The sequence below is a fragment of the Nocardia sp. NPDC051981 genome (assembly GCF_040680715.1).
GTDB lineage: Bacteria > Actinomycetota > Actinomycetes > Mycobacteriales > Mycobacteriaceae > Nocardia.
This window is the reverse complement of sequence record NZ_JBFAXK010000002.1, coordinates 171,218-228,888: the sequence shown is the minus strand read 5'-3', so window position 1 is coordinate 228,888 and position 57,671 is coordinate 171,218. Positions and strand designations below refer to the sequence as shown.

Here is a 57,671-nt window from a genome sequence, read left to right as displayed (position 1 = left end):
CGCCACCGCAGGCCGTGCCATCACCGCGTGACCCGCGTCACACCGCGATGAATTCGCCCGCGCCGCACCGTCGATCCCTTCGACACCACAGCGCAAGGAGATGATCATGGCGACCACCAAGCCCCACGGCCCGGCCTCGTACTTCCCCTCCATCGAGGCCAAATACGGCCGCCCCGTGGACGAATGGTTCACCGCACTGACCGCCTCCGGCCGCACCGGCCACAAGGACCTGGTCAACTGGCTGAAGACCGAACACGAGCTGGGCCACGGCCACGCCACCGCCCTGGTCCAGTTCCACCTCAACCCCGGCAAGTGGGAGCGCTGACCCACCCCTCCCCGGGAAGGAACACCCCAGCAGCATCGGCAGACCGGCCCTGAAACCCAGGGCCAGCAGCACGAATCCGCCGAACACCCCGCGCAACTGCCCGGCGCGCAACAGATATCGGAACAGATTGGCCCCCAGCAACACCGCCCGCCTGGACCACCGATCGGCGACGACCCCGCCGGCCAGCAGCGACCCGATCTGCGGAATCACTTGCGCCGCGAGCACAATCGCCAGATCCCCCGCCCGCCCGACACCCCGGCACCGCGAGCGCCAACGCCACCGCGTCATCGCACTCCCCGCCAGCGAGATCGCGCGGATCACGAGAAAACGCCGAAAGCCGGATGGAAGCCTGACTCGAGCGTCCGTCGAATTCACCTCCGGAAGACTACTTTTCGCGAGAGCCCTTCCGCCGCAACGCCTGCGCGAGATCCAACGTGATGAAGAACGGGACGCTGACCTCGAGCCGGTCGTGATAGATGCCAGTGGGCTCGTACGCCTTGATGGCCGGATCAAGTTCGTAGACATAGACCACGACGCGGTCGTCGCAGTTCTCCACGCGCCATTGCTCGGGCCCAGCCCAGGTCACTCCGCGAACTCACCGCCCCCGCCGGCACGCGACTGGTCGCCCATCGCATCTCGCTCGCCACGGTCGGCCCACACCTCGCCGTACTGCGCGACGCGGGCATCATCGCCGGCGCCCGCACCGGCCGAAATGTCGTCTACCGCCTCACGCCGCGCGGCGAATCCCTGCTGGCCGCACTCGCTTCGGAGTGATTGCCGTGCGCGATCGGACGTTGTCGTCGCCCGCGATCGATTGTGTATGGCGACCGCGACGTGGCGAATGTCGAACTGCCGGAACGTGATCGGCCGTCCACCTCGGGAGGTGGACGGCCAGTCGAGGGGTTCGTGGGGTTAGACGTCGGTGGAGAAGCGGATGCCGCCGTCGGGGATGTCGACGCCGGGCCAGATGCGGGCGCCGCGGAGGAGTTCGCAGCGGGCGCCGACGTTGGCGCCGTCGCCGATGACGGCGTCGCGGACCAGGGCGCGCGGGCCGATGCGGGCGCCGAAGCCGATGATCGAACGCTCCACGGTGGCACCGGCTTCCACGCGTGCGCCGTCGAAGAGGATCGCGCCGTCGAGGCGGGCGCCCGCGCCGACCTCGGCGCCGCGGCCGACGACGGTGCCGCCGATGAGGAGGGCGCCGGGGGCGATACCGGCACCGGGGTGGACCAGGGATTCGCCGCGCTGGCCCGGCAGGGCCGGGGACGGGGCGATGCCGCGGACCAGGTCGGCCGAGCCGCGGACGAAGTCCTCGGGGGTGCCCATGTCACGCCAGTAGGAGATGTCCACGTGGCCCTGGATGTGCGCGCCCTCGGCGAGCAGCGACGGGAAGGTCTCCCGCTCGACCGAGACCGGACGGCCGGCGGGGATCTTCTCGATGTACTCGCGGCGGAAGACGTAGCAGCCCGCGTTGATCTGATCGGTCGGCGGATCCTGGGTCTTCTCCAGGAACGCGGTGACCCGGCCGTTCTCGTCGGTGGGGACGCAGCCGAAGGCGCGGGGGTCGCTCACCCGCACCAGGTGCAGGGTGACGTCGGCGCCGGAGGTGTGGTGGGTCTCGAGGACGCTGCCCAGGTCGGTGCCGCCGAGCACATCGCCGTTGAACACCAGGACGGTGTCGGCGCGCAGCTTGGGCAGCACGTTGCGGATGCCGCCGCCGGTGCCCAGCGGTTCGGTCTCGGTGACGTATTCGAGCTCGAGGCCGAGGTCGGAGCCGTCACCGAAGTGCTCCTCGAACACCTCCGCCTTGTAGGAGGTGCCGAGCACCACGTGGGTGATGCCGGCATCGGCGATGCGGGCCAGCAGATGCTGCAGGAACGGAAGTCCGGCCGTGGGCAGCATCGGCTTGGGGGCGGACAAGGTCAGCGGACGCAGGCGGGTGCCCTGGCCTCCGACCAGGATCACCGCGTCCGTCGACCCGGCGGTACTACCGCTGTTCGCCATCTTCTCCCCTGTTGTCAGGTTGTCAGGAATGCGCGCCCGTGATGTTAAACACTCTCGTTTCGATCACGTTCGCGCAGTGCGGATCGAACCGCAAGCCGGCATCGGATCGCAAGTCCAGCCTTCAGCGCGATGCGCAGCGGAGCCTGCCACCAGTGCGGATGCCGGTCGGCCTGGAAACGATAGGCGCTGGCGTGGTGCGCGGGCAGCATGGTCTCCGGGTGACGGCCCGCGGCATGCCCCTTGGCGTGCGTGACCTCCGCTGACGGCACGAAGACATTGTGCCAGCCGGCCTTGCCCATCCGATCACCGAAGTCGACGTCCTCCATGTACATGAAGTAGCGGGAGTCGAAACCGTCGATGGAGTCGAAGGCGGCCCGGCGCACCAGCAGGCACGAGCCCGACAGCCAGCCGACCGAACGCTCGGAGATCTCCTCGTTGTCCTGGCGGTAGCGCAGGGTCCACGGGTTCTTGGGCCAGATGCTGCCCAGGATGGCGTGGCCGGCGCCGTCGGCAATGCCGGGCACCGAGCGCGCGGACGGGTAGGTGCTGCCGTCCGGCTCGAGCACCATCGGGCCCAGGGCCCCGGCGCGCGGCCAGCGCCGGGCCGCGGCCAGCAGCTCGTCGATGGAGTCGGTGCCCCAGCGCACGTCCGGGTTGGCGATGACGATGAATTCGATGTCCGGGTCGATCTCGGCGACCGCGCGGTTGATGGCGCCGCCGTAGCCGATATTGCCGCCGGTGCGCAGCAGGCGCACGTGGGCGTTGGCCTCGGCGGCCATTTCCGGGGTGCCGTCCACCGAGCCGTTGTCGGCCAGGATGACCTGCGGCTTCTCACCGGTGGCGGTGGCCAGCGTGCTGATGAAGTGTTCCAGGTGCTCGCCGGGCGAGTAGGTCACCGTGACAACGGCCAGCTGCGGTTTTTTCTCCGCGATGGGGGGTTGTCCGACAGAATCCGAGGGGCTCACGGGGGCCCAGGATAGTCGGAGATGGCGGTCAGTGCGTCGTTCAGTGCCTGCTTCCAGTGACGCAGCGGCGACAGGCCCGCGGCGGCCCATGAATTGCCCGAAAGGACCGAATATGCCGGGCGCGGAGCGGGTCTCGGGAAATCCTCGGTGCCGCAGGGCAGTACACGTTCCGGGTCCGCGCCGAGGCCGGCGAAGACGGCCCGGGCCAGCTCGAACCAACTGGCCTGTCCGGCATTGGTGGCGTGCAGGATTCGGGGTGTAGTGGGATTGCCGGGCCGGCCCGCCAGTTCCAGCAGGCCGGCCGCGAGATCGGGCGCGTAGGTGGGCGACCCGATCTGGTCGCGCACCACGGTGATGGTGTCGCGCTCGCCTTCCAACCGCCGCATGGTGGCCACGAAGTCGGCGCCCGCGCCGGTGTAGACCCACGCGGTGCGCACGATGTCCGCTTCGGGCGCGAACTCCAGAACCGCTTGCTCCCCAGCCAGTTTCGACCGCCCGTAGACCGTGCCCGGTCCGGTCGGATCGTCCGGTTCGTACGGGTGCGTGCCGGTGCCGGGGAAGACGTAGTCGGTGGAGACGTGGATCAGCCGCGCGCCGTTCTCGGCGCACACCCGGGCCAGCACGCCCGGCCCGGTGGCGTTCACCGCGAAGGCGGCCTCCACGTCGGTCTCGGCCCGGTCGACGGCGGTGTAGGCGGCGCAGTTGATCAGCACGTCACCGGGATTCACCAGCTTGCGCACGGCATCGGCGTCGGCGATGTCGAGATCGGTGTGGGCCACGCCACGCGCGCCGGGCGCGAGCGTCATCACCGCGCGCCCGAGCTGACCGCGCGCCCCTGTCACCAGCAGTCGCGCGGAATCCGGGCGCGGTCGGCCGGTGGTCGGGCTCATGTCATGGGCGGTCACGGCTGTCAGTCTGGCACGGACCTCGCACGACTCACGGAGCCGGCGATACTGCAACATCACCGCTACCGCCACTAGCCTGACTGGCGGGGGCCTTCCCATCGACGCGACCTCGCTCGTCGGGGTCCGCTCGGCCGAAAACGCGAAAGGGAGATCGGGTTGCCGGACCGCACCTGGGCATCCGCGCCGCTATCGCCGCGCTCCGGCAGGGGATCGCGCGAGCTATGGGGCGGCGGTCCGGGCCGCATACTGGCCGCCGTGCTCTCGGTGCTGGTGCTGACGGTGACCGGATTGGGCTGGCACAGCGTGGATCAGCTGGTGGCGGGCATCGAGCGGATCGGCAATCTGGGACTCGGTGGCGACAAGGCCGACGGCGCGACCGACATCCTGATGGTCGGCATCGACTCCCGCACCGACGCCCACGGAAACTCGCTCACCGCCGATGAATTGGCCATGCTGCACGCCGGCGACGACGGCGAGGGCGGGCTCAACACCGACACCATCGTGCTCATCCGGGTGCCCAACGACGGCAGCTCGGCGACCGCCATCTCCATCCCCCGCGACTCCTACGTCGACATCCCCGGGGTGGGCATGGGAAAGATCAACTCCGCCTACGGCGTCACCAAGGCGACCACGCAGCAGAAGCTGATCGACAAGGGCACCGATCCGGCCGCGGCCGACCGTCAGTCGACGGATGCCGGGCGGCAGGCGCTGGTCAAGACGGTGGCCAATCTCACCGGCATCACCGTCGACCACTACGCCGAGGTCGGGCTGCTGGGGTTCGTGCTGCTCACCGATGCCGTCGGCGGCGTCGAGGTGTGCCTGAACAATCCGGTGGACGAACCGCTTTCGGGCGCGGACTTCCCCGCCGGGGAGCAGAAGCTCGATGGCGCACACGCTTTGAGCTTCGTGCGCCAGCGCCACCAGCTGCCGCGCGGCGACGTGGACCGGATCGTGCGCCAGCAGGTGTACATGGCGCAGCTCGTGCACCAGGTGCTCAGTGCCAAGACGCTCACCAGTCCCAGCCGGCTGAAGGATCTCAGCGATGCCGTCGGCCGCACCGTCGTGCTCGACGACGGCTGGGATGTGATCGGCTTCCTGCACGAGCTGCAGGACCTGTCCGGTGGCCAGGTGAAGTTCGAGACCATCCCGGTCAAGGACCTCAACGGCTGGACCGAGAACGGCGAATCCGTGGTCCGGGTGGATCCCGCGGCGGTGCACAAGTACGTGGCCAAGGCGGTCGGCGACGCCCCGAGCGAGGGCGGGGTGGACCCGTTCACCGTGACCGTCGACGTCTACAACGCCTCGGGCACCGCCGGCCTGGCCGCGCAGGCGGCGCAGGCATTGGCGGCCAAGGGTTTCCGCACCGGCACGGTGGACAACTGGATCGGCGGCCCGATCCAGAGCAGCCGGGTGCTGGCGGCCTCGGGCGGCGACGCCAAGGCGCGGGCGGTGGCCCAGGCACTGGGCGGGCTGCCGGTGATGGCGGAGTCGGGACTGCCCGAGGGCGCGGTTCGCGTGGTGCTGGCCACTGACTACGCTGGTCCGGGTTCGGCGACCGGCAGCGCCACCTTCGACTTCTCCGGAAGCAGTACGACCGCGACGCCGGTGCCGCCCGCCCCACCCATCGACGCCGGTACGAACGGACCGAAATGCGTGAACTGAACGAGACCCTCACCGAAGCGGTACTCGACCCCATCCTCGCCCGCGACCCCGCGGGCCCGCGCATCACCTACTACGACGACGCCACCGGCGCGCGGATCGAGCTGTCCGCGCTGACGCTGGCCAACTGGGCGGCCAAGACCGCCAATATGATTCGCGACGAGTTCGGGCTGTCCTCCGGCGCCCGGGTCGCGGTGCTGCTCCCGGCGCACTGGCAGACCGCGGCCGTGCTGCTGGGCTGCTGGTGGGCGGGTGTGGAGGTGGTGCTGCACGCCGACCCCGACGCCGAGCTGGCGCTGGTCACCGCCGACCGCATCGACGAGGCCGACGGGATCGCGGAGGTCGCCGCCCTCTCCCTGGATCCGATGGGTATGCCGGTGCGCGATCTGCCGATCGGCGTCACCGACTACGCCACCTCGGTGCGCGTGCACGGCGACCAGTTCCATCCGCGCGGCATCGGCTGCGCGCTCGACGGCACCTCGGTCTCCGCCGTCCTCGACGAGGCCCGCAAATCCGCTGCCCGCCAGGGCTTCACCGCCGAGGACCGGGTGCTGTCGACCGCGTCCTGGGACACCCCGGCCGAACTCGTCGACGGGTTGGTGGCGGTGCTGGCCGCGGGCGCCTCGCTGGTCCAGGTCGCCAATCCCGACCCGGCCGCCCAGGAACGCCGCCTGGCGTCGGAGCGGGTGACCGCCCAGCGCCGCTGAGCAGGCCTTCCAAGTACGGCCCTCCTACCGCGGTAGGAGGGCCTTTTCCCTCCTCAGGATGTTTCTCGTCAGCGGCGGTTTCCGTACGGTGGAATCATCCGACGACGAGGGAGTCCCGCGATGATGAGTCCGCGATATTGGACCCGGTGGCTGGTCGAGCACGGCGCCCCGCGGTGGGCGCTGCGACTCCAGGCGCGACAGGACAACCCGTTCGCGAAACTGATCACCACCTCGGACGCGCTGGACGACCCGTACCCGCAGATCGAGGAGATTCGCCGCCGCGGGCGGCTGGTGCACAACCCGTACACCTGGGCCACCGCCGACTACGAGCTGACCCGGGTCATCCTGCGTGACAATCGCTTCGGCGCATTCGGCCCCGATGGCGTGGATATGCCGGCGTGGCTGCGCGATCGACTGAAGCGGGCGCAGACCCCGCCCAATCCGGTCGAACCGCCGTCGATGCTGATGATCGATCCGCCGGATCACACCCGCATCCGCAAGTCGGTGTCGGCGGCCTTCACCCCGCGCGCCGTCGGCCGGCTACGCGACCGGGTGGAGTCGGTGACCGCCGAACTGCTGGACGCGCTGCCGCCGAACGGCTCCGCCGATCTCATCGCGGATTTCGCCCAGCAGGTGCCGATCGCCATCATCACCGAGATGCTGGGCTTCCCGCATGCCTCCCGCGACGAGTTCCTCAGCTGGGGTGACGCGGCCAGCCCGCTGCTGGACATCGGCATCTCCTGGCGGTCATGGCGCAACGCCTACACGGCCATGGGTGTCATGGACAGCTATCTGAACGAGCACCTGGCCGAGCTGCGGCGCGCGCCCGGCGAGGACATCCTCTCCAGCCTGGTGACGGCCGGGGAACTGAACGAGCGCGAGCTCAAGGCGACCGCGAGCCTGCTGATGGGCGCGGGGTTCGAGACCACCGTCAACCTGATCGGCAACGGCATCGTCCAATTGCTCTCGCATCCCGATCAATTGGCCATGCTGCGCGCGGACCCGGATCTGTGGCCGCAGGCCGTGGACGAGATCCTGCGCTTCGACCCGCCGGTCACCATGACCGCGCGAATCGCCCTGTGCGACGCCGAGGTCGGTGATTTCCGGCTCGCGGCGGGCACGGTGCTCGTGATGTCGCTGGCGGGCGCGAACCGGGATCCGAAGAAGTTCGAGAAACCCAACCGCTTCGACATCACCCGCGCCGATGCCCGCGAGCACCTGACGTTCTCCAGCGGCATCCACACCTGTCTGGGCGCGAGCCTGGCCCGGATGGAGGGTGCGTACGCCCTCCGCGCGCTGTTCGACAACTTCCCCGATCTCACCCTCGCGGGCACGCCCGAACGCCGCCGGCTCTACACCCTGCACGGCTACGCGCACATGCCCGCCCGGCTGGGCCGGCGCGCCACCGCCACCGTGTGATCGATTGCGGCCCACCGTGTGATCGATTGTGGCTCAGTAGAACCCGACCACGTCGTCGCCCCACACGGTATTGCGATCGCGGTCGGGGTCGTCGACGACGCGGTCCATATTGCCGATGACCAGGGTGGTGCGGGTCGCGGCGCTGTAGGGCGGCCAGTGCTTGGAGCCGTCGATGGCGGCCGGCACGCCGTATTCGGCGAAGGCCAGCCAACGGCGCATCATGCGGCCCGAAACCTCCTGTGCCGCTTTGCGTCCGCCCAGCCAGAAGGTGGGGTCATAGTCGAAGGAGCCGAAATTGCCGAAGACATAGGGCAATTCGGTGGCGTGGCCGGCACCGACCCGGGCGGCCTTGAGCATCGGGGTGGCGTGGTCGAAGCGGTACATCCAGGTCGGCGAGTGCGCCGAATGCGCGTCGGCCACCCAGTGCGAGGGCATGCGGAAGGCGGCGTCGGTGGACATGGTGAGCGCGCCGCGCGGGGTGCTGGACTCGTAGGCGGAGGCGATCTCGGCCAGCCGCTCCGGTGACAGGCCGGGGTGTTCGGCGGCCACCCCGCGCAGCATGGCGTTCACCGCGTCCGGGGTGACCGGCATGATGGGCGAGCGGAACAGCCGGAACAGCGAGGCCTCGTCCTTGTTGGTGCCGATGATCAGCGGCACCCGGTGTGAACGGCCCTGTTGGAAGCGCTCGCTCGGGTACGCGGGCAGCAGGTTGCCGTCCACCACGGGCGCGGCGGCCAGCCGGCCGGGTTCGCGCAGCGGCACCTCGTCGAGCAGGGCGCCGGCCGCGGTCACGATGCGTTCGATGGGCATGGTGAGCAGCTCGGCCGAATGGTCGGGGGTCAGCTCCAGCAGTTCCAGATAGCGCTTGGCCACCACGGCGGCGCGTTCGGGCCCGAAAACCGTGGTGGCGGGCGGGGATTGGGCGATGGCGCGGTGGAACAGGCCCGCCGACAGCGGCGAGGTGAGCAGCGCGGTGACACAGCCCGCGCCGGAGGATTCGCCGAAGATGGTGACATTGCCCGGATCGCCGCCGAAGGCCGCGGCATTGTCGCGCACCCACTGCAGGGCGGCGATCTGGTCGTGCAGGCCCAGATTCGGGACGAATTCCTCGCCGAGCGAGGACAGGTCGAGGAAACCCAGTGCGCCGAGCCGGTAGTTGACCGCGACCACGATCACGTCACCGGTCTCGGCCAGCCGCCGCCCGTCGTAGATGGCCTGGGCGGCGGTGCCCAAGCAGAAGGCCCCGCCGTGCAGCCACACCAGGACAGGGCGGAGTTCGTCCGCGCCGGCGACCGGGGCCCAGAGATTGAGCCAGAGACAGTTCTCGCCCATGCGCAGGTTGGCGTCGACGGGCACGAAGCCCGGGGTCTGCGGGGCGACGTCACCGACGCGCACGCATTCGCGGACGCCGGTCCAGGATTGCGGGGGCTGGGGCAATCGGAAGCGATTGGGCCCGGCCGTGCTGGCGCCGTAGGGAATGCCGCGCCACAGCGCCACCGCACCGTCCAGCACACCGGACACCTCGCCGTTCGCGGTCCGCGCAACCGGCGCGCCATCACGTTCCGACAGCCTGTCGAAGAATCGAGTGCTCACATCACACCTCCTCGTACTCCGTAAATCGAGGGTACTGGGTGGTCCCGGATGCACCGCGGGATCGACGTCAGCGCGCCGCCGGTACGCCCGGGCGTCGTTTACGCTGGGCGGGTGCCGAGCTATGCGTATCGATGCCGCAGCTGCGGCGACACCTTCGAGCTGACCCGTCCCATGGCCGAGGCGTCCGCCCCTGCGACGTGCCCGGAGGGCCATGACGACACCGTCAAACTCCTGACCACCTTCGGGACCGTGACCCGCGGCGGCAGCGCCCCCGCACCCGCGCCGGCCCCGTCGAGCGGTGGCGGCTGCTGTGGGGGCGGCTGCTGTAGCTGACCCGGCGACCGGCGGGACGCGGCGGGCATTATATCTGGGCCAATGCGATGTCTTCTGGAGTTCAGCGAAACCGCGTAGACTTCCAGCAGGTCGGGACAGCATTTCTGGAGCCCTATCATGACCGAGAGAAAGAGTTCACGCACAAGGTTCACCCGGCTGGCGGCTGCCGCCGGTATAGCCGCACTCGCCGCGATTCCGGTCGCCGCAGCCGCGGCAAAAGCGCCTACGGCGCAAGCAACGACGCCCACGTCTGCAACCCAACTCGTCGACAACCCCGGTGGCGGTGACGGCCACGGCTGGGGTGGCGGTGGCGGCCACGGCTGGGGAGGCGGTGGCGGCCACGGCTGGGGTTGGGGCGGCAACGGCTGGGGCTGGGGCGGCAACGGCTGGGGCTGGGGCGGCAACGGCTGGGGCTGGGGCGGCAACGGCTGGGGCTGGGGCGGCAACGGCTGGGGTTGGGGCGGCAACGGCTGGTGGCTACCCGGCTGGGGTGGCTGGGGCAGCTTCTAGCGCCGGTGATCGAGCCCGGACACGCACAGCGTGCCGGGCTCGGTCGCATCGAGTACCAGCCATGTGAAGCGAGGTTCGACCAACTCGGCTGAAGCCGGTGACGAGATGAAGATCGTGTGTGTCGGTGGCGGGCCGGCCGGGTTGTACTTCGCTATTTCGATGAAGCGACGCGACCCGGCCCATGACATCACGGTGATCGACCGCGATCCTCCCGGGTCCACTTATGGCTGGGGCGTCGTGTATTGGGATGACCTGCTCGACATTCTGTATCGGAATGACCCGGACAGCGCCCAGGCGGTGCGTGCCGGGTCGGTCGTATGGCGTGAACAGGCAATCCATGTGCGCGACAACGAGACCGCGCATTTCGCGGGCTACGGGTTCAGCATGGGGCGCGCGGCCTTGCTCGACGTCCTTTCGCGACGGGCGAGGGACCTGGGCGTCGACGTGCAGCACGGGCGAGACGTGGATGATCTGTCCGGCTTCGACGATTTCGATCTCATCGTCGCCTCCGACGGCGCGAACAGCCGGATACGACAGCTGGGTGATCATCGTTTCGGCACATCCGTCGCACTCGGCGAGAATCGATATATCTGGCTCGGTACGGACAAGGTCTTCACCCGATTCACCTTCGCCTTCGAACACACCTCGGCCGGTTGGATCTGGTTCCATGCCTACCCGTCGATTGCCGGAAGAATCAGCACCTGCATCGTCGAATGCCAACCGCAGACGTGGCATGGACTGGGATTCGATTCCCTGGACAACCTGGAGAACGTGCGGGTTCTGGAGAACATATTCGGCCGCCCTCTCGACGGCCACTCGTTGATCAGCAGGACACGAGGCGAATTCGCAAGGTGGAGCCGCTTTCCCGAGGTGACCAACAAGACCTGGTATCACGACAACGTGGTGCTGCTCGGCGATGCGGCGCACACGACGCACTTCACCATCGGCTCGGGCACCCGGTTGGCAATCGTCGACGCTGTCGTGCTCGCACAGAACCTGTACGAGCATGCCGAGGTCGCCGACGCACTGAAGAATTACGATGCGCAGCGGCGCGCTGCGCTGCGCCCGGTACAGGCCGCCGCCCGTACCAGCATGGCCTGGTTCGAACACGCGGACCGGTATCTCGATCGCGGCGCCGTGCAGTTCGCCTATGCGATGTCGGTCCGGCACGGGCGGCAAATGCCGTGGCGGTATCAGCTGCACCTGCTCACACAGGTACCCACGGTGCGCAGGATCCGGCGTGCCATCGACTCCGGACAGCGGTGGCGGCGGGCTGCCCGGCGGGGAGAACTCGCGATGGCACCCCGCTCGAGCCGCTAGCCCGCCGGTTCGGTGTCCTTCTTGTCCGCGTGGCCGAGCGAGCGGCCGGGCGCCACCCGGTCGCGGACGCGCTGCTTGAGAATGGCGATATCGGGAAAACCGCCGTCGGCCTTGCGTTCCCAGATCTGGTCACCGTCGACGGTGATGCGAAAGACGCCGCCCTCGCCGGGGATGAGGGCGACCTCGGACAGGTCGGTGGCAAAGGTGGTGAGCAACTCCTGAGCCATCCAGCTCGCGCGGAGCAGCCAGCGGCACTGCGTGCAGTATTCGATCGCGACGCGAGGCATGTCAGCGACCTTACCGGGCGGGCCCCGCGCGGCCGTTGGAGCGGGCCCGCTCGTGGTTGCTGGAGCGGGCCCGCTCATGGCCCGGATCTGTCGGTGCCCTCGGATACAACTTTGCTCAACCGAGGAAGGGGGGATGGATGACCACCGCTTGGACCGCCGATCACGTCGGATCGCTCGCACCCGACGCCGCATCGCTGACCGCCGCGCGCAAGCTCCGTGGCAAGTGGAGCGGCACCGGCATTCACGACAGCGCGCTGTGGGGACTGTGCCAGGGCAGCGGCAGCCGACCGTATCAGACCATCGTGGATCTGTCGGGGCCCGCGTACAAATGCACCTGCCCGAGTCGCAAGTTTCCGTGCAAACACGCACTGTCCCTTTTGTTGTCGTGGAGTGCGGGTGACGTGCGCACCGCGGACACCGTGGCCGATTTCGCCGCCGACTGGCTGGCCGGCCGGGCAGCCCGCGCCGAGAAGCAGGCCGCGCCCGAGGCCAAGCCCGCCCGCGGCGCCGGGTCCGCCGCCGATCAGCGCCGCGCCCGGGTCACCGCGGGTCTGGCCGATCTGGACATCTGGCTCACCGACCAGGTGCGCACCGGCCTCGCGCAGTCGGATCGGTCGATCCGGGCCTTCGAGACGGTGGCGGCCCGCATGGTCGACGCGCAGGCTCCCGGCATCGCCGCGACCCTGCGCCAGTTACCGCTCGCCACCACCCATTCCGAATGGCCCCGGCCACTGCTGCGCGAATACGCCCGCCTGCACCTGCTGACCGCCGCGCACGCCCGTCTCGACACCCTCTCCCCCGGCCTGCGCGCCAGCGTGCGCACCCACATCGGGTACCCCACGCCGGCCGACACCGTCCGCGCCGAACCCGCCGTCCGCGACCACTGGCTGGTCCTGGGCAGCCGGATCACCACCGAAGACGGCCTCTACACACGCCGAGTCTGGTTGCGCGGCCGCACATCCGGCCGCTGGGCCCTGCTCGTCGACCACCATTACGGCAGCCCCGCCTTCCCGAACGACACCCCGGCCCCCGGTTTCCAGGTGGACGCGAACCTCCACTTCTACCCGAGCGCCACACCCCTGCGCGCCCTCTGGGGCGAGCGCCACGAAGACATCCCCGAACCCTTCACCACCATCCCGCTGTGCACGGCCGGTTCCCCGGACCGGAACGGCACCATTTCCGCTGCTCTCGCCGAGCAGGCGCGGGCGTTGGGGGCCGATCCGTTCCTGCGGTCGTGGCCGGTGCTGCTGGCCGAGGTCGTGCCCGTTCGCGGTGAAAAAGGCTGGTACATAGTGGAATCCGGTGGCGATGCGCTGCCGGTTTCGACCACCGAAGGTGAGCCCTGGCGACTGCTCGGGCTCTCCGGTGGACATCCGGTCACGGTGATCGGCGAGTGGACGGTGGACGGGTTGGTGCCGGTCGCGGCACTCGCCGCCGGGACCATGGTGGATGTCGGTGTGGCACAGGGAAATCCGATGCCCATCCGGCGCGGCGTCGAGGATTCCGCGAGTGCCGAGTTGATTTCGGCGGCGCTCGTCGGCACGGCGCGACGCCAGGCCGACCTGTCGGGATTGGCGTCGCCGGTCGCCGCCGCGACGACCGCGCTGACCGGGGATCGGGCCGCGGTCCTGCTGGAATCGATTGCGCTGCAGGACTGTTTCGCACGCGGCGGTGTCTCCGCCACCTCGGCGGAGCGCAGTGAGACCGCGGCCGATGATGAACGGCAGTTGCTGCCGATCGCGGCGGGTGTGCGGCTGACCCACCTGCTGGCCGACAATTCGCCGTTCCTCGACGAGTGGTTCGCGCTGGCCGGGCCGCGGGACTTCCGTGCTCCGGACGGAATGGTCAGCGGCCTGCTGGATCGGGCCAAGGCGCTGGCGTCGCATCGGGAACCGCTGCTGCGGCTGGCGGGTGCGCGGGGTCGCTGGCTGGCCGCGCAGCATCCCGGCTGGAAGTCGCTGGTGCGGGCCGCCGCCGAGGACGAGAGCGTGTGGTCGCACGGCCGGGCCGCGGAGCGCCGCAGCTGGCTGTCGCAGCTGCGGCAGCGGGATGCGGCGGCCGCGCGCGCGGCGCTCGCGGCGTCCTGGGGCACCGAGTCCGGGCCGGGCAAGGCCGAACTGCTGGCGGTGCTGGCCGACGGCCTCTCGCTCGACGACGAGGCGCTGCTGGAGACCGCCCTCGACGACCGGCGCGCGGAGGTGCGCCGGCTGGCCGCGGACCTGCTGGGGCGGCTGCCGGATTCGGCCTTCGCTCGGCGGATGGCCGGCCGGGCCGCGGCCTGGCTGAGTCTCGGTTCCCGGCCGGTGCGGCCGCAGCTGGTCACCACCGGTCCGGGTGTCCTCGACGCGGCGGCCCGGCGCGACGGTGTCGGAGATTCCTTCGGCTACACCGCCTATCGCGCCGACGGCGCCCCCGATCTGTCCACCGAATGGCTGCACCGGGTGGTGGCCGCCACGCCACTGCGGCACTGGGAGCGGCTGCTCGGCCCGGCCGAGGAGGCGGTGCGGGTGCCCATGGCCGAGGGCATGCGCGGCCCCATGATCGCGGGCTGGTCGGATGCCGCTCTGGCACAACGGAATCCGGACTGGGCCCGGGCGCTGTTCGGGGCCGTCTCCGGCGCGGACGCCCGCGACGCCGACACCGACAAGCTGCGCGAGCTGTTCGCGCTCCAACCGGAGGCCGATCAGGTGCGCTACCTGCGTGGCCTGGATTCCAGCTGGCTGGCCGAGATCGAATCCATGTTGCGCGCCATGCCGCATCCGTGGCCCGGCCCGATGGCCGAGCACGTGCTGCGGCTGCTCACCGAGCGCGCCCAGCTGTGCGCCGACCGGCCGGGTGCGCCCAGCCTGGTGCCCGGCTCCTATCGGACGCTGTTCCGCGCGGCGTCCGCTCACTTCCCGGTGGCGGTGGCGGGCATGGTGTCCGGTATCGCCCGCCGGTGCGCGGATCCGTACTGGGAGCAGGCCTTCGACCAGCTCGCCCATGACCTCATCGACCGCAAGACAATGCTCGAGGAGCTGCAGTGACCATGACTCAGGAACGGGACGCCCTGCTGCGCCCGCACGCCGAACAGGCCTTCGCCGACGAACTGAAGGCCCTGGCCGCCACCGACGATCGCCCGCGTCCGCCCTCCTGGAAGCTGTCGCCGTGGGCGGTGGTCACCTACCTGCTGGGCGGCACGCTGGCCGACGGCACCGTGATCACCCCCAAGTACGTGGGCCCGCGCCGGCTCATGGAGGTCGCGGTCGCCACCCTCGCCACCGATCGCGCCCTGCTGTTGATCGGCGTACCCGGCACTGCGAAAACGTGGGTGTCGGAACACCTTTCGGCCGCCATCGCCGGGCATTCCACGCTGCTGGTGCAGGGCACCTCCGGCACCGCCGAGGAGGCCATCCGCTACGGCTGGAACTACGCCCGGCTGCTGGCCGAGGGTCCGAGCGAGGCCGCGCTGGTGCCCTCGCCCATCATGACCGCCATGCGCGCCGGCTCCATCGCGCGGCTCGAGGAGCTCACCCGCATCCCCTCGGATGTGCAGGACGCGCTGATCACGGTGCTGTCGGAGAAGACGCTGCCGGTGCCGGAACTGGGCATGGAGGTGCAGGCGGCCAAGGGCTTCAATGTGATCGCCACCGCCAACGACCGCGACCGCGGCGTCAACGAGCTCTCCTCCGCGCTGCGCCGCCGGTTCAATACCGTGGTGCTGCCGCTGCCGGCCGGCGAGGCCGAGGAGGTCGCCATCGTGACTCGCCGCGTCGAACAGCTCGGCGCCGCACTGGAATTGCCCGCCGTCCCCGCCGCGGCCGAGGAGATCCGGCGCGTGGTGCGGGTCTTCCGCGAACTGCGCTCGGGCATGACCGAGGACGGGCGCACCAAACTCAAGTCGCCGACGGGCACGCTGTCGACGGCCGAGGCGATCTCGGTGATCACCAATGGCATGGCGCTGGCCGCGCACTTCGGCGACGGCGTGCTGCGGCCCGCCGATATCGCGGGCGCGGTGCTGGGCGCGGTGGTCAAGGATCCGGTCGCCGACCAGGTGGTGTGGACGGAATACCTGGAGGCCGTGGTGCGGCAGCGCCCCGACTGGGCCGACCTCTACCGGGCCTGCCGCGAGGTGCAGGAATGACCACTGCCGTCGCGGTATCGGCCGAGGCCAGAGTGTCGACCGAGTCGCGGGTGTTCGGCATCCGCCACCACGGGCCGGGCTCGGCCCGCTCGCTCGCGCTGGCGCTGGCGCGGTTCCGACCGGACGCCATCCTCATCGAGGGGCCGTCCGACGCCGATCCGCTCATCGGTTACCTTGCGGCCGAGGGGATGTCGCCGCCGGTGGCGCTGCTCGCCTATCAGCCCGACAGCCCGGCCAAGGCCGCGTTCTGGCCCTTCGCGACCTTCTCACCGGAGTGGGTGGCGCTGCGGTATGCGGTGGACAACGGTGTGTCCGTGGGCTTCTGCGATCTGCCCGCGAATGTCGCGCTCGCGATGGCGGACGAGCCCGGCGACCGGACCGATCCGCTGGCCATCCTGGCGGCCGCCGCCGGGTACGACGACGCCGAACGCTGGTGGGACGCCATCGTCGAATCCGCCTCGGACGCCGATATCTTCGTTGCCGTCAACGAGGCCATGGGCGCCCTGCGAGAGCACGCCGAGCATCTGGACGACGCGACCGCCGACCGGGAATCCGATTCCGTTGTCCCGGTCGAGGGGTCCGGGACAACAGAGGAGGACGAACCGGTTTCGGAGGACGGACCGGTCTCCATCGAATCGGTACGGATCACGGTGGACGCGCACACGTTGCGGCGTGAGGCGCACATGCGGCAGATCATGCGAAAGGCCTTGAAGGACGGCGCACAGCGGCTGGCCGTGGTGTGCGGCGCGTGGCACGCGCCGGCACTGGAGGGCAAGCTGGGCCCGGCCGCGGCCGATGCCCGGATCCTCAAGGGCATGCCGAAGAGCAAGGCCGCGCTGACCTGGGTGCCGTGGACGCATTCGCGGCTGGCGAGCTCATCCGGCTACGGCGCGGGCATCACCTCGCCGGGCTGGTACCACCACCTGTTCACCGAGACCGAGCAGCCCATCGCGCGGTGGCTGACCAAGGTGGCGGGCACGCTGCGGGCCCACGATCTGCCGGTGTCCAGCGCGCACATCATCGAATCCGTCCGGCTGGCCGACACTCTCGCGACCCTGCGGGGGCGGCCGCTGGCCGGGCTGTCGGAGGTCACCGAGGCCACCCGGTCGGTGCTGTGCGACGGCGACGAGACGCTGTTGCGGCTGGTCAGTACCGAACTGGTGGTGGGCGAGGCGCTGGGGACGGTCCCGGACGGGACGCCGACGGTGCCGCTGGAGGCGGATCTGCGGGCCCAGATCAGGACATTGCGGCTGAAGCAGCAGGCCCTGGAACGGACGGTGGATCTGGATCTGCGTACCGATGGCGGGCTGGCGAGATCGCGCCTGCTGCACCGGCTCCGGCTGCTGGGTATCGGGTGGGGCAAGCTGACCGACAGCCAGGTGCGCAACACCGGCACCTTCCGGGAGACCTGGACACTGCGGTGGCGGCCGGAGCTGGCGATCTCGATCGTCGAGGCGTCGCGCTGGGGTACCACGCTGCGGTCGGCGGCCGAGGCGAAAATCCTCGATACGGCACAGGATCCGGACGCGACGGTCGGGAAGGTGGCGTCCGCGCTGGAGGAGGCGCTGCTGGCCGATCTCGGCGAGGCCACCGAGGGGCTCATCACGCGGCTGGAATCGGTTGCGGCACTGGATCACGACGTCACCCATCTGATGTCCGCGCTACCCGGATTGCTGCGGATCGTGCGCTATGGCGATGTGCGCGGCACGGACAGCGCGGCGCTGACCCGGGTGGCGGACGGTCTGCTGGTGCGCAGTTGCGCGGGTCTGCCGGGCGCGGTGACCGGGCTGGATGCCGACGCGTCCACCGCGTTGCGGGCTCAGATCGATGCGGTGCATCTGGCGCTGTCGGCGCGTGACGACGAATGGGCCACCGGGACTTGGCTGTCCACGCTGGAGACTCTCGCCGATCGCGATGACGTCAACGGCGGCATCGTCGGGCGCGCGGTCCGCCTGCTCTGCGATGCCGAGCGTATCGACGGCGCGGAATCCGGGCGCCGACTATCCGCGGCGCTGTCGGTCGGGCGCACCGCTCCCGACAAGGCCGCCTGGATCGACGGCTTCCTGGGCGGGCGCGGGCTGCTCCTGGTCCACGACCGGAACCTGTTGTCGCTCATCGACGATTGGCTGTGCGGGCTCGACGAGGCGCAGTTCGTCGCCACCCTGCCGCTGCTGCGCCGGACCTTCGGAGCGTTCGAATCCGGCGAGCGGCAGGCCATCGGCCAGGCCGTACGGCATGGCGCGCCAACGGCTTCGGGCGCGCGCAGCACCGACTATGACACCGACCGCGGCGAACTCGCCATGCGCGGGGCGGCCGAGATCCTCGGAGTGGCGGGATGACTGCACATCGAAACCGGGGCGTTGCCGAACTTTCGAGGGGATTGTCATGAACGAGATGGACGAGGCGCAGGGGCGGCGGTGGCGCCTGGTGCTCGGCAGCGCCGGTGAGGCCGGGCTCGGGGGCGGCGGGCTGGGCAATGCCGACGATCAGGCGATGGATCGGGCACTCGGGGCGCTCTACGATTGCGGCGGGCGGGGTGGGAGCGGGCGGCGCTCGGGCGGGCTCGGGGGTTCCGCGCCGCAGGTGTCGCGGTGGCTGGGCGATATCCGCCGGTACTTCCCGTCGACGGTGGTGGAGGTGATGCAGCGGGACGCGGTGGATCGGCTCGAGCTCACCGAATTGCTGCTCGAGCCCGAGCTTTTGGAGGCGGTCGAGCCGGATGTGCATCTGGTGGGGACGCTGCTGAGCCTGAACCGGGTGATGCCGGAGACCACCAAGGCCACCGCCCGCACGGTGGTGGAGAAGGTGGTGAAGGAGATCGAGCGGCGGATCGCGGCGGCGACGGTGGCCGCCGTGGGCGGGGCGCTGAACCGGGCGGCGCGGGTGTCGCGGCCGAAGCTGCGGGATATCGACTGGGACCGGACCATTCGCAAGAACCTGGCGAACTATCTGCCCGAGCATCGGACCGTGGTGCCCGAGCGGCTGGTCGGGTACGGGCGCAAGGCGCAGGCGGTCAAACGGGATGTGGTGCTGGCCATCGACCAGTCGGGGTCCATGGCGTCGAGCGTGGTGTACGCCTCGGTGTTCGGCGCGGTGCTGGCGTCCATGCGGTCGCTGCGCACCTCGCTGGTGGTCTTCGATACGGCCGTCGTGGATCTCACCGAGAAGCTGGCGGATCCGGTGGAGGTGCTGTTCGGCACGCAGCTGGGCGGCGGCACCGATATCAATCGCGCCATCGCCTACTCGCAGTCGCTCATCACCCGGCCGGCGGACACGCTGTTCGTGCTGATCTCCGACCTGTACGAGGGCGGCGTCCGCGCGGAGATGCTGCGGCGCATTCGCGCCATGAAGGAGGCCGGGGTGCAGGTGGTGGTGCTGCTGGCGCTCTCGGACGAGGGCGCTCCGGCCTACGACCGCGACAATGCGGCCGCACTGACCGCGCTGGGCGTGCCCGCTTTCGCCTGCACTCCGGACCGCTTCCCCGACCTGCTCGCGGTGGCTCTGGATCGCGGCGATGTTGGGGCGTGGGCACACAAGGCTCTGCACTGCCAGACATAATGGGCACGCACCACGTGGTGATCCAGCCATGAGATGCACTGGATGATGGAAAGCCCAAAGGTTCGCGGCCCGTCTCGTTCTGGACTGACGGAGCGGGGGAGCGAAGCGGAGGAGCGGAGGAGGGAAGAACGAGACCTCCAGGGCCGCGAACCCGCCCGGAGCGAAGCGGAGGGCAAAAGATACGGAGGGCTGATTTGCGCTCTGGTGATGTGTTCGCCGGTTACGTCATCGAACGCGAGCTCGGTCGAGGCGGTATGGGCTCGGTCTATCTGGCCAAGCATCCGCGGCTGCCGCGCATGACGGCGCTGAAGTTGCTGAATCAGGAGATGTTCGCCGACGACGAGATTCGCGCCCGTTTCATCCGCGAGGCGGATCTGGTCGCCCGGCTGGACCACCCGAATATCGTCACCGTGTACGACCGCGGTGACGAGGGCGAACAGCTGTGGATCTCCATGCAGTACATCGACGGGATCAACGCCTCCTCGATCACCCCCGGCACGCTGCCGCCGCTGCGCGCGGCCCAGATCATCGGCGAGACCGCCAAGGCACTCGACTACGCGCACGGTCTCGGTGTCCTGCACCGCGATGTGAAGCCGGCCAATATCCTGCTGGCCCGCTCGTCGTCCAAGACCGGCTCCGGCGAACGCGTCTACCTGACCGACTTCGGCATCGCCCGCCTGCGCGATGACACCGGCCACCTCACCCAGACCGGCACGGTCACCGCCACGCTCGCCTATGCCTCGCCCGAGCAGTTGACCGGCGCGTCCCTAGACGGCCGCTCCGACCAGTACTCCCTGGCCTGCACGCTCTTCCAACTCCTCACCGGCACAGTCCCGTTCGAGGGCACCAGCCCCGCCGCGGTCATCCGCGGCCACCTCCAGCAGCCCCCGCCGCCCGCGAGCCCGCTCCGCCAGGCGCTGCCGCGCACCATCGACGCGGTCCTCACCAAGGCGCTCTCCAAGCGGCCGGCCGACCGGTACCGCTCCTGCGTCGAATTCGCCGCCGCCGCCGAACGCGCCCTCCAGGCGCCCCGCACCTCAGCGCCCCCGCGCCCGCCGACCCCCGCGCATCCGCAGCCCGTCGTCGCCCCGCGCCCACCGACTCCCGTCCGGCCGCAGCCGGTGATCCAGCAGCCGCCGAATCCGACACCGTCGACGCCGCGCCCGCTCGTGGGCCCGGGCCCGTCCTACCCGAACCAGGTCCCGTCCTATCCCAGCCCGGGCCCCGCGTACCCGGTCCCGCCCACGTCGAACCCGTCCTTCCCCAACCAGCCGATTCCGAATCAGCAGGTATCGACCCCGCCGTACCCGAATCAGCCCGCGCCGCAAACCTTTTCGAATCCGGCGGTGGCCCCGGCCCCGGCGTACAACCACCCGCAGGCCTACGCCCCGCGCACCAATCCACCTCCGACCTACACTCCCCCGCAGCGCCATTCGAACACGACGGCCTGGCTGATCGCCGCCATCGTCACGGTCCTGGTCATCGTCATCATCGTGATCGCGGTGATCATCAAGAGCAGCAAGTCCAAGGCCGACGCGCCCCAGCTCCCGGACACGATCGTCACCTCGGCCTTCGCGAACGCCCTGACCCCCGACAACGCGTTGGGCGACAAGCCCTCCCACGTCACCCTCTGAACCAGCCCCGCCGGTCACCGAGTTCCGCCAATGGCAGGTGCCACCCGCCTGACGGCGACGAGCCTTCGGTCGAGCATCGGCCATGCCGGTAGGAGTCGCAACGGCCGACTTCGATGACGCACGTCGGAAATTCTGTGGTCAGGTACGCGATCACGCGGTCAGACTGCAGCGGTGGCTACGACGGAAAGGGTTGGGCGGCTTCCGAGCCGAGTCCAGGCGACCGGGTGGGCTCTGACCTCATGGGCACTGTTCGCGAGTTCCGGGCCGGTGGCCAAGGCGGTGATGGCGACGGGCTGGTCCCCGGCGGCGGTGACTTCGGTTCGGATCACGTCGGCCGCGATGCTCCTCGTCCCGGTCGTTGCCGTATTGCGGCCGCGGGCGCTGCGGTTCCGCCGTGCCGACCTGTGGTTACTGCTCGGCTATGGGGTGCTCGGCGTCGCCGGAGTGCAACTGTTGTTCTTCGCTGCGGTGGCCCGGATGCCAGTTGCGGTAGCGATGGTGCTGGTCAATCTCGCGCCCGTGCTGGTCGCGATCTGGGTGCAGACAGCACGGCACACTCGGCTGCCCGCGCCGGTTTGGCTGGGCATCGGATTGGCCCTGACCGGCTTGGCCCTGGTCGCACAGGTCTGGCGGAGCATCGACCTGAACACGTTCGGTCTTGCCGCCGGTCTGGGCTCGGCGATCTGCTCGGCCGGATACTTCCTGCTCGGTGAACACGGTGCCGGCAGGCACGACCCCGCCGGGCTGACTGCTGTCGGTTTGACCATCGGCGCGATCGTGGTGGCAGTGATCGCCCCGCCGTGGACGCTGCCCTCCCCATTGCTCACAGCCCCAGTGGAATTGGGTGGTCTGCAAGCACCTTCGTGGCTTCTTTTGCTGGCACTCGCCTCGGCCGGCACCGCGCTGCCGTACCTGGCCGGACTTCGAGCCCTCCGCGATCTGCCCTCAGCTCCGGCCAGCGTGCTGGCTGTAGTCGAACCGCTGGTCGCCGCCGCGCTGGCCTGGATACTGCTCGGCCAGTCGCTCGGGCCGGCACAAATAGTCGGGGCGGTGGTCATGCTGGTCGGCGCGGTACTCGTGCAGTCGACCATGCCGGAAACCGCTCTCACAATTCCGAACCGACTGCCACACCGTTGAACACCCCGAGGTAGGCCGTGAAATAACGAATTCTCGTGATGTGCTGGGGTGGGCTCTAGCGGAAACATTCATGTCATGAGCAGCACAGAGATTCGTAACTCCCGCTCGACCGTCCTCGTCACCGGAGCGACCGGCGCCGTCGGCCGCCACCTCGTGGCCACCCTCCTCGCTCGCGGCGTCGGGGTCCGCGCGCTGACCCGTAAGCCCGAAGACGCGAACCTGCCCGAGGGGGTCGAGGTCGTCGCGGGTGATCTGGCTGACGCGTCGACTCTCGGCTCGCGGGTGTTCGAAGGTTTTGATCGCGCCTTCGTGTTCCCGGCGCGGGGCGTCGACACTTTCATGGACGCGGCTGTGGCCGCTGGAGTGCACCGGTTCACGGTGTTGTCCTCGCTGGCAGCGGCGATGGAATTTCCCCGCGACCACGGCTCGGCGAGCCAGCTGCACCACAGCGCCGTGGAAGCCGCCGTCACCGAGCGCACCGACGGGTGGACGATCCTGCGCCCCGGCACCTTTGCCAACAACCTGCTCGAATGGCGCTGGCAGATCAGCTCGGGTGCGCCGATCCGGGCACCGTACCTGGCGTCCGCTCAGGCCCCGATCCACGAATTCGACGTCGCCGAGGCCGCGGCCGAGACGCTGCTGTCCGACGAGCACATCGGCCGAATCATCCCGATCACCGGCCCGCAGGCGCTCACCCGCACCGAGCAGGTCGCCACGCTCGGCGCAGCGCTCGGCCGGGAGATCCCGCTGATCGAGATCACCGCCGACGAATTCCGCGCCGGGACAGCGCAATTCATTCCGGAGCCGATCATGAAAATGCTGCTCGACTACTGGAGCGACACCCTCACCACCCCCGACCGGGTGCGTCCCGTCACCGCGCTGACCGGCAAGCCCGGACGCACTCTCGCCGAGTGGGCCGCAGACCACCGCGCCGACTTCGGCGCCTGACGACTCCACCGATCGTGTAGCCCGGCCATCCAGGCCGGGCTACACGCGGTTGATCATGGCAGTGCCACTGCGAAGTTGGGGTAGTTGCGGGCTGCGGCGCGGGCGGGGGCGAGGAGGTCGGTGGGGGCGTTCAGGGTCCAGATCACGAGACGGGCGGCCGGCGGGTAGTTGTCGAACTGCTTCCAGATGTCGTCTTCTGTTGTGGCGGTGAGAGGTTCGCGAATGACCGGCGAGGTGTCGACGGGGTGGGTGGTGAGGTTGCCGGAAAGGCGCAGTTCGAGGAAACCACGCGGGCCCGTCTCGGACTTGCGGGCGGGATGGGGGCTGCCCGCGTAGGACGCCTGGCCGAGGTGGGTGCGCTGGTGGACGTGGCCCAGGGCCCAGTAGTCGTAGCCGTGCGCGGCCAGCGTGGCGAGAGTGGTTGGGGCGCAGGCGCGGCGGCTGTGTTGGCCGGTGAGACTGGTGTGGAGCAGGGCGATGTTGGTCGCGGCGGCGAGGGGCCTGGGGTAGCCGGCGGCAAGATCGCGGAGGTCGTCGCGGGCAGCGATGGATTGGGCGTGCAGGGCGATGCCGAGGTCGGGCCAACGGTGGGTGGCAGGGTGGTCGGCCGGGGCGAGCCAGGTCGTGGGTGGGAGCCGGAGGTGTTGCGGGAGGGCGGATTCGGCGTCGTGGTTGCCCCAGATGAGGGCGACGGGGATGCCCGCATCGTGCAGGTCGGCCAGCGCCTGTTCGGCGGTGGCGAGGGCGCGCGGGGTGGCTTCGTGCCGGTCGAAGAGGTCGCCGGCGAGGAGGACGCCGGCGTAGCGCTCGTCGAGAATCCGTTGCAGGAGAGCGGCGAACGCGGCGTAGGCGTCCTCGACCGGATCGATGGCGGGGCATCCCGGATAGTCCGGGACCGCCCGCAGGCGGGCGCCCAGGTGGATGTCGGCGACGTGTGCCAGCCGGATCATCGCGTGGACCGGTCGGTGAGGCGGCGCCGCCACCACTCCAGGACCACCAGGACGGCGGTCGAGCTGAGCACGCCGATCACCGTCATGGCCATGGCCTCGGCACGGTGGCCCTGATCGAATTGGCCGAGAATCCACGGCGACAGCAGCGGCAGCGAGGACGGCCGCACCATCGAGGACGCGACGACCTCGCGCACACCGAGCAGGAACGCCAGCAGCCAGCCCGCGACGATGCCGGGGACGAGCAGCGGAATCGTGATGCGGCGCAGGATCTGCCAGGTGTTCGCGCCCGCGGCGGCCGCGGCCTCCAGCAGGGTGTCGTCGATGGCGGCATAGGCGGTCTTCACCTGCTGCAACGCCATGGGCAGGGTGATGACCACATAGGCGAGCACCACCATCGCGCGTGTGTTGTACGGCGTGACCGGCAGCCAGGGCGCGTTCCAGAAGAAGATGAAGCCGATGACCAGCACGATGGTGGGCACGGTGTCGGGCGCGATACCGAGCAGGTCGACGCCCCGCCGGGCAGCGGATCGCGCCCGCGGCAGGGCATCCCGGCCGCGCCGGACGATCACCAAGGCGCAGGCGACGGCCAGCACGGTCGTCACGGTGGCCGCGATGAAGGCCAGCACCACGCTGTTCTGCAGCGCCTCCAGCCCGCGGCCCGGACGCAATACTCGCGCAAAGTAGTCGAAGGTGAGATTGTCCGGCGTCGGCGGCTCGGACCGCAGAATCGTCATGGCGCCCAGCAGGATCGCGATATACGGCACCACCACCGACACCAGCAGCACCAGGCCCGGCCACAGCAGCGCGGCCGCGGTCCAGCGACCGGTCCCGACGGTGGCGCGGCGCGCGGCGCGGCCGCCGAACCCGATATCGCGGCGGCTCACCCACTGCTGCAGGCCCCACACGGTCATGCCCATCGCCAGCAGCAGGCTCGACAATGCGGCGGCCCGCGGGAAATTCAGCGGGTCGATGGTGACGTTCCCGTAGATCTCCGACACCAGTACCGGGAAGCCGATCTGATTGCCGAGCGTGACCGGCGTGCCGAATTCGCCTGCGGCGCGGATGAACACGATCAACGCGCCCAGCGCATATGTGGGCGTCAGCAGCGGGGCCAGCACCAGCCGCAGCCGCTGCCCGGCGGATGCCCCTGCCACCGCGGCCATTTCATCCGCACTGGCGGGGATGGTGTCGAGCCGGTTGCGCAGCAGCAGGTACAGGAAGGTGAAGATTTCGCACGCCATGACGGCCGCCATCCCGACCGGGGTCTGCACCACCGCGCGCAACCCCGCGCCGAACGGCCCGAACCACCGCTCGGCGAGACCGTTGACGCGGGTGAAGTCCAGCCACGCCATGGCCGCTACGTACGGCGGGGTGAGGAACGGGACCATGACGGCGATGTCGATCCACCGGTGCCGCCGCAGCGGCGTCCACGACATGAGGAAGGCGAGCGGCGCGGCCATCACGGTGGCGATGACCACGACCAGCACACCCAGCAGCACCGTATTGCCGACGATCCGCAGATTCGCCGATTCGGTCAGCTGCCCGAGCGCGGACGGCCGCCCGTCGTAGCCGGTCACCGCCCGGATGAGCACCGCCACCAGCGGCGCGGCCACACCGACCAGCAGCAGCGCCAGCAGGACGTAGACCCCGCCGCCGGTGCCCGGGCGGGTGGCCACGCGACCGGGTGCGGCCTCGTCGAGGCGTGCGGTCACGCCGCGCCCAGATAGCGCTTGGTGAATTCGGCGAGCACGTCGCCGCCACTGCTCTTCACCTGGTCCCAGGTGAACGGAAGCTGCTTGACGTCCTCGTATTTGCGGGTGCCGTCGGCGACGGAGACCTCGGGCCGCGCCGGAATCATCTTGTGCGCGGCGGAGATCTGCTGACCCTGCTGGGCGAACATGAAGTCCAGGAACGCCTTCGCCGCGGCCGGGTTCTTGGCGGTCTTCAGCACGAACACCGGGCGCGGGGTGATGGTGGTGCCCGAGGACGGCGAGATCACCTGCAGCGGTTCGCCCTTGGCGATGGCGTCGTAGGCGGAGTAGTCGACGCCGCCCAGGATCACGGCGTGCGATCCGGCGGTGACATCGTCGAGGGCGGGGCCGTTCGCCCCGTGCACCACCATGCCGTTGGCGAAGAGCTTGTCGAACAGCTCCCAGGTCTTGTCCTTGCCCCAGGCCGCGACCATGGCGGCGATCAGGTCACGGGCGGTGCCGGATTCGCGCGGGTCGGGCATGATCACCTTGCCCTTGTAGTCCGGCCCGGCCAGATCCGCCCAGTCCTGCGGGCGGGCGGTGGTGGCCTTGGTATTGACCACCAGCGTCAGCGCCGAACCATCGCGCCCGACGAAGGCGTCGTCCTTGCCCGCCCAGCCGGCGCGGATCTGGTCGGATCCGGCCGGGTGGTAGGGCAGGGTGCGGCCGTCGGCGGCGTACTTCGCGGCCGGGGTCCAGGAGGCCAGGTAGGCGATATCGGCCTGCGGATTCGCCCATTCGGCATCGAGTTTCGCGGTGATCTTGCCGGTCTCACCGGCGAAGACGTTCACCTTCACGCCGGACGCCCTGGTGAAGGCGGCGACCAGGTCATCGGTGAGTTCCTGCGGGTTGGCCGAGTACAGGGTGAGTTCGCCCGACAGGCCCGCCGGGGCGGTCCAGGTGCTGGTGACCGCGGTCTTCGCGGTGTCATCGGCGGCCGAACCGCAACCGGCGAGCACGAGCGCCGACGCGAGCGTGGCCGCGGCGAAAGCGCGACGGGACATCGACATTTCGGGGATTCCTTTCGAAAAAGCCTGGTGGAGAGCGGGTTCAGGCGGCGGGAGTGACGACGTCGCCTGCTCGTACCGCGAGCCGCAACTCGGTCCCGGCCGCGTGGGCGCGCCGGTCCGGAACCGTCCAGAGCCGATCGACGCCGTCGACCGCGCAGCGCAACTGGTAGGCGCCGCCGGTGAAGACGGACGACCGGACCGTCCCCACCACGGTCACTTCGTCCGGCGCGGCGGGCGTGTCGCCGAGGACCCGCACGGCCTCGGCACGCACACCGCCACCGGTCGGCAGCGGATTGAAGGTGCCGACGAACTCGGCCACGAACAGATCAGCGGGCCGGTGATACAGCTCCTCCGGACTACCGTGCTGCAGCACGCGCCCGGCCCGCATCACCACGATGCGGTCGGACATGCTCAACGCCTCCGCCTGGTCGTGGGTGACGAAGACCGTGGTGAGACCCAATTCGGTGGTCAGCGAGCGAATCTCGGTGCGCAGCTGCTCCCGCAGCGCCGCATCCAGCGCCGACAGCGGCTCGTCCATCAGCAGCAGGCTCGGCCGCGCCACCAGCGCCCGGGCGATGGCCACCCGCTGCTGCTGACCGCCGGACAACTGATGCGGCATCTTCTCCGCCGCCGCGGCCAGCTCGACCCGGGCCAGCGCCTCGGCCACCCGCTGCCCCGCCTCGGCGCGCGCGACGCCGGTAACCCGCAGCGGGAACCCGACATTCGCCGCGACAGTCAGATGCGGCCACAACGCCAGATCCTGGAACACCATTCCCAGACGCCTGCGCCGCGGCGGCACGAAATTCCCCCGCCCGACATCGCAGACCACCTCGTCGCCGAGCCGAATCCGCCCCTGCTGCGGCCGATCCAACCCCGCCAGCAGCCGCAACAGCGTGGACTTCCCGCACCCGGACGGCCCCAGCACCGACACGAACTCCCCGGGTTCGATCACCAGATCGGTGGGCAGCAAACCGGTCCCGTCCGAATAGGTACGGCTCAGTTCCTCCAGGACGACCCGCGTCCCGAGTCCCTCCCCGGCCACAGCGAACATGGCGGCTGACAGTAGGCAGCAAATCTGACTTCTGCGGGCGCGCGGGGTGAACGCCCGATGACAACTCGTCTCAGCCCAGGCAGCGAGGCCGCGCAGCGGAAACGAAATGGGCCCCTCGGGATCGAAATCCCGAGGGGCCCAGATCGGTCCGGAGTGCTTACAGGTCGGCGATGGCCGCCAGTGGGGGTGTGCGGGCGGCTCGCACGGCGGGCCAGAGGGCGGCGAGGACGCCGACCACGCCGGAGGCGAGGAGCATGAGCACGATTTGGACCCAGGGCACGGCGATGGTGGCAATGCCCAGGTCGGCAAGGGTTTTGAGGAAGCCTACCCCGAGGGCGAGGCCGAGGATGACGCCTACCACCGCGCCGAAGATGGCGATGAGCATGGATTCGAGGTAGATGCTGCGGCGGACCTGGGCCCGCTGCATGCCCACCGCGCGGAGCATGCCGATTTCGCGGCGGCGTTCCACCACCGACAGGGCCAGCGTGTTGACGATGCCGAGGATGGCGATGACCACCGCCAGCGCCAGCAGGCCGTAGAGGATGGCCAGCAGGGTGTCGATCTGTTTGCCCTGGGCGCCCTTGAAGTCGTTGCGGTCCAGGACCTGCACGATGACGTACTGCTCGGTGGCCTTCTCCAGGTTCTTCCGCATGGCGGGGAGATCGGCGCCGGGCTGGGCGGCGACCAGGACCAGGAAGCTGGACTGGTAGCTGACCGGGACCGTCTTCTGGTACAGGGCCATGGGGGTGACCATGTTCTGCAGCAGCTGGGTGTCCTTGTAGATACCCGCGACGGTGACCTTGAACTTCTTGTAGTCCATGCTGGAGATCTCGACGCTCTCGCCGAGCTTCCAATCATGATCGGAGGCATAGGTTTCCGACACCATGATGTCGTCGTCGCCGAGCTGGTCGGTGCCCTGCTCCACGGTGTAGTTGAGCACCTTGGCCATCGGCCCCTCGGGCGCGGTGCCGATCACCTGCTTGCCGTCGACCCGCAGGGCGACACCGTGGAAGGCCACCACGTCCTTGACCTGCGGCACCTGCCCGACGGTGGCGGTGGCGGCCAGCGGGACGCCGATGATGCCGCCGGGCGGCCCGGCCAGGATGTAGTCGGCCTTCACGCCCTTGTCGACCAGGTCGCTCACACTGGCCTTGGCCGAGGAGCCGAGCATGCCGATGGCGGACACCAGCATCAGGCCCAGGGTCAGCGCGAATGCCGTCGCGGCGGTCCGGCGCGGATTGCGAATCGCGTTGTTGCGCGCCATCCTTCCGACCGGACCGAACGGCCGCACCAGCACACCCAGCCCGGTCACCACCGGTCGGGACAGCGCCGGGGAGGCGAACAACACCGCGAAAATCAGTGCGGCAGCGCCGATTCCGACCACCGTGGCCGCACTGCCGCCGGTGCCGCGCGCACCCAGCACCACCAGCACCGCGCCGGCCACCGCCAGCACCGCGCCGATAATCGTGCGCAGCCGCAACGACTCTCCGGCCGAGTTGGACTCCGAGCGCATCGCCTCCACCGGCGGCACCTTGGCCGCCCGCCGCGCCGGTGCGTACGCACTGAGCACCGTCACCACGGTGCCGACGCCGAGGGCAACGAACACGGTGCGCGGCTCCAGCGACATGGTGCCGGTGGGCAACCCCAGCTTGAAGGCATTCAGCAGCCCGGACAGGCCGAACGACAGGCCGACGCCCGCCGCCAGACCCAGTGCGCTGCCGATCAATCCGACGATCAGCGACTCCCCCACCACCGACCGCGAGATCTGCCCGCGGCTCGCGCCGACCGCGCGCAGCAGCGCCAGTTCGCGCAGCCGCTGAGCCACCAGCATGGAGAAGGTGTTGTAGATGATGAACGTGCCCACCAGCAGCGCGATGGACCCGAACGCCAGCAGGAAGTAGTTGATGAACTTCAGCGCATTGCCGAGCTGCGCCTTGAAGTCGTCACGCACCTGCTGGGCGTTCTGCGCCTTGTAATCGGGCAGCGCGGCCTTGATCCGATCGCGCAGATCATCGGCCTTCACCCCGGGCTGGGCCGCGATGTCCACGTACGCCACGTGCAGGCCGTCGGTGAACAGCTGGCGGGCCTGCGCATCCTCGAACTGCAGCGCGATGAACCCACCGGTACTGGAGGCGTCGATGTCGTAGATACCGGAGATGGTGACGTCGATATTGCCCTTGGACGGCACCAGCACCGTGGTGTGGTCGCCGACCTTCAGCCCGGCCCGCTCCGCACCGCCGCTGTTGATGGCGACCTGACCCGGCTGGGCGGGCGGCACGCCGTCGATGAACTTGTCCGGCTCCGCCACCGACTTGCCCGGCGGCAGATACGACTGCCCGAAACTCGGTGCGCCACCGGTCTGTACGGCGTGCCCGTCCTTCAGCAGCACCACCGGGCCGTTGACGCTGGGCGCGACGGTCTTGACGCCGTCCAGGTGGGAGAGCTTGTCCACCACGTCGTTCGGCACACCGAGCGACTGCTGCTCCTTGGGCTGCACCCGCACGTCCACGCCCTTGGCCTGGGCGGCGAAGATGCCGTCGAAGGTGCTCTGCAACGTGTCGGTGAAGATGAAAGACCCTGAGATGAAGGCGGTTCCGAGCACCACTGACAGCACGGTCAGCACCAGGCGCACCTTGTGCGCGGCAAGATTGCGCAAGGCGACCTTGCGCATCGGGGAGGCAGCCATCAGAGCGTCTCCAGCGACTTCATCTTGTCGAGCACGGAATCGGCGGTAGGCTCCCGCAATTCATCCACGATCCGGCCGTCGGCGAGGAAGACGACCCGGTCGGCGTAGGAGGCCGCGTGTGGTTCGTGGGTCACGATCACCACCGTCTGCCCGAACTCGTTGACCGCCGCGCGCAGGATGTTGAGCACCTCCCCGGAGGAGCGCGAGTCCAGATTGCCGGTCGGCTCGTCACCGAAGATGATGTCCGGCTTGCCCGCCAGCGCGCGAGCACAGGCCACGCGCTGCTGCTGACCGCCCGACAGCTCGGCGGGCCGGTGGGTGAGCCGGTCGCCCAGGCCCAGCCGCTTGATCACCGTCGCCAGCCACTCCTCGTCGGTCTTGCGGTTCGCGATGTCCAGCGGCAGCGTGATGTTCTCCAGCGCGGTCAGCGTGGGGACCAGGTTGAACGCCTGGAAGACGAAGCCGATGCGGTCGCGGCGCAGCGTGGTCATCTGCTTGTCCGAGAGTTTGGTCAGGTCGGTGTCACCGATGTGGACCGCGCCCGCGGTGGCGGCATCGAGACCGGCCAGGCAGTGCATGAGGGTCGACTTGCCCGAGCCCGAGGGCCCCATGATGGCGGTGAACTCGCCCTTCGCGAACTCGGCCGTCACCCCGTCCAGCGCACGAACCTGTGTGTCGCCCGATCCATAGATCTTCACAAGATCGGTCGCTCGGGCGGCGACCGCGGCCGTGCTCTGCTCGAGCGTGGCGGATTCCGAGACGTTCGAAGTCATGATGTCCAGTGTGTCTAGGTTCTGGGATGGACGCCATCCGGGGTGTCCCGGATGGCGATGTCCTCACAGACTCCACATGAACACCCGCGTCGAACAGCCCTCAATTGATGGGGGCGGACCGCCACCAATCCAGCAGCTGGTCGTCGGTGGCGAGGAAACCGGTGCTGTACATCAGGAAAGCGTGCTTGCCGTCCTGGGAGTGGAACTCCGTCACCAGGCGCGGACGCAGCAGGGCGCTGTCGCTGAGCTGGTAGTTCGTGTACAGGTTGCCGCGCACCTTGACGTCGGACCGGGAGAACCCCGACAGCGTGTTCAGGGCGTCCTCTGCATCGGCGGCCGACCGGTACATGACGAAGCGGTAGCTCGGGTGGCCGACACCGCCCGCACAGTTCCAGGCCACCGCCCAGTTGCCCAGGTCGGGATCGCCGGACCCGGTATCGGGCGGGGGCGCGGAATGCGGGTAGGTCGAGCAGGCCGCGCCCTGGTAGCCGGTGCCGGAGTTCGAGTCGGCGTTCGGGTCGGACTGCGGCAGCATCTGCGGGAAGCGCTGGCTGAGCACCTGCGCGTCGGTACCGGAATGCTCCGGGATACCGGCGGCGGGATCGGTGGTCTCGGTCGGCGTCGGCTCGTCGTCGGTGGTCGGTGTGGGCGCCTCGGAGGTGGTCGCCGGGGCGTGCGAGGTCCCACTCCGGTCCAGCGCGGCCAGACACCCGCCGACCGCCACCAGCGGCAGCACTACGACGGCCGCCGCACCCAGCAGGCAGCCCCGCAGCTTCGAACGCTTCTTCCGCGGCGGCGCTTGACGCGGCGGGGTGGGGGCGGGCGCCGGCGCCTGGGCGGTGTAGCGCATGGTCGCGGGCGGCTGCTGCCCGGGAACGGAATTCGCGTCGACACCGTACGGGGTCGTCGGCGCGGGACCGAATTGCCCTGGCGCCGCCGGTGATCCGCCGGACTGCGCAATGAACGGCGAGTGCGCCACCACCGTGGCCCCGGCCGGATTCTCCAGCGCCTGCTGGGCCGCCGTGGCGAACTCCCCGCACGAATCGAACCGTCCCTCAGGGTGTTTGGCGAGCGCACGGGCCAGCACGGCGTCCAGCGCCTGCGGCAGTCCGGCCCGCAGCGCGCTGACCGGCGGCGGCGCCTGATTGAGGTGACCGTGGATGATGCCCACCGGATGCTCGGCGGCGAAGGGCACATCCCCGGTCAGCAACCGGAACAGCGTGCAGGCCAGCGAATACTGATCAGAGCGCGGATCCAGCGGCTGACCCGAGAGCTGCTCCGGGGAGGCGTAGGTCAGCGTCGCGGTGAACGATCCGGTCTGGGTCAGCTTGGTGGCGTCGTCGCGCAGGCGGGCAATGCCGAAGTCCGCCAGGAACACTCGCTCCTCGCCGTCCAGCCGTTCGAGCAGGATGTTGGCGGGCTTCACATCCCGGTGCAGCACGCCGCGGCGATGCGCGAAATCCAGGGCTCGCGCGGTCTCGGCGATGATCCGGATCGCCTGGCGCGGCGGCAGATTCGCGGCCTCCAGCTGGGACGCGTCGGGACCGTCGATGTAGCGCATGGCGATCCACGGCTGCGCGTCGTCGATGCCCCGGTCGTAGACCGGCACGATATTGGGGTGATCCAGCCGCGCGACGAGATCGCCCTCCCGCTCGAACCGCCGCCGGATCTCGATATCGCCGAACACGTCCCGGCTCAGCAGCTTCAGCGCGATCAACCGCGGAAGACGGGGGTGCCGGGCCAGATACACCGACCCCATGCCGCCGCGGCCGAGTTCGCGTTCGATCTCGTAACCCGCGAACACTTCCCCAGCGCGCAGCACAACTTCCCTTTCTGTATCTATTTGCCTCCGCTTCGCCCCGGCGGGTTCGCGGCCCTGAGGGTCTCGTTCTTCCCTCCTCCGCTCCTCCGCTTCGCTCCTCGTCTCGCTCCAAGGCGCCGGCCTATGGAGCCGCAGTCCAGAACGAGACGGGCCGCGAACCAGATACTGCGCCGACCCTAGCCTGATCAGCTTCGGGATTCGAATATGCGAGGTCAGCGAGCGGTCAGTTGATGGGGGCGTTCTTCCACCATTTCAGGACTGGATCCAGGCTGCCGGTGAGGCCGTCGGTGTACATGAGGTACTGGGCGCGGTTGTTGTCACCGGTGAAGGCGGTCACCAGGCGCGGATGGCTGTCGTCGGTGAGCTGGTAGTTGGTGTAGGTCTTGCCGCCGTTCGCGTCCTGCGACTTGGTGTCCGGGGTCAGACCGCTCAGGACGGTCTGCACGGTGGCGGCCGAATCGTAGGCGAAGATGCGGTAGAAGGGGTCGCTGTTGTTGCTGCCGCCGTAGCAGCGCCACTGCACCTTCCAGTCGCCGAAGTCCGGGGTGCCGTCGGTGGCGTCGGAGGAGACCGGCGAGTCGGCCACCCAGCAGGTCGCGCCGTTGTAGCCCTTGCCGCCGGTCTTGACCGCGGGCAGCAGCTTCGGGAACTGCTTGGCCGCGACCGACCAGTCGATCTGCTGGGCGCCCCCGGGCGCGGCGCCCGGGGAGGTGTTCACGACGCTGCCCGGCGCGCCACCGGCCTTGGTGCCGCCGGCCTTGCTGCCCGCCGCCGCGATCACCGCGACCACCACGATGAGCAGCACCACCACCGCCAGCACAATGCCGATGATGAGGCCGGTATTCGACTTCGCCGGCGCGGCCGGTCGATGCGCCCCCACCGGCGCGACCGGCGGACGCTGCGGCTGACCCGCGCTCGGATAGGTGTAGGACGGCGGCTGGGTGTACTGATTCGTCCCGCGCCCGGTGTAGTTACCGGCGACCGGCTTCGGCGGGGCCGGATTGACCTGTGTCGGAGCCGGATACGGCACCGCCGGAGACGGCGGCGCGGTCTGCGGACGCGAGCCCGCGGTCGGCATGGGCGCACCGGTGATCGGCACACCGGTCGAGTACGCGCCTCCGGTCACCGGATTGCCGGTCGGCATGGCACCACCCGTATACATGGGCATCCCGGTCGGCATGGCGCCCCCGGTCGGGGACGGCGCCACCGGGTTCGGCCCGCCGGTGTACGGCATGACCGGCATCGGCGGCGACGTGCGTTGCACCAGCGGAATGGCCGGCGCGCTCGGATTGGCCAGGGCCCGGCGCGCGGCGGCCGCGAAGTCACTGCAGCTGGGGAAGCGATCCTCGGGCCGCTTGGCCATGGCCTTGGCGATCACCATGTCCAGGCTCGGCGGCAGCCCGGCACGCGCACTGCCCAGCGGCGGCGGCGGATTCTGCAGATGCCCCTGGATGACGGCCGCCGGATTGGTCGCCGAGAACGGGCCGGACCCGGTGAACAGCCAGAACAGCGTGCAGGCCAGCGAGTACTGGTCGGAGCGGCCGTCCAGCGCGGAGCCGGTCAGCTGCTCGGGCGAGGCGTAGGCCAGGGTCGCGGTGAACGTCCCGGTCTGGGTCAGGTGACCGCTGTCGTCGCGCAGCCGCGCAATGCCGAAGTCGGTCAGGTACACCCGCTCGCCCTTACCGCCGGTGGAGCGGGCCAGCAGGATATTGGCGGGTTTCACATCCCGGTGCAGCACCTCGTTGCGGTGCGCGTAATCCAGGGCGTCGGCCATCTCGGCGACGATCTGCACGGCCCGCTCGGGCGGCAGCGTCTGCGGATTCACGCTGGCGGCGTCGATGCCGTCGATGTACTGCATGGAGATCCACAGCTGGCCGTCCTCGAGCCCGCGGTCGTAGACGGTGACAATATTGTGGTGGTCCAATTGCGCGACCAGGTCGGCCTCGCGCTCGAAGCGGGCGCGGACCTCCTTGTCGAAGACCATCTCCCGATTCAGCAGCTTGAGCGCCGTCATTCGCGGCAGCCGCGGATGCTTGGCCAGGTACACCGAACCCATGCCACCGCGGCCGAGCTGCCGTTCGATGACATACCCAGCAAAAACGTCACCGTTGGACAGCATGACGATCTCCCACTTCCCATTCCACGTGCCGGGACCCACCAGCGCGCGAGGTACCACAGACGATCGGCGTGATCGTTCGGGCCGATCCGAAAACACCGAAACTGTAGCCGATTCGCGGCCTACCGAACTATCTACGCGCAGTCCGCTAACGCAACACTCAACGTTCGCTTATCGCCGCTGATGACCCCGCCTGCGCTGTCGGGGGTCGGGGATACGCTGGCCGCATGCGCATTGGAGCTCACGTCCGAATGGACAGCGACCCGATCGGCTTCGGCGAGAAGCTCGGGGCCGACGTCATCCAGATGTTCGTGGTGGATCCGCAGAGCTGGGACAAGCCCCAACCCCACCCGCGGGCCGAGGAGATCAAGGCCAGCGATATCGACCTGGTGGTGCACTCCTCCTATCAGATCAATGTGGCCAGCCTGAACAACCGGCTGCGCATGCCCTCGCGCAACGCGGTGGCGCAGCAGGCCAGGGCCGCCGCCGAGCTGGGCGCCTTCGGGCTGGTCGTGCACGGCGGCCACGTGCGCTCCGACGAGGAGATGGCCGAGGGATTCGTCAACTGGCGCAAGCTGTTCGAGCGGCAGCAGGACAAGGGCGGATTCGCGGTGCCCATTCTCATCGAGAACACGGCTGGCGGAAACCACGCCATGGCACGGTATTTCGACGATATCGGGCGGCTGTGGGACGCGGTCGGCGACTTCGGGGCAGGATTCTGCCTCGACACCTGCCACGCCTGGGCGGGCGGTGAGGAACTGGTCGGGATCGTGGAGCGGATCAAGGGGATCACCGGGCGCATCGACCTGGTGCACCTGAACTCCTCGCGGGACGCCTTCGATTCGGGCGCGGACCGGCACGCCAACTTCGCCGACGGGACCATCGACCCGCAGTTGCTGGCCGAGGTGTGCCGCACGGCCGGAGCGCCGGTGATCCTGGAGACCCCCGCCGACGGTGTCGCCGACGACCTGGCCTATCTGCGCGAACACCTCGGGTAGTGCTGCGCGAACAGCTCGGATAGCGACGGGCGTTCGCTCACGAGCCTTTCGATCCGGCTGATCCTGAACCTGTTTCACCGGACGCCCCGATGGTGTGCTGGTCACGGCTCGAAACCGGGCCGGACTCCATCGGGCGAAAGGCATTGCATGTCCGTCGATTACGCAACATCCAACCTCACTGTCGTGCAGCTGGGCAGCAAGATCGGCGCGCGCATCGACGGCGTGCGACTGGGTGGCGATCTGGATTCGGTGACCGTGCAGGCCATCCAGGACGCGCTGCACAAGCACAAGGTCATCTTCTTCCGCGGGCAGGAGCACCTGACCGAGGACGGGCAGTACGAGTTCGCGCAGCTGCTGGGCGCGCCGACCACCCCGCACCCGACCGTCACCTCCAAGGGCGTCAAGACGCTGCCCATCGACTCCGAGTACGGCCGCGCCAACAGCTGGCACACCGACGTCACCTTCGTGGATCGGATTCCGAAGGCGTCCATCCTGCGCGCGGTGCACCTGCCGCCCTACGGCGGCTCCACCACCTGGGCCTCGACCGTGGCGGCCTACGACTCGCTGCCCGCGCCGCTGCGGGTCCTCGTCGAGAACCTGCGCGCCCGCCACACCAATGCCTACGACTACGCCGCCGACCGCACCGAGGTCGCGCGTGGCGAGAACGCGCAGGTGACGGCCAATATCAAGGCCTACCGCGAGGAATTCGAGTCCACCTACTACGAGACCGAGCACCCGGTGGTGCGCGTGCACCCCGTCACCGGCGAGCGCGCGCTGCTGCTCGGGCATTTCGTGAAGAACTTCGTCGGCTTCTCCGCCGCCGAATCGCAGGCCCTGTTCCAGCTGCTGCAGAACCGTGTCACCCGGTTGGAGAACACCACCCGCTGGAACTGGCAGCTCGGCGATGTGGCGATCTGGGACAACCGCGCCACCCAGCACTACGCCATCGACGACTACGACGGCCAGCCCCGCCGCCTCACCCGTATCACCCTGGCCGGCGACGTCCCGGTCGGCGTGAACGGAGAAACCAGCACCATCATCACCGGTAATGCCGAGCACTACTCGATCATCGAGGAGGTCGCCCCCCGCGCCGCCTGAAGCTGTGTTCGATTTGCCCTCCGCTTCGCTCCGGGCGGGTTCGCGGCCCTGAAGGTCTCGTTCTTCCCTCCTCCGCTTCGCTCCCCCGCTCCGAGGCGGAGGTCGATCAAGCCGCAGTCCAGAACGAGACGGGCCGCGAACCGACAGGGTGGTCCGAACTTTCGTGGGGTCGTTGCAGGTTCCGCGATCGGCACGCCGGTGCAACGGTCCTCTCGACCGTCGCACCGGCTTCGCCGTTTTCGGGGTACGCCCATCGTGCAGACTGTGGGCATGGAGATTCGGCCGCTCGACGGCGTTCGGGTTCTGGAACTGGGCAACTACGTGGCCGCGCCGACGGCAGGGCGGATTCTCGGCGACTTCGGGGCCGAGGTGATCAAGGTGGAGCGGCCGAAAACCGGTGATGAGCTGCGGAATTGGCGGCTCTACGGCGGTGACACCTCGATGCTGTACCGGACGGTCAACCGGAACAAGAAGTCCATCACGCTGGATCTGCGCACCGAGGCCGGACGCAGGATCGTGCTGGATCTGATCGAGCAGTGCGATGTGCTGCTGGAGAACTTCCGGCCCGGAATGCTCGAGAAGTGGGGGCTCGGGCCCGAGGTGCTCAACGAGGCCAATCCGAATCTGGTCATCACCCGCATCTCCGCGTACGGCCAGACCGGTCCGCTCGCACAGCGGCCGGGCTTCGCGGCGGTGGCCGAGGCGGTCGGCGGGTTGCGCGAACTCGTGGGCGATCCGGACCGGCCGCCGGTGCGGGTCGGCGTGTCCATCGGCGATTCCATTGCCGGGATCTACGCCGCGTTCGGCACCGTGATGGCGCTGTTCCAGCGCGAGCGGATGCAGCGGGTTCCCTTGGAGCAGCGCGTCATCGACGTGGCGCTCAACGAATCCATCCTGTCGGTCATGGAATCCCTGGTGCCCGACTATCTGGCCTACGGCATCAATCGCGAACGCGTCGGCGGGCGCATGGAGGGCATCGCGCCCAGCAATGCCTATCCGTGCGGCGACGGCACCAGCATCATCATCGGCGGCAATGGCGACGCCATCTTCCAGCGGTACATGCAGGTCATCGATCGTCCGGACCTCGCCGCCGATCCGGAGCTGCAGGACAATGCCGGACGCTGGCGTCACCGCGAGCGGCTCGACGCCTCGATCGCCGAGTGGACGCGAGTACGCACCCGCGAGGAGGCGCTGCGGGTGCTGGAGGCGGCCGCGATTCCGTGCGGGCCCATCTACACCGCCGCCGACATCGTCTCCGACGAGCAGTACCGGGCGCGCAATATGATCCAGCCCTTCCGGGTGGACGTGGGCGAGCCCGAGCCCAGGGAGGTCGGTTTCCCGGGCATCGTCCCGGTGATCGGCGGCCGATCGCTGCCCATCCGCAATGTCGGCCCGGACCTCGGCGAGCACACCCGCGAGGTGCTCACCGGCCTGCTCGGCCTGACCGACGCCGATATCGATGCCCTGGAGGCGAACTCATGACCCTGCGCGATGTCACGCTGCGCGACGGCCTGCAGCTCACCGGGAAAGTGCTGCCCACCGAGCGCAAGGTCCAGATCGCGCGGCAGCTGCTGGCGCTGGGCGTGCCCGAGCTGGAGATCGGATCCATGGCGCGCCCGGATCTGGTGCCGCCCATGGCCAATACCCTCGATCTGGTCGCCCGGCTCACGCCCGCGGAACTGGAACGCTGCTGGGTCTGGGTGGCCACACCCCGGCACGTGGTGCGGGCCGCGGAGGCCGGCGTGCGCAATTTCCAGTACTGCTTCTCGGTGTCGGATGCGCACAACAAGGCCAATATCGGCCGCACCACCGAGGACAGCCTGGCCGCCATGCCGGAGGCGGTGCGGCTCGCGGCGGAGGCGGGCGGGCGCATTCAGCTCTGTCTGGCAACGGCTTTCACCTGCCCGTTCGACGGGCCCGTGGATCCCGCGCGGGTCCTGGCCATCGCCACCGATCCGCGCACCGAGGGGTCGGCGGACATCGTGGTGGCCGATACCCTCGGCCAGGCGCATCCGGGTCAGGTCGGCGCGCTCATCGGGGCGGTGGCCGCGACCGGGCACTGGGGAACGCCGCAGCACCGCATCGTCTTTCACGGTCACGACACCTGGGGCATGGGCGTCGCGAATTCTCTGGCGGCCCTGGCCGCCGGCGCGGCAGTGGTGGACGGTTCGCTGGGTGGGCTGGGCGGCTGCCCGTTCGCGCCGGGCGCCTCCGGCAACACCTCGAGCGAGGATCTGTTGTTCGCTACCCGTCCGGCATGGTTTACCCCGTCCGTATTGTCGGATCTGGTGGGGATTTCCGAAGAGTTGCTGACGGAACTCGGTGAGCCCAACCGATCCCGGACGATTGAGGGCGCACGATCCGAAGCCGAAGCATTCGAATGGGTAGTTGCCGCAAATGACTAATTCGCGGAGGATTAGCCAGTGTGCGCGTCGGCCCGAAGTTTGAGCAACACCAAACCCGCGGTGCAGGCGAGAATCAGTCCGGCGACGGTGATTTCGACGCGTAGCCCGGCAATGCCGAGTACCGCGCCGGCGAGCCCACCCAGGAAGATCAGCCAGGCGACGACGCGGGCCAGGATTGCCGACATCCGCAGCCCGGGGGCCGCAGGTTCTCCTGCACGCGCCGACGCGCGCAGCGGAGATGCCGAAAATGCACCCATCATCCACTCCTCGATGACGCCCGCCGGGTCTCGCGATTCTTCGGCGCGCCCCTCGGCAAATTTCGAGCGTCTCACGTGTAACTTTGGACACACATTACGGCTCTGCAACGGAAAGTCCATACGACACGTGCCCAAAACGCGGCGAGTTTACTAATTCGATATCTGAATCATGGCTGTTTGAGATATTTCCGAGGCCTACGGAATCGCCTGTGCCATCCGGTTATCGAACCGACCACCCGCCTGGCCCCACCCTGCGGCCTCCGTTAGGGTGAGCCCACTCGACACGAATCAGGAGTGCCACCAATGGACGGCAGCAACGCCGGCGCGGACGAGCGCGGCCTCACCCCGCTGCGTCACCTGCCCAAGCCCGTGGCGGGTGCCGCCGCGGCGGTCGGCATGGTGTCGGCCGGGCTCATTCTCCTGGGCGCCTGCGGCCTCGGGCACACCGACACCTACGTCGCGCCGCCGCCGCTGAACGCCGATCTGCAAGCGGCGCCGGTGACTTCGACGAACAGCAGCGCGAGCGCCACTCCCGCCGTCGTCATCCCGCCGTCCCCCACCTGGCGGGTGGCCGCCGACCAGCCCTCCCGGCGCGCGCCGATCTCCACCATCACCGGCACCCCGGACGATCCGGCCGCGGACCCGAATGCGAGCACCCACTCCACGCCGTCGCGCACCACCACGCGCCCGGCCACCACCGAAAGCCCGCGCGCCACAACCGAACTCCCGGTCACCACGGTCCCGCCGACCGCCTTCCCGACCACGGATCACCCGGCCTCGGACAACTCCGACGGGTAGCGCTACGCTCGCACCATCCGTCCCCGACACCGAAATTCCAACTTCGCACCCTGGGCACGACCGCGAGCAGGAGCGAGTAGGAGCACGCCGAGATCCACGGTGCACCAGTGAATTCTGCGACGGCCCACGCACCCGCTCCGGGTGGAGCGGGGCGCGGCCTCGGTGCTGGGGGTCAGAACTCCACGAGGGTGTAGTCGCCCACGCGGTCGGTGAGAACGCGCAGGTGTTCCAGGTCGCTGCCCAGGGTGCGGGCAATGGCGGTGAGGCGGGCCACGTAGTGACTGACCGGGTATTCGGTCGTGATGCCGATACCGCCGTGCATCTGGATGGACTCCTGCCCGATGTGGCGGGCGGAGCGGCCGACCTGCAGCCGGGCGCGCGACGCCGCCACCCGGTCGGCGGAACCGTCGGCGACCGCGGCCGTGGCGTACAGGCTCATGCTGCGCGCGAGCTCCAGGGACACATACATATTGGCGGCACGCTGGGTCAGGGTCTGGAACTTGGACAGCGTGACGCCGAACTGCTTGCGCGTCTTCAGGTATTCGGCGGTCAGCCGCAGGGCCTCCTCCATCGCGCCGAGGGATTCGGCGCACAGGCTCGCCTGCGCCGCCAGCTCCACCGCGTCCACCACCGGCTGCGCGTCACCGCCGTCGCCGAGGAGTTCAGCGGCGGCGGAGGCGAATTCGAGCTGCGCACCGCGGCGCTCGTCGAAGGTGCGGTAGGGGGTGCCGGTGACGCCCTCGGCGTCGGCCGCGATCAGGAACAGGCCGATGCCACCGCCGGGAAGGGCGGCGCTGACCACCAGCTGATCGGCGCAGTCACCGTGCGGGACCGGGTTCTTGACGCCGGTGATCCGATAGCCGTCACCGTCGCGGACCGCGGTGGCGGCCAGTTCGGTTGCGGGCCACCGGGTGCCGGGCTCCTGGTGCGCGAAGGCCAGCAGGGTCTCGCCGCCGGCGAGCGCGGGCAGCACGCGCTGCCGCTGGTCGGCGGTGCCGGCGCGGGCCACCAGCCCGCCGGGTACGAGCACGGCGTCGAGGAAGGGTTCGGGCGCATTGCGGCGGCCGATCTCCTCCATGACCACCATGGTCTCGACCGGCCCGGCGCCCACGCCGCCGTCTTCCTCGTCGAAAGCCAGTCCGAGGACGCCCAATTCGGCGAGCTGCCGCCAGACGTCCCGGTTCCAGCCGAGGTCGGTGTCGATGACCTTCAGGCGGGTCTCCGGGTCGTAGGCGCGGCCCAGCAGATCCCGGACCGTGTCCCGGAGCATGACCTGTTCATCGGTGAGTTCGAAATCCATGGCGGCGGCTCACAATCCGAGAATGGTGGAGGCGATGATGGTGCGCTGCACCTCGCTGGAGCCTCCGTAGATGGTGGTCTTGCGGAAGTTGAGATAGCCGGGACCGCTGCGCTGCGCCCAGCCGGGCGAGGCGATGTCCCCGGCGTTCACCGGCAGCGCGTCCGGCCCGGCGACGTCCAGCAGCAGCTCGGTGGCGGCCTGCTGCAGCTCCGAACCGCGCAGCTTCAGCACCGAGGAGGCCGGATTCGGCTTGCCGTCATTGGAATTGGAGACCACGCGCATGAGCGTGAGCTCCAGCGCCAGCAGCTCGTTCTCGATCTCGGCCACGCGCGCCGCGAACGCCGGGTCCTCGAGCAGCGTGCCGTCGCCCGAACGGATCTGCGCCGCATACTCTTTCGCGACGCCCAGCTTCACCTTGGTGCGGCCCACACCGGTGATGCCGGTGCGCTCGTTGCCGAGCAGGAACTTGGCGTAGGTCCAGCCCATGTTCTCCTCGCCGACCAGCTGATCGGCGGGCACCCGGACGTTCTCGAAGAAGACCTCGTTGACCTCGTGGTGGCCGTCGATGAGCTTGATCGGCCGGATGGTCACGCCGGGGGTCTTGACGTCGAAGAGCAGCATCGAGATGCCGGCCTGCTTCTTGACGGTCGGGTCGGTGCGCACCAGGCAGAAGATCCAGTCGGCGTACTGGGCCAGGGTGGTCCAGATCTTCTGGCCGTTGACGATGTAGGAGTCGCCGTCGCGTACCGCGGTGGTGCGCACCGCCGCCAGGTCCGAGCCCGCGTCGGGCTCGGAAAAGCCCTGGCACCACCAGATGTCGAGATTGGCGGTGGCCGGCAGGAAGCGCTGTTTGAGCTCCTCGGAACCGAACTGGGCGATGACCGGGCCGATCATCTGGGCGTTGAAGGTGAGCGGCTCCGGCACCGAGGCAAGCTGCATCTCGTCCTCCCAGATGTGCAGCTGCATGGGCGACCAGTCGCGGCCGCCCCACCGCACCGGCCACTTGGGCACGGCCAGGCCGTTCTCGTTGAGGATGCGGTGGGAGGTGACGATGTCATCGCGAGAGAGCTCGAGACCGTATTTCATGCGGTCACGGATCTCCGCCGGGATCTTGGTCCGGTAGATCTCGCGCAGGTCGTCCCGGAATTTCACCTCATCGGGTGATAGGGCCAGCTTCATTGCTTCTCCCGAGCGTCGCTGTGATGTCGCCATCAAACTTACCCCCCGGTAATGGTCTGATTGTCATCCAGATCACACCGGCCGGACGGCCCGGGGTGCTCGGTTCGCAGCGACTCGATATCCCGGCTCTCGAGCTGAGCTGGTAGGTTGCCCAGGAATCCGATACCCGAATTCCGGGACGTCGGGCTGTTGTGGCTCGGCGAGAATATCGACGCAGGAGCAGCACGAGTGAACGGTTGGACTCTGTCCCGGCGCGCCCTGGCGGTCGCCGCCCTCACGGCCGCGGCCACCGTCGGCGCGACCAGCGCAGCCACCGCCGACCAGCCGAAGACGCCCGTCGAAACCGGCATCGACCAGCTCACCCAGGCCGTCGGCGACAATGCCGACGGCCGGGCCGCGGTCGCCGACATCGCCCGATCGGCCCAGCTGATCGCCGCCGCGAAGCTGGAAAACGTTCAGTTCACGCCGTTCTCGTACCTGGCGCCCACCCTCGGCTGCGGCTTCAATATGCCGTTCAGCCTGACCTCGGCGATGGCCGTCACCGGCGTCACCGGTCCCAACGCCTCGGTGTCGCTGCCGCCGGGCAATGTCAGCTTCCAGGTCATGGCGCAGCAGAACGGTTTTCCGACCGCCTCCGGCCTGAGCGTGGCCTGGCTCAATGTGAACAACGGCCGCAGCGGCATCACCGCCCTCGACGACCAGACCGAGTACAACCTGCCCTCGCTGTCGAAGACCGTCGACGCCGGCGCGGGCACCGTCGTCGCCTCGCTGTGGGGCACTATCGACTACCCGGGCGCGCGCTGCGTGGTGCTGCCGACCGTCGGCCTGTTCACCGTGTCCGACACCCCGCCCGCCCAGCCCGCGGTCCCCGCCACCCCGGACGCCTCGGCTCCGACCACCTCGGCCGCCCCGGCGACCCCGGCGGCTCCGGCACAGGCTCCCGACGCCGCCCCCGCCGCGGGCGCGCCCGGAACGAACTGACCTACGGCGCCGCCGCACCCTCGAAAACGCAACGCCCGCATCCCTTCCGGATGCGGGCGTTGATCGTTTCGAGCGGCGGGCTCAGAACCGCGGCTTGCGCCGGGCGTCCGGGCGCTTGCCTTCGCGGCGCGGGGCCCGGCTCATGGAGCGTCCTCCGGGCGGGCCCTGATCCAGCTGGAGATCGATGAGCTGACCACTGATCCGGGTGCGGCTCAATGCATTCAGGGTTTCCTTGGACAGGTCGGCCGGCAGCTCCACCAGCGAGTGGTCCGGACGGATGCTGATGTGGCCGAAGTCGCTGCGGCGCAGGCCACCCTCATTGGCGATGGCGCCCACGATCGCGCCGGGGGCGACCTTGTGGCGCTTGCCGACCGAGATGCGATAGGTGACAAGCTCCGCACCGGTCTGGCGATGCCGGGACGGCCCACTCGGCTCGCGCCGCTCGCGCGGACCGCGGTCGCGGTCTTCGAAGGAACGCGGGGCGCGTTCGCGACGCTCGCGCGCCGTCGGCTCCGGATCCGGCTCCATGAAGAAGTTGTCGCCGTCGTGGCCGCCCACCGCCAGCGCTGCGGCGATATCCACCAGCGGGATATTGTGCTCGCGCTCGTAGTCCTCGATCAGCTTGCGGAACAACGGCAGATTGACCGAGGCCAGATTCTCGGTGATCGTGTCGCCGAACTTCTGCACGCGCTGCGCGTTCACGTCCTCGACGCTGGGCAGCTGCATCTCGGTGACCTGCTGGCGGGTGGCGCGCTCGATGGCGTCGAGCAGCCGGCGCTCGCGCGGGGCCACGAACAGCAGCGCGTCACCGGAGCGGCCCGCGCGGCCGGTGCGGCCGATGCGGTGCACGTAGGACTCGGTGTCGTGCGGGATGTCGTAGTTGACGACGTGCGAGATACGTTCCACGTCCAGGCCGCGCGCGGCCACGTCGGTGGCGACCAGGATGTCGAGCACACCCGACTTGAGCTGGCCGATGGTGCGCTCCCGCTGCGCCTGCGCGATGTCGCCGTTGATGGCGGCCGCGGAATACCCACGCGCGCGCAGCTTTTCGGCCAGCTCCTCGGTGGCCTGCTTGGTGCGCACGAAGATGATCATGGCCTCGAAGGACTCGACCTCGAGGATGCGGGTCAGCGCGTCCAGCTTGCGCTGATACGACACCAGCACCCAGCGCTGGGTGATATTGGTGTTCGTCGACGTCTTGGTCTTGACGGTGATCTCGGTCGGGTTCTTCAGGTACTGCTTGGAGATCTTGCGGATGGCCGACGGCATGGTCGCGGAGAACAGCGCGACCTGCTTCTCGTCGGGCGTGTCGGCGAGGATGCGCTCGACATCGTCCTGGAAGCCCATCTTGAGCATCTCGTCGGCCTCGTCGAGCACCAGGTACTGCAGCTGCGACAGGTCCAGGGTGCCGCGCTCGAGGTGGTCGATGACGCGGCCCGGCGTGCCGACGACCACCTGCGCACCGCGCTTCAGACCGGACAGCTGCACCGCGTAGTTCTGACCGCCGTAGATGGGCAGCACATGCAGGCCGGGCATGTGCACCGCGTAGCGGCCGAACGCCTCGGCGACCTGGATGGCCAGCTCCCGGGTCGGGGCCAGCACCAGCGCCTTCGGGGCCTTGCCGGTCATCTCGATGCCCATGAGGATCGGGATGGCGAAGGCCGCGGTCTTGCCGGTACCGGTCTGGGCCAGGCCCACCACGTCCGCGCCGTCGAGCAACGGCGGAATCGTCGCCGCCTGGATGGGCGACGGCGATTCGTAGCCGACATCGGCGATGGCCCGCAGGATGCGGTCATCGATACCCAGATCAGCGAAGGACGGGCCGGAAACGTCCCTCTCGTCGTCAGTGGGAACGCTGTCGGCCGGTGAGGTACTCATTGCCACGGATTTTACTGCCTGCTAGCTGCGGGCTTGACCATCGGGTGAATACCCTGGGAGTCGTGCAACCGGACAACCCGCCCGCGCCCGCCGCCCCGACGCCCTCGAGTTCCGTGTCCGGACTCGGAAATCCCGAACCCGCTCCCGCTCGCAACTACGTCACCGGAACCCTGGCCACCGCCGATGCGGGCAGCTCGGGAGCAGTGGTGACGGCCGTGCACGAAACGGCCGCCGCGGCGGAGCGGCCCGCCGGGACCGAACCGGCCGGGTCGGTGGATGTGGCGGTGGTGCAGTTCGATCCGTACACCGACACCGTGGCCAATCTCACCGCCCTGCGCGCGGAGGTCAAGGCTGCCAGCGAACTCGGAGCGAAGGTGGTGGTGGCGCCGGAGTATTCGATGTTCGCCACCAAGCGCCTCGACGATCGGGTGCTGGCCGCCGCGGAACCGCTCACCGGACCGTTCGTCACCGGATTGCGCGGTATCGCAGCCGAATTCGGGGTGCACGTGGTCGCGGGCGTGGTCGAGTCCGGGGGCCCGGACCAGCCCGCCGGGCACGTCTACAACACCCTCGTTGCCGCCTCGCCCGACGCCGAATTCGCGGCGGTCTACCGGAAGGTGCACCTGTACGACGCGTTCGGATCGCGCGAATCCGATCTGCTCATCCCCGGCCCCTTGGACCAGTCCCCGACCTTCACCGTGGACGGCGTGGTGTTCGGGCTGCAGACCTGCTTCGATCTGCGCTTCCCCGAAGGCATTCGCCGGTTGGCCGGCGCGGGCGCGCACGTCCTGCTGCTGCCCGCCCAGTGGATTCCCGGTCCCGGCAAGGTCGATCAGTGGACCACGCTGCTGCGCGCCCGGGCCATCGAGAACACCATGTACGTCGCCGCCGCCGACCAGGCCGCCCCGCGCGGGTCCGGCGCCTCCATGATCGTCTCCCCCACCGGCGCGGTGCTGGCCGAACTCGGCGACCAGCCGGGCATCGCCACCGCCCACATCGACCTGCACCACCTCACCGAGGTCCGCACCACGAATCCGAGCCTGGCATTACGCCGCTACACGATCCGCGGAGAGTAGAGCCACCCAGAACCCTGCCCCGGAGCGCAGCGGAGGGGCAAAATGGACAGAGCGATGATCTATCCGGATCGGGCGGCCGCCGGGCGCGCGCTGGGTGGGGTGCTGGGGCACCTGCGCGCGGCGGATCCGCTGGTGCTGGGGTTGCCCCGGGGCGGGGTGCCGGTGGCCGTGGCAGTGCGCGACGTGATCGGCGGCGACCTCGATGTGCTGCTGGTGCGCAAGCTCGGGGTGCCGTGGCAGCCGGAACTGGCCATGGGGGCCATCGGGGAGGACGACGTCCGGGTGCTGAACTACGACGTGGTGCGGCACACCGGAGTGACGCCCGATCAGCTGGCGGACATCGAACTCGTCGAGCGGGCCGAGCTGGAGCGCCGCCGCGGGGTCCTGCGGGCCGGGCCGCCGATCGACCTGAAGGACCGGACCGTGGTGATCGTGGACGACGGTATGGCGACGGGCGCGACCGTCGCCGCCGCCTGCGAGATCGCCGGGCTGCACGAGCCGCGCCGGGTGGTGGTGGCGGTGCCGGTGTCCTCGGTTGAAGCGCTGCACCGGATCCGGGAGATCGCCGACGAGGTGGTGTGCCCGCTGGTACCGCGGGCTCTCGGCGGAGTGGGCGGGGCCTACCGGGACTTCCATCAGCTCACCGATGCGGAAGTGGTGAAGCTGTTGCGCCCCACCGCTTCCCGGGAAACGGATCAGTGAACCTCGGTGATGCCCGTGCGGTGTCGCTGCGCGAGGTCGGCGTAGAAGCTCGGATTGGTCTTGACCCACAGTTCGGCCGGGGTGCCCGCGAGCGGCTTCTTGACCCGGGCGGGCGAGCCGGCGGCGAGCACGCCGTCGGGAATCTCCTGCCCCGGGCCGACCAGCGAGTGCGCGGCGATCATCACGCCGCTGCCGATCTTGGCCATGTCCAGCACCGTACTGCCGTTGCCCACAATCGATTCCGCGCCCAGCGTCGCGCCGTGGAACACCACCGAGTGCGCGATCGTCGAACCCGCGCCGATCTCCACGGTGACGTCCTGCGGCACATGGATCACGGCGTTGTCCTGCACGTTCGCGCGTTCCCGAATGATGATGGGCGCCAGGTCCGCACGCAGCACCGCGCCGTACCAGACCGAGGCGCCCGCCTCGACGCGCACATCGCCGATCAGGGTCGCGGTGGGCGCGATGAACGCGGTCGGATCGACAGTCGGGCGCTTGCCTTCGAATTCGTAGAGGGGCACGCCCTCACCGTAATCCTCAGGACCAGCGCGAATCCTTCAGACCAGCGAGCGGGCGTGCACGAATTCGACGATCTCCGCGGTGACCTCGGCATGCGCGGGCTCGTGCAGCAGGTCGTGGCCGGCATCGGGGTAGGTGTGGAAACGCGCGCCGACCTGGGCCGACCACTCCCGCACCGGTTCCACCGGCGCCCGGCGATCGTCCGCGCCGTGCACGATCAGCACCGGCAGGCCCGCGGGCAGCCGCGGTCCCGGCCAGTCCGACTCCTGCTCGGTCGCCAGTGCGGCACGCGAGCGGGAACCGCCCTGGGCGCGAGCACGATTCGCGGTTTCGGCGCCGCGGGCGGACTTCGGGGACCTGCCCTCCAGCACCGCCTTGGGCGTCCCGCACAGCACCAGTCCGGCGAAGTCGCCCGGTTGCGCGTCGCGCAGCACGGCCAGGGTGGTGGCCGCGCCCAGGGAGTGACCCATCAGGAACGGGGTGGAGGTCGCGTGCGCATGCACCTGGTCGAGGAACAGCCGGGCGTCGGCGGCCAGCTCGTGGATCGTTCCCGGCCTTTCGGGATCTCCTTCGCTGAGTCCGTGCCCGGAGGTGTCCAGGGCCCAGAGTTCGATGCCCTGGGCGGCCAGCGCCCGGGCGAATCGGTGGTAGTGCGCGCTGTGCTGGCCGATTCCGGGTAAGAACGCCAGGACGGCCTGTGCATTATCGAGCTGCCAGCGGCGGTAGTGAAGGCGGCCGCGAGCGCCCGCTAGGTAGAGCATCGGCAGATTGTGACAGACCCGCACGGGTTGCGGGCCCGCCGGAAACAAGCGACTGGCGAGTAACGAGCGAACCCGCCGGACCGCGACGCGCCGCCGGGTGGTCCGCGGGGCGACACGCCGGAATGGCGATGCGATTTCTGGCGTACGACCGGGCCTCGAGCCGCTGTCGGCGGCTGCGGCGCGCGCGAGTCGCGTTGTCTCCCAACATCGCCCGCAAACGCGTGCTGACATGGGCGGGTCATGGCGGGTCCGGACCGGTGCGCGGGCCGCACCTGGCAGCACATCACACCGCCCGCAGTCATTACGCTATGGCCCGACTCGGCCACGTGACGACAAGACCCCGGCCGGGTGCGGGTGTCGGCGGAGGAGAGGCACAGGAGGGCCGCGATTGATGCTGTTCGGTGATCGTGTCGTGTGCAGCACCGGAGACCTGGTGACGGCGGCGCGTTGTGAGTTCGCGCTGCTGCGCGCGCTCGACGCCGAACTGGGACTGGTGACGCCGGTCGAGTTCCCGTCGCCCGGCACGCTCACACGCACCCCCGACCCGGCCGTCGAACACCACCTCGCCGACCTGCGCGACCGGTACGGGCCGGGCGTCACCCGCATCCGCCTGTCCGAGCCCGCGGCCGACGCCCTCGCCACCACCGCGCTCGTCTCCGAGGACCTGCGCGAGCGCGCACTGGCCGGACTGCGGGACGCGCACGACCGGACGCTGACGGCACTGCGGGCGGAGGCCGAGGCGGTCGCGGGCGGTGTGGTGTTCGACGGGGACTTCGTGGCGCGCTGCGAATTCCTGGTGCGCGATCACGCCCCCGAGGGACACGACTACATCGTGGCCGGGGTGGCGGGCCGGCGCGGCGGGATCGCGACCCTGCTGGGACTGGCGGCCGCCGCAGAGGCCCTGCGGCGCAACGGTTTCCGGTCCGCGCCGCAGGTGCGGGTGTGGGAGGACGGCGTCCCGGTCACCTACACGCTCGCGGACATGTCGGTCGTCTACCAGGCGCGGCGGGCGCGGCTGAACCTCATTGTCGACACCAAGCTCGGCGAGCTGCTCCCCGTGCAGTGGGGGGACCGGCGCTTCCTGGCCTGCGGCCACTGCCCCACCTGCACAACCGAACTCGAGACCCGCCGGGATCTGCTGCTGGTGGCGGGAATGCGCCCGGCCACCCGCGCCCACCTGCGCGACGCGGGGATCACCACCGTGGACCGGCTGGCCGTCGCCGACGCCGCCGTCACCGGCATCCCGTCCGCCACCCTGACCACCCTGCGCCGCCAGGCCGAGGTCCAGATCCTGCGCGAGCGCACCGGCCGTCCGGTGCACGCCCTCATCGATCCGGCCGCGCTGGCCGCCCTGCCCGCGCCGACCCGTGGCGACCTGTTCGTCAGCGTCACCCCGGTCAATCCCCCCGACACCGCCGGCCTCCCGCGCGCGGGGTCCGGAATCGCCCGCACCGCAGGCGATGTGATCGTGCAGATCAGCGCGCTCGAGCCGGCCGACCGGGCGCCGGCGGACCACCCGGCCGCGCAGGGCCTCCGCGTGGCCGAAACCTCCTCCGCGCCGGCGATATTCGTCCAGGACCCGGTGGAATCGCCCGATGGCGAACAGTTCGCCGAAAAGCGCGGCAACGCCGCGGTCGCGACCTTCGAGCAGGGGCCCGGGGTGAGCACGGTCGCGCTGGGATTCGTGCCCGCGCCCGCCGTGCCGAAACCGGCGCGCACCTTCGTCATTCGAGCCGACGGCCCGGATACCCTCGGTCACGGGAGCCGTTCCCCCCGCCGCGACGACGCGGACGCGCTGCTGGAGTTCCTGATCGAGCGCCAGCGCGAATGCCCGGATCTGCGGATCCACCACTATCGCGGCGATCTGCGCGGCCTGCTGCACACCATCGGCGAACGCGATTCCGAGGGTGAGGATGTGGTGGCGGAGCTGCTACCCGCCCTGGCCGACCTGTACCCGGTGGTGCGGGCGGCGCTGGTGGTCGGCGAACGCTCCTACGACCTGCACCAGCTGCCGCCCAATCAGGAGGAGAGCGGCGGCGGCGCGGAAGCCGTACTGCGACTGCGGGATTGGCTGCTCGACCTGGCCGCGGGACACGAGGTCCGGCCCAGCCGTCGGTGGTCCTACGACTACGCCGAGACCGGGCCCGACGAAATCGAGGCGGCCCTGCGGGAATTCGCGGAGAGCGACGGCGAGGAGCGCGGCCCGGCGCAGGAGGCGGCCGGGCTCGCGGCGGCGGCGCTGGGCTATCACCGGCGCGAGCGGCGGCCGCTGCGCTGGGCGCACGACGACCGGCTCGACCATCCGGTGGCCGAATGGGCCGACACCGCAGGGGTTCTCGTCGCCGACTCCGGCTCGGTCGACACCGACTGGCACGGCACCGGGCAACAGCCCATGCGGCGCTACCTGACCCTCACCGGCCGGCTGGGCACCGGCAACGCACCGCCCCCGGGCACGGCGGTGCTCACCCTCTACGACCGCCCCGCGCCCGGTATGACGGCCGCCCCGGGCCTGCGCGCGACGGCACACGCCACCGTCCTCGGCTGCGCGCTGGACACCAATTTCGAGGACGTGGTGCGGGTGGTGGAGATACTCCCCGTGGGCTGCGAACCCTACGACGAGCTGCCCGCGGCCATCGCGCCCTGCCCGCCGGGCCACGACATCCATCTCGCGGAAGCCTTGGAGGACACCGCACATCAGCTGCTGGTGACCCTCCCCCAGGTGCCCGAGACCGCCGTCTTCGACATCCTGTGCCGCCGCCCGCCGCGTCTGCGCGCGGGCGCGGCGCTGCCCGAGGTGTTCGGCGATCACGCCGCCGCCGTCACCGCCGCGGTCCTGGATCTCGACAATTCGTATGTGGCCGTGCAGGGCCCGCCCGGCACCGGCAAGACCGACACCACCGCGCGCGCCGTGGAACGGCTCGTCACCCGCTACCGGTGGCGGGTCGGCGTGGTGGCGCGCTCGCACCAGGTGGTCGAGCACGTGCTCGACGCCGTGGTGCAGATGGGCGTGCTGCCGGAGCTGGTCGCCAAGGCCGACAGCCGGGCGGTGGCGCCGGAATGGCTGCCCATCGAGGCCTCGCGCTATCCGCGCTTCCTCGACAATGCCGTGAACGGCTGTGTGGTGGGCGGACTCTCGAGCGACTTCACCGATCCCGAGCGCGTCGCGCGCGACAGCCTGGATCTGCTGGTCATCGTGGACGCCGGGAAGTTCCCGCTGGCCGAGGCGGTGGCCGTGGCCGTGTGCGCCCGGAATCTGCTGCTGGTCGGCGACCCCGCGCCGCCGGCGGGACACGGCGCGCATCCCGAGCCGATCGCCGAATCCGTGCTGGGCCGGCTGCTCGGCGCGCACCGCACCCTGCCCGCCGGCTACGGCTACTTCCTCGACCGCACCTGGCGCATGCACCCGCGCATGTGTGGCCCGGTGTCGCGGCTGCGCTACGACAATCGGCTGCGCTCCAATGAAACCGTCACCCTCGCACGGGAACTCGACGGCATTCCGCCCGGCGTGCGCACCGTGCCGGTGGAGCATCACGGCAACAGCACCGAATCCGCCGAGGAGGCACGGGAAATCGTGCGCCAGGTGCGCACACTGCTCGGATTGCCCTGGCACACCGGCGCACTCACCCGCCGCCTGCATCCGCACGACATCCTGGTGGTGGCCCCCTACCACGCCCAGGTGGCGCGCATCCGGACCCTGCTGTCGCGGGCCCGCATCGAGGACGTCCTGGTCGGCACGCCCGATCACTTCCAGGGCCGCGAGGCCGCGGTGGTGCTGGTCTCCATGACCACCTCCGCGCCCGAGGACGCCCCGCACGGGATCGGCGCGCTGCTGTCGCGGCACTGGCTGACCAGCGCGATCTCGCGGGCCATGTGGTCGGCGATCATCGTGCGCTCGCCGCTGCTGACCGAATACCTCCCGGCCACCACCGCCGAGCTGTCCGACCTGGCCGCGGTCCTGCAGCTCGACCGGGTCTAGCAGCCCGGGCCCCGCGCTCTCGGCTCAGCCGAAGCAGTGCCCCTCGCCGCGATAGGTGGGCACCGTGGTGCGGCTGCCGTCCCCGTCGATCAGGTGCACCTCGTTGAAGCGCTCGCACAGCTCGCCCGCCTTGGCGTGCCGGAACCAGACCCGGTCGCCGATCTCCAGGCCGTCGGCGCCCGTCAGCGGGGTCTGCACCTCGCCCGCGCCCTCGGTCCCGATCAGCTTCAAGCCCGAGGGCCACACCGGTTTCGGCACCCGCGAGGCCCCGGTGGGCCCGGAGGCGATGTAGCCGCCGGAGAAGACGGTGGCGATGCCCGGCGCCGGCCGGCGCAGCACCGGCGTGGCGAAGTACATGGACGGCCGCGGCGCCAGATTGCGGTAGCCGTCGAACAGGGTCGGCAGGTACAGGCCCGAACCCGCGGTGACCTCGGTGACGCCCGGGTCGGTAATGCTGACCTCGATGGACCCGGTCCCGCCGGAGTTGACCAGCTCGAGTTCACCGACCGTCGACCGCACCGCCTCCAGCACCTGGCGGCGGCGCTTTCCGATCTCCGCTGCGGACGCCCACTTCACCAGGCGTACAGCGGGATTCGTGTCCGGCAGACCCGCGATCTGGGCCTCGTAGGTCATCACGCCGACGACCCGGAAACCGCGGGAACGGGTTTCGGCGGCCAGCCGGGCGGCCTGCTCGGGGGTGCGGATGGGCGAACGGCGCACCCCGAGGTGCAGTGGGCCGAGGCGCAGGGAGGCGTCCACATCCAGACACACACGGGGAGCGACCTTTTCGCTGCCGACGGCCTCGCGAATCAGGTCCAGCTGGGCAGTGTCGTCGACCATGAGGGTGATGGAGTCGAGCAGCAACTGGTCGGAGGCGAGTTCCGCCAGGGCGTGCCGGTCGGCGGTGGGATAGCCGAGCAGTACATCGCGCGCGCCCTCGCGGACCAGCCAGATGGCTTCGCGCAGTGAGTAACCCATGATGCCCGCGAAGCCGCCGGAGGCGGTGAGCTTGGGCCCGAGGACTTCCTCGAGAACGGCGCGGCAGCGCACGGATTTGCTGGCCACCCGGATCGGGACGCCGCGGGCGCGGCGCACCAGATCGTCGGCATTGGCGCGCAGGGCGGTCATATCGACCGCGGCGAGCGGAGGTTCGAGGTCGGCGGTGGCCGCGTGCAGCCCGCTGATCGGCGACGAATCGGTCACCAGATCATTCGACCATGAACCTGGTCATGCGTCCAGCATTAAGTTTCGGGGCAGGCCGGATGTGTCAGGGCAGGTCGACGGCCTTGGTCGACAGGTACGAGACCAGGTCGTCCAGCACCACCAGCGAGATCTCGTCATCACAGTCGGCCAGCCAGCGCAGGACCATGCCCTGGATGACGGCCAGCAGATAGGCGGCGATGGCATCCACCGGCTCCAGCCACTGGGTGCCCGAGCGGCGGGCGCAGTGGTCCAGGAAGGACGTCACGTCGGCGTCCAGCTCCCGGAACATGGCCGTGGCGACCGGGTCCGGAACACAGGTGGCCTGGTTCTCCCAACGCCGCCGCAGCACCGCCAGGGTGGACTCGTAGGCCCGGATCTGCCGGTCCGGGGAGGATTTCAGGATCGGCCACAGCGTGCTGAGTCCCGCGTGCAGCAGGATGCGCAGGGCGCGATTACCCCTGAAATCAAGCGACACGGCCGCGGCCTCGATGGCCTCGGTCATGGCCGGACGAAGTCCGACCTGGGTGATTTCTCCACTTGCGCTCAACGACGACTCCCTTTGGCGAAAGAACTCGCGCACCTCGCCTGCGCGGCTCGCTCAACGGGTGTTGCAGATCGGCAGTGATCTCCGGCTTGTACGCCTGCGTACCCGTTCAACGGGTATTGATGTTACGTCTTTTTCTGGCCCGGCAACCAGCTTTGATAGCCGATTCCATACCTCAAGAATGTTTTGTTACCTAATTGGAACAGGCCCGCGACCGGATGGGAATGATCAAATTGAACGATCGCCCGGTAAGGCCGTTGTTTGGACCGGACGGTATTTTATCGGCGGGTGTGCGATGAAACATAGCGGGTGTGCGCGAACCCACAACGCTCCACTGTTCGACACTCTGGCGTTACCCGCCCACCGTTAGCCTGAGCGGGTGACTTCTGCGCGCCACGACCAATTCCTGATCTCCGGCACCTTCAATTTCCGCGATCTCGGCGGCGCCCGCACCGCGGGCGGTTCCACCGTGCGGGACGGAGTGCTGCTGCGGTCCGCCCAGCTCAGCCGCCTCGACGAGACGGGCCTCACGACCCTCGGGACGCTGGGCGTCACCGACGTCCACGACCTGCGCGGGTTCGCCGAGATCGACCACATCGGCCACGACGTCGTCCCGGACGGTGTGCGCTTGAAGGTCACCCCCTTCGACCCCCGTATGGGCGAGACCCCGCCGCACGAGGCGCGCCGCCACAGCAGCGCCTCCGGCCACATGCTCGAGGTCTACCGGCTCTTCCCCGCCCTGCCCGAGGCGCATGTCGCCATCCGGTCGCTCGCCGACTCCGTACTGAGCGGCACCGCGCTGGTGCACTGCGCCGCGGGCAAGGACCGCACCGGGTGGGCCGTGGCCACACTGCTGCGGGCGGTCGATGTCACCGAAGAGGACATCTACGCCGACTACCTGCTCAGCAATGACGCTGTCCCCCACCTGCGCGCGTTGATGACCGCGGGCACCGACGAGGAACTCTCCGACGATCTGCTCGGTGTCCGCCCCGAATACCTGGAGTCGGGCACCAACTCCATGAACGCCATGTACGGCGGCCTGGACGGCTATCTCGCCGAGGTCGGCATCACCCAGGAGCTGCGCGAGGCGCTGCGCGCCCGGATGCTCGTCTGACCGCTGCGGTTGTTCTCCGCGGCAGCGCGCGATCAGTCCGCGTTCGACCGGCGGACCAGGCCGTTACGGTCGATGCTGACCTGGTTTCCGGTGTGGAACCAGGAGCCGGTGAAGCGGGACTGGGTGGTCTGCGGGTCGTTCCAGTAGCGGGGGCTGACATTCGGCCCCCGGCACAGCAGCTCGCCGTGGCCGACCGCCGCGAGCGGGCCCCACAGCGCGAGTTCGGTTCCGCCGAAGGCGAATCCGAGCGCGTCCCGGCCCGGGGCGGTGTCGTCACGGGCCAGCCCGATGCCGGAGGTCTCGGTCGCGCCCCACACCGACCACTGCCGGGCCTCCGGGAAGACCGCACGCAGGGAGTTGGCGACGGATTCGGAGGTGGCCGGGTCCGCCGCGGCCAGTTCGGCGCGGTGCCCGGCACTGCAGATCTGCCGCACCCGCTCCACCCGCAGCCCGGCCAGGCCGGGCAGCAGGCCCGCGAAGATGCGCGGGGTCGCGGCGACCATGTCGATGCGTTCGGCGACAAGGGCTTCCGGCACCGCGGACCGGTCGGGGGTGAGCACCACGGTGCCGCCGACCGCGAAGGTGGGCAGCAGTTGGTCGACGCAGCCGCTGGCGTGCGCGAGCGGCAGCAGCACCAGATTGCGCAGGCCGTCGGTGGGCAGATCCAGCGCGCCGACCACGGAACGGACCGCGGAGAGCAGGTTCTCGTTGGTCAGCTCCACCCCGCGCGGGCCGGCCCCGGAGCAGGGGCTGGTGTAGCTGAGCAGTGCCAGTTCGCCGAGGGACGCGCCGTCGTCGATGAAGGCAGCGCCGTCGGGCAGCGCGTCGCGGAAGCCCGCCGCGCGGCCGCCGCCGTCGAGCACGAAGTCGGCGCAGGCGTCGTGAATCACGCGGTCCGCCACGCCATCCGGCAGCCCGTCGTGGACCAGCACCGGCACCGCCCCGGAGAGCAGCGCGCCCAGGAACGCCTGCACCCAGCGGGCGCCGACCGGCATGCGGACCGCCACCCGGTCGCCGTAGCCGATGCCGTGTTCCTGCAGGCCGCCCGCGATGCGGGAGGCCGAGTACCAGAGTTCGCGGTAGGTGAGCCGGGGGCCGCCGATCTCGACCACGGCCTCGCGGGCGGCGAAGGTGTGGACCTGGACGTCGAGGAGTTCGGTGAGCGCGGGCGTGAGGTTGCCGTAGCGCAGGATGCCGTCGGCGGCGCGGGCAAGCGGGTTGTCGCACCAGCCGTTTCGCGTCTGCGGATATTCCACGAGTAACTGCGACATCGTCGTCCCTCCGGGTACCTCGAAG

Annotated in this window: 48 protein-coding genes (1 of these 48 cut by a window edge); 25 read left to right on the top strand and 23 right to left on the bottom strand. The window is 69.8% G+C overall.

Translation table 11 applies throughout. The annotated features are described in order from the left end of the window. Nucleotides 1-31, top strand: partial view of a DUF4267 domain-containing protein gene (locus tag AB0L60_RS04980; protein WP_364607407.1) — the end only. It extends 392 nt beyond the left edge of the window; the window shows 31 of its 423 coding nt (coding positions 393-423); its start codon lies beyond the left edge, outside the window; its stop codon occupies nucleotides 29-31. 75 nt (nucleotides 32-106) lie between these two features. Beyond that, the gene (locus tag AB0L60_RS04975; protein ID WP_364607404.1) at nucleotides 107-325 is read left to right on the top strand and encodes a DUF4287 domain-containing protein; all 219 of its coding nucleotides are present in this window, start codon (nucleotides 107-109) and stop codon (nucleotides 323-325) included. A gap of 385 nt (nucleotides 326-710) precedes the next feature. Here AB0L60_RS04975 and AB0L60_RS04970 read toward each other — a convergent pair whose 3' ends face one another. The 4 genes from AB0L60_RS04970 to rfbD all read right to left on the bottom strand — a co-directional run bounded on the left by AB0L60_RS04970 (nucleotide 711) and on the right by rfbD (nucleotide 4,184). Beyond that, nucleotides 711-911 carry a hypothetical protein gene (locus AB0L60_RS04970; protein WP_364607401.1) on the bottom strand — a complete coding sequence of 67 codons (201 nt, stop codon included), beginning with the start codon at nucleotides 909-911 and terminating at the stop codon, nucleotides 711-713. Between the two features lie 326 nt (nucleotides 912-1,237). Beyond that, nucleotides 1,238-2,329: an NDP-sugar synthase gene (locus AB0L60_RS04965; protein ID WP_354833902.1), complete on the bottom strand. Its 1,092-nt coding sequence runs from the start codon at nucleotides 2,327-2,329 to the stop codon at nucleotides 1,238-1,240. A 44-nt stretch (nucleotides 2,330-2,373) separates the two neighbouring features. Next, complete coding sequence (locus AB0L60_RS04960; protein ID WP_364607397.1) at nucleotides 2,374-3,294, bottom strand: glycosyltransferase family 2 protein; 921 nt, start codon at nucleotides 3,292-3,294, stop codon at nucleotides 2,374-2,376. Further along, a complete protein-coding gene (gene rfbD, locus AB0L60_RS04955) occupies nucleotides 3,291-4,184 on the bottom strand; it encodes a dTDP-4-dehydrorhamnose reductase (RefSeq protein WP_364608517.1) in 894 nt (297 codons plus the stop codon). The genes AB0L60_RS04960 and rfbD overlap by 4 nt, the downstream gene beginning before the upstream one ends. Before the next feature lie 258 nt (nucleotides 4,185-4,442). Here rfbD and AB0L60_RS04950 point away from each other — a divergent pair, with 258 nt between their 5' ends. The 3 genes from AB0L60_RS04950 (at nucleotide 4,443) to AB0L60_RS04940 (ending at nucleotide 7,984) form a co-directional block, all read left to right on the top strand. Beyond that, the gene (locus AB0L60_RS04950; protein WP_364608515.1) at nucleotides 4,443-5,861 is read left to right on the top strand and encodes an LCP family protein; all 1,419 of its coding nucleotides are present in this window, start codon (nucleotides 4,443-4,445) and stop codon (nucleotides 5,859-5,861) included. Further along, nucleotides 5,849-6,565: a TIGR03089 family protein gene (locus tag AB0L60_RS04945; protein ID WP_364607394.1), complete on the top strand. Its 717-nt coding sequence runs from the start codon at nucleotides 5,849-5,851 to the stop codon at nucleotides 6,563-6,565. The genes AB0L60_RS04950 and AB0L60_RS04945 overlap by 13 nt, the downstream gene beginning before the upstream one ends. Before the next feature lie 123 nt (nucleotides 6,566-6,688). After that, nucleotides 6,689-7,984, top strand: a complete 1,296-nt coding sequence (locus AB0L60_RS04940) for a cytochrome P450 (protein WP_364608513.1) — start codon at nucleotides 6,689-6,691, stop codon at nucleotides 7,982-7,984. Nucleotides 7,985-8,017: 33 nt separating this feature from the next. Here the strand turns inward: AB0L60_RS04940 and AB0L60_RS04935 are convergent, their stop codons facing one another. Beyond that, a complete protein-coding gene (locus tag AB0L60_RS04935) occupies nucleotides 8,018-9,553 on the bottom strand; it encodes a carboxylesterase/lipase family protein (protein WP_364608510.1) in 1,536 nt (511 codons plus the stop codon). A 135-nt stretch (nucleotides 9,554-9,688) separates the two neighbouring features. On the opposite strand from AB0L60_RS04935, the gene AB0L60_RS04930 reads away from it, so the two are divergent. The 3 genes from AB0L60_RS04930 (at nucleotide 9,689) to AB0L60_RS04920 (ending at nucleotide 11,740) form a co-directional block, all read left to right on the top strand. Next, nucleotides 9,689-9,910, top strand: coding sequence for a zinc ribbon domain-containing protein (locus AB0L60_RS04930; RefSeq protein WP_364607391.1), 222 nt, complete (start codon nucleotides 9,689-9,691; stop codon nucleotides 9,908-9,910). A gap of 117 nt (nucleotides 9,911-10,027) precedes the next feature. Beyond that, nucleotides 10,028-10,420, top strand: coding sequence for a hypothetical protein (locus AB0L60_RS04925; protein WP_364607388.1), 393 nt, complete (start codon nucleotides 10,028-10,030; stop codon nucleotides 10,418-10,420). Between the two features lie 159 nt (nucleotides 10,421-10,579). Then, nucleotides 10,580-11,740, top strand: a complete 1,161-nt coding sequence (locus AB0L60_RS04920) for an FAD-dependent monooxygenase (RefSeq protein ID WP_364607385.1) — start codon at nucleotides 10,580-10,582, stop codon at nucleotides 11,738-11,740. On the opposite strand, the gene AB0L60_RS04915 is transcribed toward AB0L60_RS04920, so the two are convergent. Next, nucleotides 11,737-12,027 carry a SelT/SelW/SelH family protein gene (locus AB0L60_RS04915; RefSeq protein ID WP_364607382.1) on the bottom strand — a complete coding sequence of 97 codons (291 nt, stop codon included), beginning with the start codon at nucleotides 12,025-12,027 and terminating at the stop codon, nucleotides 11,737-11,739. The two genes, AB0L60_RS04920 and AB0L60_RS04915, sit on opposite strands and share 4 nt — an antisense overlap. 137 nt (nucleotides 12,028-12,164) lie before the next feature. Here AB0L60_RS04915 and AB0L60_RS04910 point away from each other — a divergent pair, with 137 nt between their 5' ends. From AB0L60_RS04910 to AB0L60_RS04880, 7 genes are all read left to right on the top strand, one after another. Next, nucleotides 12,165-15,053 (top strand): SWIM zinc finger family protein, encoded by a 2,889-nt coding sequence (locus AB0L60_RS04910; RefSeq protein ID WP_364607379.1) that lies wholly within the window; start codon nucleotides 12,165-12,167, stop codon nucleotides 15,051-15,053. Between the two features lie 2 nt (nucleotides 15,054-15,055). After that, nucleotides 15,056-16,150 (top strand): AAA family ATPase, encoded by a 1,095-nt coding sequence (locus AB0L60_RS04905; protein WP_364608507.1) that lies wholly within the window; start codon nucleotides 15,056-15,058, stop codon nucleotides 16,148-16,150. After that, the gene (locus AB0L60_RS04900; RefSeq protein WP_364607376.1) at nucleotides 16,147-18,489 is read left to right on the top strand and encodes a DUF5682 family protein; all 2,343 of its coding nucleotides are present in this window, start codon (nucleotides 16,147-16,149) and stop codon (nucleotides 18,487-18,489) included. The genes AB0L60_RS04905 and AB0L60_RS04900 overlap by 4 nt, the downstream gene beginning before the upstream one ends. A 46-nt stretch (nucleotides 18,490-18,535) precedes the next feature. Continuing rightward, nucleotides 18,536-19,708: a VWA domain-containing protein gene (locus AB0L60_RS04895; RefSeq protein WP_364607373.1), complete on the top strand. Its 1,173-nt coding sequence runs from the start codon at nucleotides 18,536-18,538 to the stop codon at nucleotides 19,706-19,708. A gap of 194 nt (nucleotides 19,709-19,902) precedes the next feature. Beyond that, a complete protein-coding gene (locus AB0L60_RS04890) occupies nucleotides 19,903-21,342 on the top strand; it encodes a protein kinase (protein ID WP_364607370.1) in 1,440 nt (479 codons plus the stop codon). Nucleotides 21,343-21,513: 171 nt separating this feature from the next. Then, nucleotides 21,514-22,479: an EamA family transporter gene (locus AB0L60_RS04885; RefSeq protein ID WP_364607367.1), complete on the top strand. Its 966-nt coding sequence runs from the start codon at nucleotides 21,514-21,516 to the stop codon at nucleotides 22,477-22,479. Nucleotides 22,480-22,554: 75 nt separating this feature from the next. Continuing rightward, nucleotides 22,555-23,427 carry an NAD(P)H-binding protein gene (locus tag AB0L60_RS04880; RefSeq protein ID WP_364607364.1) on the top strand — a complete coding sequence of 291 codons (873 nt, stop codon included), beginning with the start codon at nucleotides 22,555-22,557 and terminating at the stop codon, nucleotides 23,425-23,427. A gap of 53 nt (nucleotides 23,428-23,480) precedes the next feature. On the opposite strand, the gene AB0L60_RS04875 is transcribed toward AB0L60_RS04880, so the two are convergent. The 8 genes from AB0L60_RS04875 to AB0L60_RS04840 form a co-directional block, all read right to left on the bottom strand. After that, nucleotides 23,481-24,377, bottom strand: a complete 897-nt coding sequence (locus AB0L60_RS04875; protein ID WP_364607361.1) for a DNA repair exonuclease — start codon at nucleotides 24,375-24,377, stop codon at nucleotides 23,481-23,483. Continuing rightward, complete coding sequence (locus tag AB0L60_RS04870) at nucleotides 24,374-26,089, bottom strand: ABC transporter permease subunit (protein WP_364607358.1); 1,716 nt, start codon at nucleotides 26,087-26,089, stop codon at nucleotides 24,374-24,376. The genes AB0L60_RS04875 and AB0L60_RS04870 overlap by 4 nt, the downstream gene beginning before the upstream one ends. Next, nucleotides 26,086-27,138, bottom strand: coding sequence for an extracellular solute-binding protein (locus tag AB0L60_RS04865; protein WP_364607355.1), 1,053 nt, complete (start codon nucleotides 27,136-27,138; stop codon nucleotides 26,086-26,088). The genes AB0L60_RS04870 and AB0L60_RS04865 overlap by 4 nt, the downstream gene beginning before the upstream one ends. 40 nt (nucleotides 27,139-27,178) lie before the next feature. After that, on the bottom strand, nucleotides 27,179-28,189 hold the full coding sequence (locus tag AB0L60_RS04860; protein WP_364607352.1) for an ABC transporter ATP-binding protein: 1,011 nt from the start codon (nucleotides 28,187-28,189) through the stop codon (nucleotides 27,179-27,181). A 157-nt stretch (nucleotides 28,190-28,346) separates the two neighbouring features. Next, a complete protein-coding gene (locus AB0L60_RS04855) occupies nucleotides 28,347-30,875 on the bottom strand; it encodes an FtsX-like permease family protein (RefSeq protein ID WP_364607349.1) in 2,529 nt (842 codons plus the stop codon). After that, a complete protein-coding gene (locus tag AB0L60_RS04850) occupies nucleotides 30,875-31,648 on the bottom strand; it encodes an ABC transporter ATP-binding protein (protein ID WP_364607346.1) in 774 nt (257 codons plus the stop codon). The genes AB0L60_RS04855 and AB0L60_RS04850 overlap by 1 nt, the downstream gene beginning before the upstream one ends. 100 nt (nucleotides 31,649-31,748) lie before the next feature. Beyond that, entirely contained in the window at nucleotides 31,749-33,470 is a 1,722-nt protein-coding gene (locus AB0L60_RS04845) for a serine/threonine-protein kinase (RefSeq protein WP_364607343.1), read from the bottom strand. Nucleotides 33,471-33,693: 223 nt separating this feature from the next. Further along, complete coding sequence (locus tag AB0L60_RS04840) at nucleotides 33,694-35,589, bottom strand: protein kinase (RefSeq protein ID WP_364607340.1); 1,896 nt, start codon at nucleotides 35,587-35,589, stop codon at nucleotides 33,694-33,696. Between the two features lie 224 nt (nucleotides 35,590-35,813). Between AB0L60_RS04840 and AB0L60_RS04835 the strand changes: the two genes are divergently transcribed. From AB0L60_RS04835 to AB0L60_RS04820, 4 genes are all read left to right on the top strand, one after another. Further along, complete coding sequence (locus AB0L60_RS04835; protein WP_364607337.1) at nucleotides 35,814-36,584, top strand: deoxyribonuclease IV; 771 nt, start codon at nucleotides 35,814-35,816, stop codon at nucleotides 36,582-36,584. A gap of 147 nt (nucleotides 36,585-36,731) precedes the next feature. Further along, on the top strand, nucleotides 36,732-37,682 hold the full coding sequence (locus AB0L60_RS04830) for a TauD/TfdA family dioxygenase (protein ID WP_364607334.1): 951 nt from the start codon (nucleotides 36,732-36,734) through the stop codon (nucleotides 37,680-37,682). 270 nt (nucleotides 37,683-37,952) lie between these two features. Beyond that, nucleotides 37,953-39,164 carry a CaiB/BaiF CoA-transferase family protein gene (locus AB0L60_RS04825; RefSeq protein ID WP_364607331.1) on the top strand — a complete coding sequence of 404 codons (1,212 nt, stop codon included), beginning with the start codon at nucleotides 37,953-37,955 and terminating at the stop codon, nucleotides 39,162-39,164. Then, a complete protein-coding gene (locus AB0L60_RS04820; RefSeq protein WP_364607328.1) occupies nucleotides 39,161-40,087 on the top strand; it encodes a hydroxymethylglutaryl-CoA lyase in 927 nt (308 codons plus the stop codon). Before AB0L60_RS04825 ends, AB0L60_RS04820 begins: the two co-directional genes overlap by 4 nt. An 11-nt stretch (nucleotides 40,088-40,098) precedes the next feature. On the opposite strand, the gene AB0L60_RS04815 is transcribed toward AB0L60_RS04820, so the two are convergent. Then, on the bottom strand, nucleotides 40,099-40,344 hold the full coding sequence (locus AB0L60_RS04815) for a hypothetical protein (RefSeq protein ID WP_364607325.1): 246 nt from the start codon (nucleotides 40,342-40,344) through the stop codon (nucleotides 40,099-40,101). A gap of 303 nt (nucleotides 40,345-40,647) precedes the next feature. On the opposite strand from AB0L60_RS04815, the gene AB0L60_RS04810 reads away from it, so the two are divergent. Beyond that, nucleotides 40,648-41,142, top strand: coding sequence for a hypothetical protein (locus tag AB0L60_RS04810; protein WP_364607322.1), 495 nt, complete (start codon nucleotides 40,648-40,650; stop codon nucleotides 41,140-41,142). Between the two features lie 172 nt (nucleotides 41,143-41,314). Here AB0L60_RS04810 and AB0L60_RS04805 read toward each other — a convergent pair whose 3' ends face one another. Continuing rightward, nucleotides 41,315-42,442, bottom strand: coding sequence for an acyl-CoA dehydrogenase family protein (locus tag AB0L60_RS04805; RefSeq protein WP_364607319.1), 1,128 nt, complete (start codon nucleotides 42,440-42,442; stop codon nucleotides 41,315-41,317). 9 nt (nucleotides 42,443-42,451) lie between these two features. After that, nucleotides 42,452-43,621, bottom strand: a complete 1,170-nt coding sequence (locus AB0L60_RS04800) for an acyl-CoA dehydrogenase family protein (RefSeq protein ID WP_364607316.1) — start codon at nucleotides 43,619-43,621, stop codon at nucleotides 42,452-42,454. 228 nt (nucleotides 43,622-43,849) lie between these two features. Between AB0L60_RS04800 and AB0L60_RS04795 the strand changes: the two genes are divergently transcribed. Then, entirely contained in the window at nucleotides 43,850-44,602 is a 753-nt protein-coding gene (locus AB0L60_RS04795; RefSeq protein ID WP_364607313.1) for a hypothetical protein, read from the top strand. A gap of 81 nt (nucleotides 44,603-44,683) precedes the next feature. Here AB0L60_RS04795 and AB0L60_RS04790 read toward each other — a convergent pair whose 3' ends face one another. Beyond that, the gene (locus AB0L60_RS04790) at nucleotides 44,684-46,480 is read right to left on the bottom strand and encodes a DEAD/DEAH box helicase (RefSeq protein WP_364607310.1); all 1,797 of its coding nucleotides are present in this window, start codon (nucleotides 46,478-46,480) and stop codon (nucleotides 44,684-44,686) included. Nucleotides 46,481-46,752: 272 nt separating this feature from the next. Between AB0L60_RS04790 and AB0L60_RS04785 the strand changes: the two genes are divergently transcribed. Together AB0L60_RS04785 and AB0L60_RS04780 are read left to right on the top strand one after the other, a co-directional pair. After that, a complete protein-coding gene (locus AB0L60_RS04785) occupies nucleotides 46,753-47,556 on the top strand; it encodes a carbon-nitrogen hydrolase family protein (protein WP_364608504.1) in 804 nt (267 codons plus the stop codon). 54 nt (nucleotides 47,557-47,610) lie between these two features. Then, nucleotides 47,611-48,258 (top strand): phosphoribosyltransferase family protein, encoded by a 648-nt coding sequence (locus tag AB0L60_RS04780; protein ID WP_364608501.1) that lies wholly within the window; start codon nucleotides 47,611-47,613, stop codon nucleotides 48,256-48,258. Here AB0L60_RS04780 and AB0L60_RS04775 read toward each other — a convergent pair. Beyond that, nucleotides 48,252-48,779, bottom strand: coding sequence for a gamma carbonic anhydrase family protein (locus AB0L60_RS04775; RefSeq protein WP_364607307.1), 528 nt, complete (start codon nucleotides 48,777-48,779; stop codon nucleotides 48,252-48,254). The genes AB0L60_RS04780 and AB0L60_RS04775 overlap by 7 nt on opposite strands. Before the next feature lie 36 nt (nucleotides 48,780-48,815). Then, nucleotides 48,816-49,538, bottom strand: coding sequence for an alpha/beta fold hydrolase (locus AB0L60_RS04770; RefSeq protein WP_364607304.1), 723 nt, complete (start codon nucleotides 49,536-49,538; stop codon nucleotides 48,816-48,818). Nucleotides 49,539-49,929: 391 nt separating this feature from the next. Here AB0L60_RS04770 and AB0L60_RS04765 point away from each other — a divergent pair, with 391 nt between their 5' ends. Next, nucleotides 49,930-53,514, top strand: coding sequence for an AAA domain-containing protein (locus tag AB0L60_RS04765; protein ID WP_364607301.1), 3,585 nt, complete (start codon nucleotides 49,930-49,932; stop codon nucleotides 53,512-53,514). A gap of 24 nt (nucleotides 53,515-53,538) precedes the next feature. Here the strand turns inward: AB0L60_RS04765 and AB0L60_RS04760 are convergent, their stop codons facing one another. Then, entirely contained in the window at nucleotides 53,539-54,717 is a 1,179-nt protein-coding gene (locus tag AB0L60_RS04760; protein ID WP_364607298.1) for an amino acid deaminase/aldolase, read from the bottom strand. A 64-nt stretch (nucleotides 54,718-54,781) separates the two neighbouring features. Further along, nucleotides 54,782-55,264 (bottom strand): TetR family transcriptional regulator, encoded by a 483-nt coding sequence (locus tag AB0L60_RS04755; RefSeq protein WP_364607295.1) that lies wholly within the window; start codon nucleotides 55,262-55,264, stop codon nucleotides 54,782-54,784. A 376-nt stretch (nucleotides 55,265-55,640) separates the two neighbouring features. Between AB0L60_RS04755 and AB0L60_RS04750 the strand changes: the two genes are divergently transcribed. Continuing rightward, nucleotides 55,641-56,375 (top strand): tyrosine-protein phosphatase, encoded by a 735-nt coding sequence (locus AB0L60_RS04750; RefSeq protein ID WP_364607292.1) that lies wholly within the window; start codon nucleotides 55,641-55,643, stop codon nucleotides 56,373-56,375. Nucleotides 56,376-56,407: 32 nt separating this feature from the next. Here the strand turns inward: AB0L60_RS04750 and AB0L60_RS04745 are convergent, their stop codons facing one another. Then, entirely contained in the window at nucleotides 56,408-57,646 is a 1,239-nt protein-coding gene (locus AB0L60_RS04745) for an AMP-binding protein (protein ID WP_364607289.1), read from the bottom strand. Nucleotides 57,647-57,671 lie beyond the last annotated feature (25 nt).

Coding starts and splice junctions, on each gene's coding strand:
- AB0L60_RS04975 (WP_364607404.1), top strand. CDS start 107: ATGGCGACCACCAAGCCCCACGGCCCGGCCTCGTACTTCCCCTCCATC.
- AB0L60_RS04965 (WP_354833902.1), bottom strand. CDS start 2,329: ATGGCGAACAGCGGTAGTACCGCCGGGTCGACGGACGCGGTGATCCTG.
- rfbD (WP_364608517.1), bottom strand. CDS start 4,184: ATGAGCCCGACCACCGGCCGACCGCGCCCGGATTCCGCGCGACTGCTG.
- AB0L60_RS04945 (WP_364607394.1), top strand. CDS start 5,849: ATGCGTGAACTGAACGAGACCCTCACCGAAGCGGTACTCGACCCCATC.
- AB0L60_RS04940 (WP_364608513.1), top strand. CDS start 6,689: ATGAGTCCGCGATATTGGACCCGGTGGCTGGTCGAGCACGGCGCCCCG.
- AB0L60_RS04925 (WP_364607388.1), top strand. CDS start 10,028: ATGACCGAGAGAAAGAGTTCACGCACAAGGTTCACCCGGCTGGCGGCT.
- AB0L60_RS04920 (WP_364607385.1), top strand. CDS start 10,580: ATGAAGCGACGCGACCCGGCCCATGACATCACGGTGATCGACCGCGAT.
- AB0L60_RS04915 (WP_364607382.1), bottom strand. CDS start 12,027: ATGCCTCGCGTCGCGATCGAATACTGCACGCAGTGCCGCTGGCTGCTC.
- AB0L60_RS04910 (WP_364607379.1), top strand. CDS start 12,165: ATGACCACCGCTTGGACCGCCGATCACGTCGGATCGCTCGCACCCGAC.
- AB0L60_RS04905 (WP_364608507.1), top strand. CDS start 15,056: ATGACTCAGGAACGGGACGCCCTGCTGCGCCCGCACGCCGAACAGGCC.
- AB0L60_RS04900 (WP_364607376.1), top strand. CDS start 16,147: ATGACCACTGCCGTCGCGGTATCGGCCGAGGCCAGAGTGTCGACCGAG.
- AB0L60_RS04895 (WP_364607373.1), top strand. CDS start 18,536: ATGAACGAGATGGACGAGGCGCAGGGGCGGCGGTGGCGCCTGGTGCTC.
- AB0L60_RS04880 (WP_364607364.1), top strand. CDS start 22,555: ATGAGCAGCACAGAGATTCGTAACTCCCGCTCGACCGTCCTCGTCACC.
- AB0L60_RS04875 (WP_364607361.1), bottom strand. CDS start 24,377: ATGATCCGGCTGGCACACGTCGCCGACATCCACCTGGGCGCCCGCCTG.
- AB0L60_RS04865 (WP_364607355.1), bottom strand. CDS start 27,138: ATGTCGATGTCCCGTCGCGCTTTCGCCGCGGCCACGCTCGCGTCGGCG.
- AB0L60_RS04860 (WP_364607352.1), bottom strand. CDS start 28,189: ATGTTCGCTGTGGCCGGGGAGGGACTCGGGACGCGGGTCGTCCTGGAG.
- AB0L60_RS04855 (WP_364607349.1), bottom strand. CDS start 30,875: ATGGCTGCCTCCCCGATGCGCAAGGTCGCCTTGCGCAATCTTGCCGCG.
- AB0L60_RS04850 (WP_364607346.1), bottom strand. CDS start 31,648: ATGACTTCGAACGTCTCGGAATCCGCCACGCTCGAGCAGAGCACGGCC.
- AB0L60_RS04840 (WP_364607340.1), bottom strand. CDS start 35,589: ATGCTGTCCAACGGTGACGTTTTTGCTGGGTATGTCATCGAACGGCAG.
- AB0L60_RS04835 (WP_364607337.1), top strand. CDS start 35,814: ATGCGCATTGGAGCTCACGTCCGAATGGACAGCGACCCGATCGGCTTC.
- AB0L60_RS04830 (WP_364607334.1), top strand. CDS start 36,732: ATGTCCGTCGATTACGCAACATCCAACCTCACTGTCGTGCAGCTGGGC.
- AB0L60_RS04825 (WP_364607331.1), top strand. CDS start 37,953: ATGGAGATTCGGCCGCTCGACGGCGTTCGGGTTCTGGAACTGGGCAAC.
- AB0L60_RS04820 (WP_364607328.1), top strand. CDS start 39,161: ATGACCCTGCGCGATGTCACGCTGCGCGACGGCCTGCAGCTCACCGGG.
- AB0L60_RS04815 (WP_364607325.1), bottom strand. CDS start 40,344: ATGGGTGCATTTTCGGCATCTCCGCTGCGCGCGTCGGCGCGTGCAGGA.
- AB0L60_RS04810 (WP_364607322.1), top strand. CDS start 40,648: ATGGACGGCAGCAACGCCGGCGCGGACGAGCGCGGCCTCACCCCGCTG.
- AB0L60_RS04805 (WP_364607319.1), bottom strand. CDS start 42,442: ATGGATTTCGAACTCACCGATGAACAGGTCATGCTCCGGGACACGGTC.
- AB0L60_RS04800 (WP_364607316.1), bottom strand. CDS start 43,621: ATGAAGCTGGCCCTATCACCCGATGAGGTGAAATTCCGGGACGACCTG.
- AB0L60_RS04790 (WP_364607310.1), bottom strand. CDS start 46,480: ATGAGTACCTCACCGGCCGACAGCGTTCCCACTGACGACGAGAGGGAC.
- AB0L60_RS04780 (WP_364608501.1), top strand. CDS start 47,611: ATGATCTATCCGGATCGGGCGGCCGCCGGGCGCGCGCTGGGTGGGGTG.
- AB0L60_RS04770 (WP_364607304.1), bottom strand. CDS start 49,538: ATGCTCTACCTAGCGGGCGCTCGCGGCCGCCTTCACTACCGCCGCTGG.
- AB0L60_RS04765 (WP_364607301.1), top strand. CDS start 49,930: ATGCTGTTCGGTGATCGTGTCGTGTGCAGCACCGGAGACCTGGTGACG.
- AB0L60_RS04745 (WP_364607289.1), bottom strand. CDS start 57,646: ATGTCGCAGTTACTCGTGGAATATCCGCAGACGCGAAACGGCTGGTGC.